Annotated in this window: 32 protein-coding genes and 3 pseudogenes; 27 read left to right on the top strand and 8 right to left on the bottom strand. The window is 36.4% G+C overall.

Annotated features, from left to right (window positions below; all coding sequences use genetic code 11):
- Positions 1-125 precede the first annotated feature (125 nt).
- Positions 126-1,049 carry an N-acetylglucosamine kinase gene (locus B5E95_RS05985; RefSeq protein ID WP_087176481.1) on the bottom strand — a complete coding sequence of 308 codons (924 nt, stop codon included), beginning with the start codon at positions 1,047-1,049 and terminating at the stop codon, positions 126-128.
- An 80-nt stretch (positions 1,050-1,129) separates the two neighbouring features.
- Positions 1,130-3,748 (bottom strand): YfhO family protein, encoded by a 2,619-nt coding sequence (locus B5E95_RS05980; RefSeq protein WP_087176482.1) that lies wholly within the window; start codon positions 3,746-3,748, stop codon positions 1,130-1,132.
- Positions 3,749-3,838: 90 nt separating this feature from the next.
- On the opposite strand from B5E95_RS05980, the gene B5E95_RS05975 reads away from it, so the two are divergent.
- From B5E95_RS05975 to B5E95_RS05920, 12 genes are all read left to right on the top strand, one after another.
- Positions 3,839-5,947 (top strand): peptidoglycan D,D-transpeptidase FtsI family protein, encoded by a 2,109-nt coding sequence (locus tag B5E95_RS05975; protein WP_087176483.1) that lies wholly within the window; start codon positions 3,839-3,841, stop codon positions 5,945-5,947.
- A gap of 76 nt (positions 5,948-6,023) precedes the next feature.
- Positions 6,024-6,173: a 50S ribosomal protein L33 gene (rpmG, locus tag B5E95_RS05970; protein WP_003548272.1), complete on the top strand. Its 150-nt coding sequence runs from the start codon at positions 6,024-6,026 to the stop codon at positions 6,171-6,173.
- 48 nt (positions 6,174-6,221) lie between these two features.
- Positions 6,222-6,782: a 5-formyltetrahydrofolate cyclo-ligase gene (locus tag B5E95_RS05965; RefSeq protein ID WP_087176484.1), complete on the top strand. Its 561-nt coding sequence runs from the start codon at positions 6,222-6,224 to the stop codon at positions 6,780-6,782.
- A gap of 19 nt (positions 6,783-6,801) precedes the next feature.
- Complete coding sequence (locus tag B5E95_RS05960) at positions 6,802-7,482, top strand: rhomboid family intramembrane serine protease (RefSeq protein WP_087176485.1); 681 nt, start codon at positions 6,802-6,804, stop codon at positions 7,480-7,482.
- Positions 7,483-7,710, top strand: coding sequence for a YqgQ family protein (locus tag B5E95_RS05955; protein WP_087176486.1), 228 nt, complete (start codon positions 7,483-7,485; stop codon positions 7,708-7,710). It abuts the gene before it with no gap.
- A gap of 58 nt (positions 7,711-7,768) precedes the next feature.
- Complete coding sequence (locus B5E95_RS05950) at positions 7,769-8,170, top strand: rhodanese-like domain-containing protein (protein ID WP_087176487.1); 402 nt, start codon at positions 7,769-7,771, stop codon at positions 8,168-8,170.
- A gap of 78 nt (positions 8,171-8,248) precedes the next feature.
- Complete coding sequence (gene miaA / locus B5E95_RS05945) at positions 8,249-9,169, top strand: tRNA (adenosine(37)-N6)-dimethylallyltransferase MiaA (RefSeq protein WP_025005343.1); 921 nt, start codon at positions 8,249-8,251, stop codon at positions 9,167-9,169.
- Positions 9,162-10,409: a methionine gamma-lyase family protein gene (locus B5E95_RS05940; protein ID WP_025005344.1), complete on the top strand. Its 1,248-nt coding sequence runs from the start codon at positions 9,162-9,164 to the stop codon at positions 10,407-10,409. The genes miaA and B5E95_RS05940 overlap by 8 nt, the downstream gene beginning before the upstream one ends.
- Positions 10,410-10,541: 132 nt before the next feature.
- Positions 10,542-11,879 (top strand): type I glutamate--ammonia ligase, encoded by a 1,338-nt coding sequence (gene glnA / locus B5E95_RS05935; protein ID WP_025005345.1) that lies wholly within the window; start codon positions 10,542-10,544, stop codon positions 11,877-11,879.
- Positions 11,880-12,047: 168 nt separating this feature from the next.
- On the top strand, positions 12,048-13,010 hold the full coding sequence (locus B5E95_RS05930; protein WP_241146323.1) for a hypothetical protein: 963 nt from the start codon (positions 12,048-12,050) through the stop codon (positions 13,008-13,010).
- 139 nt (positions 13,011-13,149) lie between these two features.
- Positions 13,150-14,055: an ABC transporter gene (locus B5E95_RS05925; RefSeq protein ID WP_087235803.1), complete on the top strand. Its 906-nt coding sequence runs from the start codon at positions 13,150-13,152 to the stop codon at positions 14,053-14,055.
- Between the two features lie 103 nt (positions 14,056-14,158).
- Positions 14,159-15,145, top strand: coding sequence for a hypothetical protein (locus tag B5E95_RS05920; protein WP_087176489.1), 987 nt, complete (start codon positions 14,159-14,161; stop codon positions 15,143-15,145).
- A 40-nt stretch (positions 15,146-15,185) separates the two neighbouring features.
- Here B5E95_RS05920 and B5E95_RS05915 read toward each other — a convergent pair whose 3' ends face one another.
- The gene (locus B5E95_RS05915; RefSeq protein ID WP_087235801.1) at positions 15,186-15,542 is read right to left on the bottom strand and encodes a histidine phosphatase family protein; all 357 of its coding nucleotides are present in this window, start codon (positions 15,540-15,542) and stop codon (positions 15,186-15,188) included.
- Positions 15,543-15,778: 236 nt separating this feature from the next.
- On the opposite strand from B5E95_RS05915, the gene B5E95_RS05910 reads away from it, so the two are divergent.
- The 8 genes from B5E95_RS05910 to B5E95_RS05875 all read left to right on the top strand — a co-directional run bounded on the left by B5E95_RS05910 (position 15,779) and on the right by B5E95_RS05875 (position 26,143).
- Entirely contained in the window at positions 15,779-17,011 is a 1,233-nt protein-coding gene (locus B5E95_RS05910; RefSeq protein WP_025005350.1) for a lactate oxidase, read from the top strand.
- A gap of 347 nt (positions 17,012-17,358) precedes the next feature.
- On the top strand, positions 17,359-18,792 hold the full coding sequence (locus B5E95_RS05905) for a cytochrome ubiquinol oxidase subunit I (protein WP_087176491.1): 1,434 nt from the start codon (positions 17,359-17,361) through the stop codon (positions 18,790-18,792).
- Positions 18,793-19,815 carry a cytochrome d ubiquinol oxidase subunit II gene (gene cydB, locus B5E95_RS05900; protein ID WP_087235800.1) on the top strand — a complete coding sequence of 341 codons (1,023 nt, stop codon included), beginning with the start codon at positions 18,793-18,795 and terminating at the stop codon, positions 19,813-19,815.
- A complete protein-coding gene (gene cydD / locus B5E95_RS05895; RefSeq protein WP_087176492.1) occupies positions 19,815-21,533 on the top strand; it encodes a thiol reductant ABC exporter subunit CydD in 1,719 nt (572 codons plus the stop codon). The genes cydB and cydD overlap by 1 nt, the downstream gene beginning before the upstream one ends.
- Positions 21,523-23,271 carry a thiol reductant ABC exporter subunit CydC gene (gene cydC, locus B5E95_RS05890; RefSeq protein ID WP_087235799.1) on the top strand — a complete coding sequence of 583 codons (1,749 nt, stop codon included), beginning with the start codon at positions 21,523-21,525 and terminating at the stop codon, positions 23,269-23,271. Before cydD ends, cydC begins: the two co-directional genes overlap by 11 nt.
- Before the next feature lie 10 nt (positions 23,272-23,281).
- Positions 23,282-23,980: a bifunctional demethylmenaquinone methyltransferase/2-methoxy-6-polyprenyl-1,4-benzoquinol methylase UbiE gene (ubiE, locus tag B5E95_RS05885; RefSeq protein ID WP_087235798.1), complete on the top strand. Its 699-nt coding sequence runs from the start codon at positions 23,282-23,284 to the stop codon at positions 23,978-23,980.
- 34 nt (positions 23,981-24,014) lie between these two features.
- Complete coding sequence (locus B5E95_RS05880; protein ID WP_087235797.1) at positions 24,015-24,914, top strand: prenyltransferase; 900 nt, start codon at positions 24,015-24,017, stop codon at positions 24,912-24,914.
- 20 nt (positions 24,915-24,934) lie between these two features.
- Positions 24,935-26,143, top strand: a complete 1,209-nt coding sequence (locus B5E95_RS05875; protein ID WP_087235796.1) for an NAD(P)/FAD-dependent oxidoreductase — start codon at positions 24,935-24,937, stop codon at positions 26,141-26,143.
- Between the two features lie 45 nt (positions 26,144-26,188).
- Here B5E95_RS05875 and B5E95_RS11120 read toward each other — a convergent pair whose 3' ends face one another.
- The gene (locus B5E95_RS11120; protein ID WP_087176499.1) at positions 26,189-26,413 is read right to left on the bottom strand and encodes a helix-turn-helix domain-containing protein; all 225 of its coding nucleotides are present in this window, start codon (positions 26,411-26,413) and stop codon (positions 26,189-26,191) included.
- Between B5E95_RS11120 and B5E95_RS05865 the strand changes: the two genes are divergently transcribed.
- The gene (locus B5E95_RS05865; protein WP_338034537.1) at positions 26,412-26,636 is read left to right on the top strand and encodes a GH32 C-terminal domain-containing protein; all 225 of its coding nucleotides are present in this window, start codon (positions 26,412-26,414) and stop codon (positions 26,634-26,636) included. The genes B5E95_RS11120 and B5E95_RS05865 overlap by 2 nt on opposite strands.
- Before the next feature lie 122 nt (positions 26,637-26,758).
- Positions 26,759-28,957, top strand: a pseudogene (locus B5E95_RS05860) (alpha-galactosidase).
- Here the strand turns inward: B5E95_RS05860 and B5E95_RS05855 are convergent.
- The 4 genes from B5E95_RS05855 to B5E95_RS05840 form a co-directional block, all read right to left on the bottom strand.
- Positions 28,950-29,981, bottom strand: coding sequence for a LacI family DNA-binding transcriptional regulator (locus tag B5E95_RS05855; RefSeq protein ID WP_087235795.1), 1,032 nt, complete (start codon positions 29,979-29,981; stop codon positions 28,950-28,952). The pseudogene B5E95_RS05860 and the gene B5E95_RS05855 overlap by 8 nt on opposite strands.
- 132 nt (positions 29,982-30,113) lie before the next feature.
- Positions 30,114-31,106, bottom strand: coding sequence for a UDP-glucose 4-epimerase GalE (gene galE / locus B5E95_RS05850; RefSeq protein WP_025005359.1), 993 nt, complete (start codon positions 31,104-31,106; stop codon positions 30,114-30,116).
- A 102-nt stretch (positions 31,107-31,208) separates the two neighbouring features.
- Positions 31,209-32,165, bottom strand: a complete 957-nt coding sequence (locus tag B5E95_RS05845) for a beta-galactosidase small subunit (RefSeq protein WP_061204852.1) — start codon at positions 32,163-32,165, stop codon at positions 31,209-31,211.
- The gene (locus tag B5E95_RS05840) at positions 32,149-34,029 is read right to left on the bottom strand and encodes a glycoside hydrolase family 2 TIM barrel-domain containing protein (RefSeq protein ID WP_087235794.1); all 1,881 of its coding nucleotides are present in this window, start codon (positions 34,027-34,029) and stop codon (positions 32,149-32,151) included. The genes B5E95_RS05845 and B5E95_RS05840 overlap by 17 nt, the downstream gene beginning before the upstream one ends.
- Positions 34,030-34,254: 225 nt before the next feature.
- Here B5E95_RS05840 and B5E95_RS05835 point away from each other — a divergent pair, with 225 nt between their 5' ends.
- From B5E95_RS05835 to B5E95_RS05810, 5 genes and pseudogenes are all read left to right on the top strand, one after another.
- Positions 34,255-35,262 (top strand): LacI family DNA-binding transcriptional regulator, encoded by a 1,008-nt coding sequence (locus tag B5E95_RS05835; protein WP_087235793.1) that lies wholly within the window; start codon positions 34,255-34,257, stop codon positions 35,260-35,262.
- 192 nt (positions 35,263-35,454) lie between these two features.
- Positions 35,455-35,817 (top strand): annotated as a pseudogene (locus B5E95_RS05830) (MFS transporter); the annotation flags it as partial.
- Between the two features lie 132 nt (positions 35,818-35,949).
- Positions 35,950-37,128, top strand: a complete 1,179-nt coding sequence (locus tag B5E95_RS05820) for an IS256 family transposase (protein ID WP_087235792.1) — start codon at positions 35,950-35,952, stop codon at positions 37,126-37,128.
- 66 nt (positions 37,129-37,194) lie between these two features.
- Positions 37,195-38,754 (top strand): annotated as a pseudogene (locus B5E95_RS05815) (sugar MFS transporter); the annotation flags it as partial.
- 10 nt (positions 38,755-38,764) lie between these two features.
- Positions 38,765-40,771, top strand: a complete 2,007-nt coding sequence (locus B5E95_RS05810) for a beta-galactosidase (protein WP_087235791.1) — start codon at positions 38,765-38,767, stop codon at positions 40,769-40,771.
- Positions 40,772-41,095: the final 324 nt, after the last annotated feature.

The following is a 41,095-nucleotide window of genomic DNA, read 5'->3' as shown; positions in this document are numbered from 1 at the left end:
TGGTCGATCCGCTAGAATATTATATATCTCGTAAAGAATTACAAATGTAGCGCCGGATACGGAACCGTACGTCCGGTGCAATGAGAGGGGCGAGAATTAAACTCCCTCTACTCTATTGTTTTAAATTAACGATCTTCGTGGTTAGTGAAGTAACGGTAATCTTTACTCTTGTCGAATAATACGGCACGAGCGTTTTCACCATTTGAGATGGAGAAGATTGCGTCAGGGTATTTATCCTTAACTTCGTCTTCAATAAGTCCTCTCATCATTTCGTTGTTAGCCAAAACCGAACCAGTCAAAGCAATCTTCATTGGCTTTGGATCTTCGTAACGATTAAGACCAATAATAATATCGCGAGCTAACAAGTGAGCTTGTTGTTGGATGATCTTGATTGCGTCATCGCTGCCTTCATCTGCAAGCTTAGCAACATGAACTGCCATGCCGGCAACTTCAGGATTAGACATTCTGTAGAATTTAGCGTTACATTCATCCATGTGTTCTACGCCGAATAACTTAGTGAACATTGGAATAAGTGCGTTATCTTCACGCTTGTCCCAGCTAAGAAGTGCAGATTGCATAGCTGAACGAGCAATAGCATAACCTGAACCTTCGTCACCTAAAATGTTACCGTAACCACCAACAGCGATTAAGTGACCGTTTTGTAAGCCGTTGTATACTGAACCAGTACCAGCGATAACAAGAGCACCGTCATCACCTTCAAGACCAGCATAAAGGGCTAAGAGTGAGTCAGTAATAGCACGGGTAGGTAAGTTGTTGATTCTTGATGAAATAGTAGCAGCAACTTCAGGTGCGTTACCAACAACTGAAAGACCAGCAATACCTACTAAAACGCGCATACAGTCGCCGTCAATCTTGTTTAACAATTCGTTAATAGTATCTGAGATGTTTTTAATTCCGCCTTCGTAATCAGCGTTAATTTGACCAGGACCGCCTTCTGCGCGACCAAGTTCTTTGCCGTTTTCGTCATATGCAATGGCAGTTGAGTGAGTACCGCCTGCATCTACACCAATTTGGTATGTAAGAGCCATATTCAAATCTTCTTTCTATATTAATTTATCCATATGATAACGTATTCATTTTATTACATTTTTATATTATAGGTCTAGTATTATTTCTCCATGTTAACGCTAACACTGATATTTTCGTTTATTTTTATGTAAATTACTAAGGTAATCAAGCTGATTAATAAGCCGATTATGAGAATCCATGGAATATAAATCAAAGTTATCTGATGTTTACCGGGATTGAGGTTAAAACTCAGAAAAGCATTAGCAAATAATACTTTATTTTTATGAAGAATTTTACCATTATCAATTACTAACCAGTTAATACTACTTGGGATAGTAGATTTCATGGTCATTTTTTTATGAAGGGAAAAATGGTTGGATTTGATAACCAAGGCAGAGGGTTGAGTAATTTGAGGTTGAATTTGCTTAAATGAATGCATTTCTTGGGCTAGCTTTTTGGTATCTAAACGCCATAAATTTGTTGCATTTAAGTCTAAATTGTCTTTTTTCAGAGTAATAGCAATTTGGATACGTTGGCCACTTTGTCTACTTCCTAAATTTATCAATCGAGTATTTGAATCACGTACTGTAAGGTTAACGAAACTACCGTTAACGTACATATCAATAGCGTTGTCATCAATATCACCAGGCAACTCGAGATAATAAGAAGAATTTGTTTTAGGTCTAAGGTTAAAAATTAGACGAGCTGATTTATTCTTTCTCTTTTTGGAATATTGCATCCAGCCGCCATCCCAACTTGAAACATTAATCTTTTTTGGATCGGGCCAAATTACATTATGGAAGAGAGTAGTAGTATTGCCAGTTGCCGCTTGTAAAAATTGAGTTTGATTTTTAGTGATATTACTAGGATCGAACTTCATCTTTTTGGTAGAAGTTGGTGATAAAAATAAAAGTGGCAGTGCATAATTATTTTTCATTAAAATTAATTGATTAAATCGTTTTTGTAAATGATAATCACCAACGTCGATTCTTTGATTTTTATTATCATATTTCATTTGTTTTTTTTCCTTAAGTGGGGTGATTTCTTCATTAGGAAGAATGTAATATTTAATGCCAAAAAGATCGTCAGTAATTGGAGTACCGCCAAAATTGGTATAAGAATTGCTGTTATTAACAAAACCTAGATTATTTAACAGCGACAGCACATGTTGGTTGGAGATGGAATTGAAGTTGCTCAAACCATAATAATTAGCACTAAATGGATCATCATCGGAACGATAAAAATTCTTTTCGGTTCTATATAAGCTTTGATCATGATTAGTTTCATAGTTAGTAACTTGCGTTGTATTTTTTACAAAATTTTGATAATCGTAATTTTTTTGATAGGCCAAATTTCCTAATGATAAGACCAAATTAATTACCAATTCCAATTCAATTATTAAATAAAAGAATATTGCTGCATAATTGTTTTTATTATAAATAAAAGCGATAAACAGTAAGCCCAAAGCTAAAAAAGCTCCTGTGGCAATTTGAGCATTTTCATTTAAGAAATCAAATGATTGATCATTAAACGTGACAAAAAGAATCAGTCCCAAAGCAACAATAGCTAATGGCAGAACTTGCCATAGTTTGATTTTTTCTTGCTGATTTAATGCGATGATTGCTAAGTTTAAAGCTAAAAAAATCAACACAAAACTAAAGCGACCAGGGTACCAGACAGGAAATTGACCTAAGTGCCATAGTAAGACTAATGGTGTCCAAAATAGTGAAGCGATTAAAAATAAAAGCAGGAGGCCATTAGCTAATTTAGTTTTCCAATTAATTTTTTTATTTAGAAAGTAAAGAATAGTCAACAACAAAAAAGGAAGAGGAATAAAAATATTTGGCATCCCTTCTTGCATTTCATGAAAATTATAAGCACCATCGGCAAGCTTAGTTATTTGATTATATGGGATAAATTGAAATCCCCATGACCAATTTGCAGAAGATGCTGCCTTTCCTTGCAACATTTCAATAAAAACTGGCAATAACATAAAGGCATCTAAAAAAGACCCCAAAATACTTTTTATTAAATATGATTTAAAAATAGACCATTGCTTTTTTCTATTGAAGAAGAAAATCTGGGTCAATAAATAAAGAAAGCCAAAAGCTAATGTCATAAATGCGGTATAAAAATTGGTAAACCACAGTAAAAATGTGATTAAGATTAGATGGCTTTTCTCTTGCTTTAGCGTGCGATCGATTTCATTAATTAAAAGAGGCAAAAGTATAACTGAATCTAGCCACATCAAGTTGAAGTGGTTGGCGATAACATATCCTGATAATGCATAGGCGCTGCTTGCAGCTAAAGCGTAGAATGGCATATTTATTTTTTGCTGCCAGTAATAATAACTAGTTAGGCCACTTGTAGCGATTTTTAGTCCGATAATTATTAAAATAGCTTGCGGTAATAAATTTTCTGGAAATAAGAATAAAAGTAAATTAAACGGGCTAAAAAGATAATAAGCATCTGTTGCTAACATCGATCCGCCTAATCCATTTGAAAAGGAATAAATTAAGCGAAGGGGATGAGAAAACAAGTTATTTCTAAAAAAAGCGAGGAAATCAACATATTGTTGCCCCAGGTCTACTGTTAAAACGCCATTTTTGGTATAAAAGAAGTAGCTGAAGAAAATTAAACCAGGTAAAATAAAACTTAATAAAAAAAGAAGATTTTTTTTAGTAGTAAATAATTTATGGATAGTAAAATAATTATTCATCTTAAAATTTAGCTAAGCTCCATTCTCAATCGTAGAATTAACGTTCAGTTTTTGTTAAAATACATACAGTTTTAGTGAGGGACGATATACGTGGATTATTTTAGAAAAAATAGTGGGACTGGTTCAAACAAACAGTCTTCTACTCCAATAAGAATGCGAATCATCGTAGGGGTTATCCTTGTGCTTTTTGCGATGTTGATCGGACAACTGGCTTATTTACAGCTAGTATATGGATCTCGTTTTAAAGCAGAAGTACAACAATCGGATTCGACAGTTGTTTCAAATCAGGTGCCGCGAGGTGTTATGTATGATGCTAAGGGACATGTATTAGTAGGAAATAAGGCTACTAATGCAATCACTTATACTAAGAGTGCTTCGACCACCACAACGCAGATATATCAAATTTCTAATGCGTTGAGCAACTATATTAAGATTACAGATGAAAAGCCGACAAAGCAAATGATTGCTGATTATTATTTAGCTGATAAAGATAATAATACTAAGATTTCAGCTAAATTGCCTAAATCAGCTAAGGTAGATGCAAGCGGAAATAAGAAAACTAATTCCGAGGTTTACCAAGCCGCAATTGCTTATGTTGAAAAAATGGATCCTAAGTTAACTGAAAAGCAAAAAACGGCCGCATTGATCTTTAATAAGATTTCAGGTGCCTATACTTTATCAACTATTTATATCAAAAATAAGGGCTTAACTGATAAGGAAATCGCTCAAGTGGGTGAACACCTATCAGAGTTGCCAGGTGTCGGTATCGGAACTGACTGGCAAAGATCTTATCCAAATGGTTCATCTATCCAAAGTATTATTGGTTCAGTTTCTACTGAAAAATCCGGATTACCTAGCGATAACTTGCAGTACTACTTGAGAAATGGCTATTCTCGTAATGATCGAGTAGGTACTTCATATTTGGAAGAGGAATATGAACCGCTGTTAAAAGGAACGAAGTCAACTAGCAAGGTAACTACTAAGTCTAATGGTAATATTCAACAGACTAAGACAGTTTATGATGGACAAGCTGGTGACAGCTTAATGTTGACGATTGATGCTAAATATCAAAAAGAAGTTCAAGCATCTTTGAAGCGAATTTATGGTTCAGCTATTGGTGCAGGAGCAGCTCGCTATTCTAACGGTGCCTACGCCGTGGCAATGAATCCAAATACGGGAGCATTATTAGCGGTAGCTGGTATTAACCGTAATACGAATACAGGCAAGACTACCGATAATGCCTTAGGTGTAATCAATCAGTCATTTGTTATGGGATCAGCAGTTAAGGGTGCCACTGTTTCTGGTGGTTTGATCAATAAAGTTATTACTCCTACTAACAATACTTTTCCTGATACACCAATTTATCTTCCAGGTTCACCAGTTAAGAAATCTGTTTACCCAGTCGGAACATTCAGTTCATTGGATGCCGAAACAGCGCTAGAAGTTTCAAGTAACATCTATATGATGAACTTAGCAATGAATTGGGTTGGTGCAAAATATGTACCTAAGACCTACATCCATATGCCAGACAATGCTTTTAATACTTTAAGAAGAAACTTTGCAATGTTTGGCCTGGGTCAAAAGACTGGTGTTGACCTTCCTGGTGAAGTTGCCGGAATTGAAGGTAAGTCATTCAATTCTAAAGGAAATATTCTTTCTGGTTCAGTACTTGACTTGGCATATGGTAACTATGATGCTTATACGCCAATTCAGCTTGCTCAATATGTATCTACAATTGCCAATGGTGGTTATAGAATGCAGCCATATATTGTGCAGTCTGTTGGTAAGACAAGTAAAGACGGCAAGAAGATTTATATTAACTACAATAAGAAGCCAAACGTTCAACAGTCTATTCCATGGACTACAGATGAATTAAACGTAGTTAGAGAAGGATTCTGGCGTGTAGTACATGGTACAAATGGTTGGGGTACTGCTCACTACTTGAAAGATGTTAAACCATCAGTTTCAGGTAAAACTGGTACTGCTCAGACTTTCTACTATGATGCTGAACACCCTAATAGAAAGCATAATATTGAATTAATTAACTCTACTTTCATTGGTTATGCTCCATCTAAAAATCCAAAGCTTGCTGTAGCTGTGGTGTTCTCAGGTCTTGATCCAGACATGGAAGGGACGTATACTTTGCAAGTCGCTAAAGCAATGATTCAGGATTATTTTAAACTTCATTCAACAAAATAAAGAATTAACACTGGTCAAATTGCTTGAAAAATGCTATTCTAGTACAGTCAGAATAAAAGTGTAGGTGGTGAAAAAAATGGCAGATAACATCATTTTAGAATGCACCGAATGTGGCGATAGAAGTTACTTATCTAAGAAGAACAAGCGTAAGCATCCGGAACGTTTATCTTTGAAGAAGTATTGCCCAGTTGAAAGACGCGCAACACTTCACCGTGAAACTAAGTAATAAATCAAAGTAGCAGGTTGTGTGCCTGCTATTTTTTGTAGGTAAAAAATGAAAAAATCAGAATTAAGAAAAATACAAATAAATAAATTAAAGCGTTTTGCCAAAACTGAAGATAAAAAATTAGAAGATACAATTTTACTTAAAAAGTTAATGGAATCTGATTTAATCAAAAATAGTCAAACTATTGGAATAACTGCTTCTCTACCTTTAGAGGTGGATACTTCCGAAGTAATTGCTCATTTATGGGATGAGGGTAAAGAGGTATATTTGGCCAAAGCTGAAAATGATCAAGATCATACTTTAAATTTTTTGCATTACACATATATGAGTAAATTGAAAAAATCTAGTTTTGGTGTAGAGGAAATCGCTGACCCAGATGCTATGGTTAATAATCATTTGGACTTGGTGATTGTGCCTGGATTAGCATTTGCACTTGATTCTCACGTTCGTCTTGGTTTTGGTGGCGGCTATTACGATCGCTTTTTAGCAAAATATAATCCTAAGACTGTATCACTAGTGAATTCTCAGATGCAATTCCAACATGCTGAATGGCCTGTTGAAAACACTGATATACCAGTTCAGACGCTGATAACTACTGAAACACATTAATTAATTTAAGGAGGCTGGAATGAAGCAAAAAATTAACCTCTCACAAATATTTGTGACCTTAGGAATTTTAATAGTTTTATTAATAGTCTTTTTAGTTGAAGTCTTTTTAGGTGGCTCCGAAAACGTCAATGTTTTGATGAAAATGGGAGCAATGAATAATTATGCGGTAGTCGCTGGTCATCAATGGTGGCGTTTATTTACTGCTCAGTTTTTGCATATTGGTGTCATGCATTTAATATCAAATGCTGTCATTATCTATTACATGGGTCAATATATGGAGCCAATTATGGGTCATACGCGCTTTTTAGTTACGTATTTATTGGCTGGAGTTGGTGGTAATTTATTTAGTTTGACTTTTAGTTCAGATCGAAGTTTAAGTGCAGGAGCTTCAACAGCTTTGTTCGGACTTTTTGGGGCTATGGTTGCCATTGGCTTGCGTAATTTCCATAATCCAATAATTAGTTTTTTAGGAAGACAAGCTTTTGTCTTAGCACTGATTAATTTAGCGTTAGATATTTTCGTACCCGGTATTGATATTTGGGGTCATATTGGTGGTTTAATAACTGGCTTCTTGCTAGCTATCATTTTAGGTGATCGCGTAATGCGGACGTATAATCCTAAGTGGCGCGTTTTAGCGGGCGCTGTTTTGATCGTTTATATAGTGTGGACTGTTAGAACAGGGATGGTTATTAACTTTTAAATGAAGACTTTATACGATGTACAACAACTTTTAGAAAAATATGGCATTTTAGTTCATGTTGGTAAAAGAATCTGGGATATTGAATTGATGGCGCTCGAACTTGATAATATCAATAAAGCCGGTTTAATTGATCAACATGATTATATGATTGCAAAATTGATTTTACGTAGAGAACATAGAATCGAAGAACTAAAAGAGGAAGATAAAAAGAAAAAGGATAGCAAGTAAATTAGTTTAGCGGTATCATTATATTTGTAAGTTTTTATGGAAGGGCAGATTAAGGTTTATGTCGAGTTTTTTAATTATCTTAGATTTAGTTTTATTAGCCATTATTTTAGTCTTTGTAGGTATTTGGGGATGGAATAAGGTCCAAGCCAAATCTATCGGCGGTGAATTGACTAATGAAGAATTTAAGGCAGGCATGCGCAAGGCACAAATTATCGATCTGCGTGAAAAAGAACCGTTTAAGCGCAAGCATATTGATGGTGCCCGCAATTTGCCATATACAATGCTTAAATACCAATATAATGAACTTAGAAGTGATTTACCGGTTTATCTTTACTCAGATTCAAACACAATTACTTTGAGAGCTGCCCGTTTCTTAAAGAAGAAGGGCTTTGTTTCAATCCACTGGCTTAAAGGTGGTTTTGAAACTTGGGATGGTAGAACTAAAAAGTCTAAATATTAATAAAAAAAGACACATTTAGAGCTGAAGGAGCCTAAATGTGCTTTTTTGTATCAAAAATAAAATTGAAAAGATGATGATATGCAAAAAGTACTAGCAATAGTAGGGCCAACTGCCATTGGTAAAACAAATTTGGCAATTTCTTTGGCGAAAACATTAAATGGTGAGATTGTCTCTGGTGATTCTATGCAAGTTTACCAAGAAGTGGAAGTCGGTACAGCTAAGGCAACTAAAGAAGAGCAGGCAGAAGTTAAGCATTATTTAGTTGATACACGATCAGTATTTGATGAATATTCTGTCAAAGATTTTGTTGGTGAAGCTACTAAGGCGATCACAGATATTAGTGAAAAAGGTAAATTTCCTATTTTAGCAGGCGGAACAGGCTTTTACGTTAATGCTCTGTTGAATAAAATGCAGTTGGGAGAAAAAAAGGACGAAGACAGCGGAACTTCCCAAAAGTGGGAAGTTTATTTAAAGCAGAATGGACCGCAAAAGTTGTGGGATATTTTAAATGAAAAAGATCCAGAAGCTGCTAAGAAAATCCCAGTTCCTAATTCGCGCAGAACGATGCGGGCATTAACGGTGATTGATCGTACAGGTGAAAAATTTTCACAACAACAAAAAAAGATTGAACCTAGATATGATTATCTGATTATTGGTTTAAATTCTGACAGGCAAGAAATTTATCGCCGAATTAATTTGCGCGTTGATCGCATGATGCAAAAGGGGATGCTAGAGGAGGCAAAGTTTATTTATCAAAATAGGGATAAAGAACATCAAGTATTGCAAGCTATCGCATATAAAGAATTTTTTCCTTATTTTGAAGGCAAAAAAGCTTTAGACGAGTGCGTTGAGCAACTTAAAACTGCATCTAGGCGGTATGCGAAGAGACAGCTGACATACTTTAGAAATCAGTTGCCAGTTAATTGGTTTGATCCATTAAATGATCCTGATTGTAAGGCAAAAATTATTGAAAAAGTAGAGGCATGGAAGAATGAATAATATACCAGATGAATTGCAAAAAATAGTAAAAGAAGTAGATAAACAAATAGCTCCTAAATTGGCAGAAATTGAGGATCAGATTGTTTATAACCAGGCTAAGGTATTGCAAGCATTTCAAGATAATAGCGTAGCAGAAGCTGATTTAAACGGTGCTACAGGCTATGGTGATGATGACATTGGTCGTGATAAGTTAGATCGAGTTTATGCGCAAGTCTTTGACACGGAAGATGCATTAGTGCGCCCTCAGTTTGTTTCAGGTACTCATACTTTGTTTACAGCATTGAATGGTAATTTGAAATATGGCGATACTTTGACTTATTTGACGGGGATGCCATATGATACTTTGCAAAAGGTAATTGGTTTAACTGATGACAAGCGTGGCACTTTGGCTGAAAAAGGCGTTAAGTTTTCATATGTTCCGCTAAAAGATAATTTGGTTGACTATGATGAAGCTGAGAAGATTCTCCGTAGAGATCAGCCTAAGGTGGTAGCGATCCAGAGATCACGTGGTTATTCGACTCGTAAGACTTTTACTATCGACCAAATTAAAGAGATGATTGCTTTTGTTAAGAAAGTTAGTCCACAAAGTATTGTCTTCATTGATAATTGCTACGGTGAATTTTCTGAAAAGCATGAAGCAACAGAATATGGCGCAGATTTAATGGCCGGTTCTTTAATAAAGAATGCCGGTGGTGGTCTTGCTAAGATGGGTGGCTATATTGTCGGTAAAAAAGATTTAGTGGAAAATGCTCGTCTTGCACTTACCGCTCCAGGTTGCACTGATGAAGGAGCAACAATTGGTAACTTGCATGACTTCTATGAGGGCTTTTTCTTAGCACCTAATGTAACTGGTATGGCTGAAAAAGGTATGATTTTTGCGGCAGCCTTGTTTGCTAAAATGGGAATGAATGTCACTCCCGCATGGGATGAAAAGCGTAGCGACATTATTGAAACAATTATCTTTAATGATCCTGACAAAATGATCAAATTCGTTCAAGAAGTACAAAAGAATTCTCCAATTGACTCTTTTGTTACTCCAGAAGCAGTTCCAATGGAAGGCTACGAAGATAAGATTATTATGGCAGCGGGGAACTTTGTTTCAGGCTCAACTATTGAGTTTTCTGCAGATGGTCCAGTTAGACCACCTTATGCGGTTTATATGCAAGGTGGCCTAACATATGCGCATGATAAAGTAGCTGTTATTAATGCTGTAAGGGATACATTCTTTAATCAAAAATAATTTTAAATTTTTACTAGACCAATTTGACATTTATAAATTGGTCTGCTATTGTATTAGTCAGTTCTAGGAGATAAAAATAAATCATAGGACCATATCAATTTAATATTTTTGTTTTTATAGGTGGATAAAACTATGAGTAAACAATATACTGCAGAAGAAATTAGAAAAGAAGTTGAAGATAAAGACGTTAGATTTTTACGTCTTTGCTTTACTGATATTAATGGTACTGAAAAGGCTGTTGAAGTACCTAAGAGTCAATTAGACAAAGTTTTGAATAACGATATTCGTTTTGATGGTTCTTCAATTGATGGCTTTGTTCGTCTTGAAGAAAGTGACATGGTTTTATATCCTGACTTTTCAACTTGGACAGTTTTACCTTGGGGTGATGAACACGGTGGTAAGATTGGACGTTTGATTTGTTCAGTTCATACAACTGATGGCAAGCCTTTTGCAGGTGACCCAAGAAACAACTTGAAGCGTGTTATTGGTCAAATGAAAGAAGCAGGCTTTGATACATTTGATATTGGTTTTGAAATGGAATTTCACCTTTTCAAGTTAGATGAAGATGGTAATTGGACTACCGACGTTCCAGATCATGCATCATACTTTGATATGACTTCAGATGATGAAGGCGCAAGATGTCGTCGTGAAATCGTTGAAACTTTGGAAGGTATGGGCTTTGAAGTTGAAGCAGCTCACCATGAAGTAGGTGATGGTCAACAAGAAATTGACTTTAGATTTGATGATGCATTGACTACTGCAGATAGATGCCAAACCTTCAAGATGGTTACTCGTCAAATTGCAAGAAAGCATGGTTTGTTTGCTACATTTATGGCTAAGCCTGTTGAAGGCCAAGCTGGTAACGGTATGCACAACAATATGTCACTCTTTAAGGGTAAGCGTAATGTCTTCTACGATGAAAATGGTGAATTCCACCTTTCAGATACTGCTCTTTACTTCTTGAATGGTATTTTGGAGCACGCTCGTGCAATTACTGCAATTGGTAACCCAACTGTTAACTCATACAAGCGTTTGATTCCTGGTTTTGAAGCTCCTGTATACATTGCTTGGGCTGCTAAGAACCGTTCACCACTTGTACGTATTCCTAGTGCTGGTGAAATTAACACTCGTTTGGAAATGCGTTCAGCTGACCCAACTGCTAACCCATATCTTTTACTTGCTGCATGTTTGACTGCTGGTCTTAACGGCATTAAGGAACAAAAGATGCCAATGAAGCCAGTTGAAGAAAACATCTTTGAAATGACTGAAGAAGAAAGAGCAGAACATGGTATCAAACCATTGCCAACTACTCTTCACAACGCAATTAAGGCATTTAAGAATGATGATTTAATCAAGTCAGCTTTAGGTGATCACTTAACTCATAGTTTTATTGAATCTAAAGAATTAGAATGGTCTAAGTATTCACAATCAGTTTCAGATTGGGAACGTCAACGTTACATGAACTGGTAAAATAGCTAATTAATAAGAATCCTCATAGTTCGAAGCTATGAGGGTTTTTTGTTGTATAATCAAAAATGGATATTTTGATTATAACGATGGAGAAAAAAGTTGAACAAAAAGATAAAAGTTGGGTTAATTACTTGTTGTAGTTTGTTACTTTTGACAGGGTGCAGTCCCGTGAGTCATAAAACGCAGCATCAAGAAAAGAAAATAGCGGTAGTCAAAAAACATTCTTCTAAGAAAATCGTAAATGAAGATGGAGTCAGGTTATCTACAAAGCTGACACCTAAAGAAATTGCAAGTGCTATTACGGTGTGTGCTGCAAATAAATATCATGGAACTTGGGTAAAAGTATTAAATGAAGCAAGAACTAATGGCTTAAAAATTAGTTTTCATAATCGAAGCGATTATCCCAAAATCACTAATGGTCAGGGATATGTATATGGAGTAAGTGCTGATAAACAAAATAGTGGAGCATGCTATACATTAAATGATGACCAGATTTTTATCTATGATAATCAAACTGAATTAGGCTCAATTACAGTAGATAAAATGGTTAAATATTTAAATACACATAATAGTGCTGGCATTGTTAAAAGACTAGCTAATGATGTGGTTTTAGGTACAGCTGATAATAATTCAAATGGCTCTAGTACTACGAAAATAGCAGGCGATAGAGGTTTAGATAATGCACCTGCAGAGATGCTAGGAACTTGGTACTCATATGATACTCATGAAAAAGCAACCGTAACTTTTACTGAACATACTATCGAAGAGACAGAAGATGGGCGTACAGTTACGACAGAACTGCATAAAATGAACCCAGATCGTGATCGCGGTGATCATGATCAAGATAAGGCTTATTGGGCTAAAACCAAGCATTGGGCAACTATTTCTAAGTTTAAAGTGCCTGAAAGCAAGCCAAAAGATAATAAGCTGTACTATAACATCTATGGTTGGAATGAAACCGCTGGCGATGGTGAGTTTTATGCTCTCCATACAGAAGAAGGTCAACCTGTATTAATATTAGCTGGAGGTGCAGGCATATGGACCGATGCGGTATATTGGAAAACACCAGAATTAGCTCAAAAATATGCTGGAAAGAAGTTCCATGATTTGCGTTATCGAGAAATGGATTAATTTGCTAAAAAAGCTTTAATGAATTTAACAAAATCAACTTTCTAATGTAAAATGCTATATAATAAAAATGCTAATTAGTATCCCTAATTTTCGTTAGGGGTATTTTTGTATTATCGGGAAGAATGTTGAAAGTATTGCAATGAGCAAAAAGATATTAGTATTAATTTTTTTAATAGCTACAGCTCTAAATCTCAGTGCTTGTAGTCAAAATTCCACTCAGCATGATAAAAGTGTCGACAACAATACTCAAAAGCAAGTTTCAAAGAATTTAACTGCTAATAAATTAACCAAGACATCACAGGCTAGTGCAATTACAATTTATGCAGCCATGAAATATAAAGGAAAATGGCAAGACGCATATAAGCAAGCGGTAAAAAATCATTTAAGTATCAGTATTAAAAGTAAAACAGGTTTTAGCCGTATTTTTAAAGGGCAGGGCTATATTTACCAGGTTACTGGTAACGGAAAAGAACAAAATACTTTCTACACGTTGAAGAAAGATGAAGTCTCATTTTTTAACCATAAAAAGAAAATAGCTACTGTTAGTTTGAATTCGATTTTAACTTTTTTAAATGATCATCAAAAATCTGAAGAAGTGAAAAGATTATCTGCTAAGACTGTATTGGGTGCTCGGATTACTTCAAATAAATATGGGGTTAAAGGGGATGCAGGGGTAGCTTATATTCCTAAAAAACTTCGTGGTATTTGGTACAATAAAAAGGGTAAAAAGCTAGTGATCACTGCTCATACTATTGAAGGAGAAGAGATTCATAGGATATCAACTGCTGTAGTTACTACGGAATCCTTCCAACAAACTAAGCACTGGGCTAGAGCTCGAATCGAGAATATTAATGGTATTGATTGTTATCATGTCCAAAGCTTAGGAGCACAAAACTTTGGCTTTTTGTATACTGTACAAAAAAATGGTAGAAATCCGGCGGTAGTAACCTATAGTGTAGATACCGGAGATTATCTTGATTCCTATTGGAAATCAACAACAATTGCTAAAAATAATGTGAATGCTGAATTTAAAAGCTTAAAGTAAGTATAAGTTTTAGGAAATTTTTGCTTTAAAAGTTGGCATTTATTCTTTTTCATAATATTATTAGGAAAAGCAATAGAAACGAATAAGAAAAGGGGAAATTCTGTTGAAACATAAATTAACTGTGTTGGTTGCAATTTCTGCGGCTTTAACTTTAGCAGGATGCAGTCAAACTACACAAAGCAATACACAATCATCACAATCTAAAACAAGTAAAGTTGCTAAGAATTCAAGTGATAACTCTAGTACTTCAACAGCTAGTTCCAAGAATAAAGATACATATACTAAGTTGTCTGCAAGCAAGATGGATTACAAGACCACTGCCAGTGCCATTGCAGTTTATGCGGCACAAAAATACGGTGATACTTGGGAAATTGCTGTTAATGCCGCTAAGCAAGGAAATTTAGGTGTAGCATTTAGAAGTAAAGATGCTACAGGCATTACCTCAGATAATAGCGGTTATGTTTATGAAGTTAGTGGTACCGGCAAGAGTAGTAATGCGCGTTATATGCTAGCTGGTGATGGTGCCAATAAACAAGTTACTATTTTTGTTAAGCAACGTAATTTAGGAACTACTAGTTTGAAAGATATCGTTGCTTACCTTAACCAAAAGAATGATGCTGATTTAGTAAAACAATTAGCTGAAAAAACACAATTAAATGTCAAATTAGAAGGCGATGAAGATGCACAAAAGACTACAACTACTAGTGCTAGTGTGATTCCTTCATCACTTCAAGGTACTTGGTACACTGCTGATACAGGCAACGGCAATATTGACACTTTGACTGTAACTGATAATAAAATTAATGATGAAGCTGGTTTTAGCATGAATGTTAAGGCTAAGAACAGTGGTTCAAGTACTTCAGATGGTTATATGAAGCAAACTACAATTAATGGTATTAGTTTCTATAGCTTTACCAATATGGGTCAAACTCCAGGACAGGGTAGTACATACTTGGCACCACATACTGAAGATGGTCAAAGTGTGATCGTCTCAGCTAATTCAAACGGCCGCACTAATGCTGTTTACTGGAAGAGTGAAGCTCTTGCAAAGAAGAATTCTAATAAGCAATTTAGTGATTTGAAGTATTAGATTATGAATGTAAAAAAGACGTCGATTGTCGACGCCTTTTTTAGTTTGGATTAATTAAATCTTCTAGTTTAAATTTTCCATTTTTGTAATCAATTACAAGAATAGAACAATTGCCAAATCTCTTTTTTAAAAATTGCTGTGGATCAACTCCGATGGCAATTAAGAAATTAAAGCAGGCTCCGGCATGTGAGACGGCAATAACTTTCTCATTGGGGTGGGCTTTAGCCATAAAACTTGAAATTGTATCAAATACACGCTTTTGCACGTCTTTTTGATTTTCACCACCATATTGAACAAAAAAATCGTTGTAAGGAACTTGAGGGTTAAGACGTTCATCTTGACCTTCGAAAGAACCGAAATACTCTTCTTTTAAGCCTTTTAGTCTTTGATAAGATATTGTTTATTAGTAACAATTTCTAAAGTATCGCTAGCTCTGAGACTGTCAAGAAGTTTGTGTAAATAGATCTTTCTCATCGATTGATTTTTTATTCTTTATTTAGTCAAAATAAGATAACGGACTACATTATGATAATTATAATGTTTGTAAGCCTTTTCACTAACAGAAATAATGTTTTGGTGTAATAATGAAAGCTGAACAGATTTATAAAATTTATGTAGAAAGAGGCACAAGATATGACAGTATATTACAAAGGATTCCCACAAAGCGATCGGGAAGAATATTTGCATATGATTAATGTCGATGAACTTGAACAAAGAGTTAAGAAAATTATGCCAGAAGGGGCATATTACTACATTGCTTCTGGTTCAGAGAATGAATGGACATGGCGTAATAACACCGCAGCCTTTAATCATTGGCAAATTATTCCTCGTGCCTTAACTGACATGGAAAATCCTTCTACAGCTACTGAATTCATGGGGATGAAGCTCAAGACTCCAGTAATGATTTCACCAATTGCATGTCACGGAATTGCACATACAATGGCTGAAGTTGATACGCAAAAGGGTGCTGCAGCTGCTGGTGCATTGTTTGCATCAAGTACCTATGCTAACAAGAGTGTTGAAGATATTGCTAAAGCCGCTCCAGATGCTCCAAGATTTTTCCAACTTTACTTAAGTAAGGATTGGAAATTTAACGAAATGGTCTTTGATGCAATTAAAAAGACAGGTTATAAGGGCATTTATTTGACTGTTGATGCTTTGGTATCAGGTTATCGTGAAGCTAACTTGAGAACTAAATTTACTTATCCAGTTCCATTGGACTTCTTTACCCGCTATCTTGATGGTAAGGGTGAAGGACAAAGTGTAGCTCAAATGTATGCTTCATCAGCTCAAAAGATTGGTCCTGAAGATGTTCGTCGCATTAAGGAAGAAACTGGCTTACCTGTAATTGTTAAGGGTGTTGAATCTGTTGAAGATGCTTATAAAGCAATGGGTGCTGGCGCTGATGGTATTTATGTTACCAACCATGGTGGCCGTCAATTAGATGGTGGTCCTGCAGCTATTGATGTTTTGCCAGCAATTGCCAAGGCTGTTAACCACCAGGTACCAATTATCTTTGATTCCGGCGTACGTCGTGGCTCACATGTCTTTAAAGCATTAGCATTGGGTGCCGATATGGTTGGTATCGGTCGTCCATATCTTTATGGTTTAGCCTTAGGTGGAGCACCAGGTGTTCAAAGTGTAATTGATCAATTAGACAAAGAATTGTTGATCGATATGCAATTAACAGGATGCAAGACTATTGAAGACGTTAAACATGCTAAAATTGCACATATTAATTACACTGCAGATAATTTGGATTCAATTACTTCTCCTGACAGAATGAAGCCATATCCAAAGACAGCCGATAATCAAATTAAGACAAATGGTGCCTCTGATGCAACGTCAGGAGCATCAGAGCATTAAATAACTAATTGAAAAAATCTTCTTTTAATAAGATGATTTTTTTATTTTTAGTAGGTCACTTTCTTAACTAATACTGATATAAGTACGATTATCTGATTAAAAAGAACCGATTATTTAATAACATAAAAATATTTTTAAAAATTTTTATGAGGAATAAAGCTGAATAATTTATAAATACTAATAATAACAGCTGTTATTGTAAGGCCTAAAGTGAAAAATTAGAATAAAATAAGATAACACTACTGAAAACGCATTATTGCCCGACTTGAAAGACTTTTTAAGAGGTATACACTATAAGTGAGCCTATTAAAAGATTAGGGAGTTTAGAATTTTATGGAGGCGTAATTATGAATGTGTTAAGTTTAGCACGTTTCCAATTCGCAATGACGACCATATTCCACTTCTTCTTTGTACCATTTACAATTGGTACAATCTTCGTGGTTGCGATTATGGAATCAATGTATGTCCACACTGGAAACCCTAATTATCGCAAAATGACTAAATTCTGGGGAAATGTCTTCCTCTTAACTTTCGCCGTTGGTGTGGTAACTGGATTAATTCAGGAATTCCAATTCGGTATGAATTGGTCAGATTATTCAAGATTCATGGGTGATATTTTCGGAGCTCCATTAGCATTTGAGGCCTTGCTATCATTCTTTATTGAATCAACATTTATTGGTCTTTGGTTATTTACCTGGGATCGTGTAAAGAAGGGCTTGCACCTATTCTTTGCATGGATGATTGTCTTTGGTACTTTAACTTCAGCACTTTGGATTTTGACAGCTAACTCATTTATGCAGCATCCCGTTGGATTTAGTATCCGCGGTGGTCGTGCAGTCATGGTTGACTTTGGTGCATTGCTTAGCAACCGTCAATTATTATATGAATATACTCACGTAATTTTTGGTGCATTGCTTACCGGTGCTACCATTCTTACAGGTTTAGCTGCATTCCAATTACTTAAAAAACGTAGCATATCAGATGTTAACAAGAAGATTTATCATAAAACTATTCGTTTAGGATTGGTTTTAATGTTAATTTTCTCATCTTGTGAGTTTGTTGCCGGTGACTTCCAAATGAGATATTTGGTTCATGAACAACCAATGAAGTTCGCTGCAGCAGAAGGTGTAACGACTACGACCGGTGAAAAAGCACCATGGACTGTAGTTGGCTATGTCGATCCTAAGACTCATGACATGAAAGGAAACATTGATATTCCCGATGTATTGAGTATTCTTTCATACCACAAGACCACAGGTGCCGTAACTGGTATGAAAGAAGTTAATAAGCAACTTGAAAAGAGATATGGAACTAAGATTGACAATCATAAGATGGATTATTATGTTCCAGCTAACACTTTGTTCTGGTCATTCCGTGTAATGTGTGGCTTTGCTGCATTATTATTCTTAGTTTCAATTGTAGGATTGATCATGACACGCAAAGGCAAAGAAAGTCTTTACAGCCATCGTTGGTGTCTATGGGTACTAGCAATTTTGACTTTCTCACCATTTATTGTTAATACTGCAGGTTGGTTAATTACTGAACTTGGTCGTTATCCATGGACTGTTTATGGACTATTTACTATTGCACAAAGTGTATCACCAAGTGTATCAGCAACATCATTGTTAATTTCCAATATTGTTTACTTCTCATTGTTTACAATTTTGGCAATTGTAATGATTGCTTTAACTGTTCGCTTCTTGCGTAATGACCCAGAAGAATGGGAAAAAGCTGGAGACGAAAAGAGAGCTACTGATCCATTTGCAAAGGGGGCCTTTTAAATGTCAGCGTCAGTTTTGCAAATATTATGGTTTATCTTGTTAGCCGTTTTGTTTTCCGGCTTCTTCTTCCTGGATGGTTTTGACTTCGGTGTGGGAATGGCTGTAAAAACATTAGCTTATAATGGTGCCGAAAGAACTCAAATTGTCAGAACTATTGGACCTGTGTGGGATGGTAATGAGGTATGGCTTATTACCGCAGGTGGTGCTATGTTTGCATCATTCCCATATTGGTATGCAACATTATTTTCAGGATACTACATTATTTTGCTGATTATCTTGGTTGGCTTAATTATTCGTGGTGTATCCTTTGAGTTTAGGTCAAAGAGTAGTGCAGCCCATCGTCATATTTGGGATAACATAATGGCAATCGGGAGTTTCCTTGTTCCATTCTTCTTCGGAATCATGTTTATCTCAATGATTAAAGGGATGCCAATCGATGCAAATGGTAATATTTATGGTCATTTCTTCGATTACATTAACTGGTTCTCAGTAGTAGGTGGTGTTGCTTTAACACTTCTTTGCTACTTACATGGTTTGAACTATATTACTTTAAAGACAAAAGGCGTAATTTCAGATCGTGCCCAAAATTATGCTCATGCACTTTACTGGGTACTCTATGTTGGTGAAGTTATTTTTGCTTTACTATTATTCTTCCAAACAGACTTCTTAAAGGTTCATCCAATTTTGACTCTAATCTGCCTAGCTTTAATCGTGGGCTTCTCAGTTGCAGCACACGTTTCAACCTTTAAGAACAAGCAAGGTATCGCTCTTACATTTAGTGGTCTTACCTTGATTTCATTGGTAGCATTAATCTTCTGCGGATTGTTCCCAAGAGTAATGATCTCATCAATTAGTAGCAAATACGATTTGATGATCCAAAGTGCATCATCATCAAATTACACTTTAGTTGTAATGACAATTGCTACTGTAATCTTGGTACCTTGTGTTTTGGCTTACACAATCTGGGCTTACTGGATTTTTCGCAAGCGGATTGCAATGCCTAAAATTGGAGAGGTTAAATAATGATTGATCGACAGCTATTCAAACTTGCTGGCGCTAGTGCAATCATGAGAAAGCTTGCAGTAATTGAGATTCTGCAGGCTTTTTTCATAATTGGTCAGGCTTTGGCATTAAGTGCAGTTTTGACGGGACTTTGGAAAGGTCATGCTTTAAATTGGCTATTATTATTGCTATTTATTGTATGCTTTGCCTTGCGTCAATTGATTAATACTATTAGGGATGCAATTTTAAATAAATATTCTGGAAAAATTGCAGAAGACTTACGAGAAAAACTTTTAACCAAAGTATTTAATGAAGGACAAGCTCTAGTTCAAAAGCAGGGAACGGGTAGCTTGATTACGATGGCTTTGGATGGAGTTGATGAGGTTCGACAATATGTCAAACTGATTTATAGCAAAGTCCTTACGATGATGATCGTTCCGATCATAGTGTTTATCTGCATGCTTTGTTTAAATTGGCTTTCTGCAGTAATTCTGCTTTTGATGTATCCTTTAATTGTTCTTTTCATGATAATTTTGGGACATGCAGCACAAGATAAGGCGATTAAACAATTTGGTCGTTTCCAGGTTTTATCAAATAATTTTATCGATTCCTTACGTGGTATTGATACACTAAAATATTTGGGCCTAAGCAAGCGCTATTCAAAAAGTATTTATCGTTTAAGTGAAAACTTTCGCAAGAAAACAATGGCAGTGTTAAAAGTCGCAATGCTTTCAACTTTTGCTCTTGATTTCTTTACTACTTTATCGATTGCTATCATTGCAGTTTTTCTTGGTTTTGATTTGATGAATGGAAAAATCAATTTATTTCCTGCTTTGGGAATCTTGATTTTAGCACCAGACTTTTTCTTACCAATCCGAGATTTTGCAGGCGATTTTCATGCCACTCTAAATGGAAAAAATGCGTTTAAGAGAATTAATGAGTTAATCGCTGCTCCGAAAGAACCTGTAAAGAAAATTGCATTAACTGACTGGAGTGCAAATGATGAGTTAATAATTAATGACCTGCGTTTCAATTATTTAAAGGGTGCGGAAATTGGACCAATTAATTTTAAGATTAAAGGCTATCAAAAAATCGGAATTATCGGTATGAGTGGTTCTGGTAAGAGTACTTTGATTAACCTAATTAGTGGCTTTTTAACACCAAGTCAAGCTGATATTGAAATAGAAGGTCATAAAACTAACACGATGAACATCCCTGATTGGCAGAGGCAATTAATCTACATTCCGCAACAGCCATATGTTTTTTCAAAGTCTTTACGTGAAAATATTGCTTTTTATCACCCTGAAGCAACTGATCAAGAAATATTGCAGGCTATTCATGTCATGGGATTAGATGATTTATTAAACGACTTGCCTAAGGGCTTAGATACGGTTATCGGTCAAGGTAAAAGAGCTTTGTCTGGTGGTCAAGCGCAAAGAATTGCTTTAGCAAGGGCATTTCTAGATCCTAAACGTAAAGTGATGATCTTTGATGAGCCAACTGCTCACTTAGATATTGAAACTGAAATTGATTTGAAGACTAAAATGTTGCCTTTAATGCAAAAGCGCCTGGTCTTCTTTGCCACTCACCGGTTGCACTGGTTAAAAGAAATGGATTATATCCTAGTCATGAATCATGGACAGCTAGTGGGTCAGGGAACGTTTGCAGATTTGCAGGCAAATAATAGTTACTTTATTGATTTAATTCACGGAATGAGAGGCGAAAGCAATGATCAATAGGATTCCAATTTTAAAAGCTCTAAAAAATGATCGTTGGGTTCGTCCTTTCTTAAAGCGCTACAAAAAAACTTTGATCTTAGCAATTTTCTTGGGTATTTTGACGTTCTTCTGCGGTGGAGGATTGATGTTCTGCGCAGGTTACTTGATTAGTAGATCTGCTGCACGACCTGAAAATATTTTACTAGTTTATGTACCGATAGTTTTGACCAGAGCATTTGGTGTGTTCCGTCCAGCTGTCCGTTATGTTGAACGGTTAGTAAGTCATAACTGGGTCTTTAGAATGACTTCCAAATTCCGCCAGCAGCTTTATGATTCGTTGGAACGGGATGCTACTAATTTTAATAGTAAGTATCAACTAGGCGATATCTTAGGCTTATTGTCTGATGATGTTAGCCACATTCAAAACCTGTATTTAAGATCTATTTTTCCAATGATGGTAGCTTGGGGCCTATATGCAATTATTGTAATTGGCTTAGGTTGGCTATCTCCATTAATGGGATTATGGATGCTAGTAGTTTTTGGCTTAATTATTTTTGCTATTCCAATTTGGTCAGTGCTTGTAAACGGAGCTAGACAGACCTATGAAAAGCAGATGCAAGATAAACTGTATGCTGATCTGACAGATAACGTGATGGGTGTCAACGATTGGGTTTTATCCGGTCGTGGTTCAGCCTTTTTGAAGCTCCATGTTAAAGATCAACAAGAACTTTTTGAAGTTGATCAGGTGATGAAAAAGTTTGAACGTTGGCGTGATTATACTTTTCAGCTAGTATATCTGTTAGCGATTGTCAGTTTGATAATTTGGGGCATGTTTCGCTTTGGTCAAAGAGATACCTACTATACAAACTGGATTGCAGCGTTTGCATTGACACTATTTCCAACCGTGTCAGCCTTTGCGGGATTGCCAGCCGCAGCTCAGGAAACAAATATTTATAAGGATTCGTTGAATCGATTAAATAATTTACCTGAACCAGAAGTTGAAAATAAGAAAGCAATTACCCTTAAGGCTCCATATGAAATTGATCTTAAGGATGTGCATTATACTTATCCCAAGACTAATAAAGAGATTTTGCACGGTCTTAATTTAACCATTAAGAATGGTGAAAAGTTAGCAATTTTAGGACGTAGTGGTGCTGGTAAAAGCACGCTCGCTTCATTATTGCGTGGAGATCGTACTCCTGATAGCGGTAGTATTACGCTAAATGGAATTTCGACAGATCAATTTGGTGATCAGATTGCTAATTATTTCAGTATAATTAATCAAAATCCTTACTTGTTTAACACAACAATTGGCAATAATCTCCGCTTAGGAAATGAAGATGCTACAGATGATCAATTGTGGGATGTGTTAAGACGAGTAGGATTAGATCAAATGGTTGAAAAACTGCCGCAGGGTTTAGAAACAGAAGTAGATGAAGCAGGTTTACGTTTTTCAGGTGGTGAGCGTCACCGCTTGGCTTTGGCAAGAATTTTGTTAAAAGATACGCCGATTGTATTACTTGATGAGCCAACAGTAGGATTAGATCCTATTACTGAACAAGCTGTGATCGATACTTTTATGACTCAGCTTAAAGGAAAAACTTTGATTTGGATTACACACCACTTGCAGGGAATTGATCAAATGGATCAGGTTATTTTCCTAGAAGATGGGAAAATTTATATGCAAGGCAGTCCAAAAGAGTTGTGGCAAACTGAGCAGCGTTATCGTGAATTAAAGAGAGCAGATCAAGGTCTGTGAGGAAAAAGCAATGTTAACAAATAAAGTACCTGAAAAAGACGTTAATGATTTATTTACCCGCGTTGCTCCCAATTATGATTTGATGAATAATATGGTCAGTTTGGGCATCCAGAATATTTGGCGGAAACAATTTTTAACCAGATTAAATTTGAAAAGCACAGATCAATGTTTAGATTTATGTTGTGGCACTGGCGATTCTACTATTGCTTTAGCGAAAAAAGTTAAATTGGTAACTGGCCTAGACTTTAATCAAGCGATGTTAAAACTGGCCCACGAAAAGATAGTGAAAAAGCATTTGCAACCGAAAGTTAAATTAGTTAACGGGGATGCAATGAATTTGCCTTTCGCGGCGAGAAGTTTTGATTGTGTTACCATTTGTTTTGGCTTACGCAATGTGCCCGATGCAGAAAAGACCGTTAAAGAAGCTTATCGGGTTTTAAAATCTGGCGGACAATTTGCCATTTTAGAAATGTCGCAGCCTAATAATCAGATCATTAAATTAGGTTGGCGTGCGTATTTTGAAATTTTCCCTTATTGGGCAAAGCTGGTTAAGAGCAATGTGCGAGATTATCAATATTTATCTAAAACAAGTAAAGAATTTTTATCTGCTCAACAATTAAAGCAATTATTAGTTAAAAATGGATTTAGTCATGTCGCGGTTAAGAAATTAACTGGTGGAGCGGCAGCGATTCATATAGGAATTAAATAGATAAAAATTAGATGTATCGAAAGGATGTGGGCTAATGGCTTTAAATGTATTTTTGGAATTAATTGAAATTAAGGCCAAGACAGCTAGTGTAATACCATTTTTGTTAGGAATGTGCTTTAGTAAATTTTATTATCATCAACTAAATTGGCAGCTAGCTTTAATCTTCTTTATTGCGATGTTTTTATTCAATATGGTTGTCGATATGTTTGACAATTATTGCGATTATTATCATGCGGATAGTAAGAGTTACCAAGAAAAAACTAATATCATTGGTCGAGAAAATATTAACCCTAAGTTGGTTTTGGGTTTAATAATCGGATTTAGTGTGATTTCGGCATTGTTAGGTCTTTATCTTGTAAGTCAAGCTGGGTTGCCTGTTTTATGGATGGGTATCTTCTGTTTTGCCGTTGGGTATCTATATTCGTTTGGTCTGCATCCAATTTCAAGTTTGCCATTAGGCGAGCTATTTTCCGGTTTCACCATGGGCTTTATGATTGTTTTACTGAGCGTATACCTTAATACCTATCAAGTCTTTACCTGGAATTGGTTAACTATTGGACAAATCTTTTTGGTAGCTCTGGCAGATGAATTATGGATCTCTAATTTAATGCTGACCAACAATTTATGTGATGCTCAAGAAGACGAAGATAATCACCGTACGACTATCATTCATTTTATTGGTAAAAAGGGCGGATTAATCGCTTTAACCGTCAAAAATGTATTGGCATTTTTGATTATTGGAATTTTACCTTTCTTGGGACTTGCACCAAAAACTGTTTGGCTAACAATCTTAATCGTTCCATTTATCTATCAACAAAATAAGATAATTATTCATAAACAAGTTAAAACGGAAACCTTTAGTACCGGTGTTAAAACACTGTTAGTAGGTTCTGCCGCATATCTATTTACATATTTCTTAGGAATTATATTTTAAAAGAGTAGGAGGATTCAATCATGAAAAAGGTTGTTGTATTAGGTGCTGGTTTTGCCGGCATTAAGACCGTCGTTAAACTGCAAAAAAAATTGCGTGAAGAAGTTAAGATTATTTTAGTTGATCGCAATCCATTTCACTGTGAGACATTCCGTTTGTATGACGTGGTATCTGGTGAAGCGCCATACACCGCAATATCGTATCCAGTAGCAGATGTGATTAATCCAAAGATGACTACCTTTATCCAAGATGAAGTTAAGAAAATTGATTACCAAAATAAAACGGTAGAATTAGCCAAGCATACACCTTTAAAATATGATTATTGTGTAATTGGATTAGGCTTTACGTTAAGCACATTTGGAATCGATGGCGTGCAAGAACATGCATTGCCTATGTATAATGTGGAATCTGCCGAGGCTATTCGGAATCATCTGTATGCAAGCATGCGTGATTATAAAAAGACTAAGAATCCGAATGATTTGGTAATAACAATGTGTGGGTCAGGCTTTCAGGCAGTAGAAGTAACCAACGCTATAGCTATGAATAGACCTCGTTTTGCCAAATTAGCAGGAGTTAGTCCTGATCAAATCAAAATCAAGATGTTTAATAGCTCTAAGAGAATGTTGCCAATGTTTGGCGATAAGCAATGTAATTATGCTTTGAATAAGATCAAAGAAAATGATATTGATATCATTAATCAAGCGCGCATTAGTCAAATTCAAGCGGATGGCGTTTGCTATAAGATTGGTGATCAAGCTGAAGAAAAGAAGTTGGCAACTAATAACATAATTTGGATGATGGGCTTTAGTGGTAATCCAGTAATTGCGGACTCTGGTTTTAAGGAACAACGTGACAAGATTACAGTAACTGATCATTTAACAGCTCCTGAAAGTGAAGACATCTATGTTTTAGGGGATGTTGCTTCAGTGCCACAACCAGGAAAGAGCTGGCCTTTGCCAAATACTGGTCAATTAGCTTTATCTATGGCTAATTATGCAGCCGATGATATTCATGCGAGAGTGAATGGCTATAGTCGTCCTAACCCATTTGTTTACCATGACTTAGGTGTTGTGGTTGATTTGGGTAAAAGTGCTGTAGGCTTAGCATTAGGCGTTAAATTATATGGCTATTGGGCTTCAGTGATGAAGAAGATCACTATTGATAAATCGATCTTTGAAACCGGCGGCGTTAAAGGAACGTTGTCTATTGGTCGTTTTGACTTTTATCATTAAAATAAAAATTTACATAAATAAAATAAGTGATGGATCTTTGATGATTCATCGCTTATTTGTTTTGGTATTATATTTCTTTCTGAATTCGGTCGGTGAAATCTGATATCTTTTACGAAAAAGGCGATTAAAGCTCTGATAGCTTTGAAAACCGGAAGAAAGTGCAATGTAAGAAATCGTTCCAGAATCCGATTTTAGTAGTTCACTTGTTCTTTTTAAGCGGTAATCGATTATAAATTGTTCTGGACTTTGATTAGAGTTTTTCTCCTGAATTTTTAATCATAAAAAACAAGAATTTATCATAGATCGCGGAAATTGTGGAGTTCATTTTGGTGAAAGTTATGGCAATAGTCGCAGTTGTCATTTAAATCTAGATCAAAAAATAAAAGTTAGAATCTTACAAGATGAATCTTCAGCTGAAATTTTCTTAGATGATGGTAAAAAAGTATTTTCAATGCGAGTTTTTCCTGATGAAAAGCTAACCGAATTTTTGTAACAAGTGAAAATGGTGAAGCTAAAGTAGAAGGTACTATTTATCAATTAAGATCAGCTGAACTATAAAAAAGAAGCATAGAAAGTTCTATGCTCCTTTTTAGTAAGTAGAATACGGAGAAAAATATGCAAAATTTAATTACAGTTGATGAAGAAAATAAAGTTTTTCATTTACACAATAAACAAATATCATATTTATTTTCAGTGGAACAGGGAGCTACTTTAGCTCATTTATATTTTGGTAAAAGAATTCGAAAATATCATGGACAGTTAAAATATCCCCGTTTGCTTCGAGGCTTTTCAGGCAATTTGGCTGATGTACCAGGACGTGAGTTTTCTCGTGATACTTTGCCTGAAGAATATAGTAGTGCAGGCAAAATGGATTATCGCACACCAGCAACGGTTTTATATCAAAAAAATGGTTCAAATTCTATTTTGTTAAGATATAAGAGTTATGAAATAGTTGCAGGGAAGCCAAAATTGAATGTTTTGCCACATAGTTGGGTTAAAGACGAAGATGAAGCCCAAACTTTGATTGTTACTCTTGAAGATCAATTAACTCAGGTGGAATATCAATTGTTTTATACAATTTTTAGAGATTTACCAGTTATTTCTAGAGCTGTAAAAATAATTAATTCTGAAGAAGAAGTCGTTCACTTAAGAAAGGCCGCTTCAATGCAAATTGATTTTGGCAATGAAGATTTTGAAGCAATTACCTTGCTCGGAGCGCATGCCAATGAACGTCATCAGCAAAGAAGCAAGATTGATCAGGGGATTCGCGTCTATGGTAGTCATCGTGGCGCTTCCAGTCATCAGATGAATCCATTTCTTGCTTTAGTTAGACCTAATACAGATGAATTTGCAGGAGACGCATATGGTTTTACTTTTGTTTATTCAGGTAATCATATGTTTGAACTTGAGAAAGATCAAATTAATCAAATCCGTTTAAATATTGGGATAAACGATTTTAATTTTGATTGGAAACTGGAGCCAAATGAAGATTTTCAGACTCCGGAAGTTTTGATGACTTATTCTCCAAATGGCATAAATCAAATGAGCCAGACATTTCATCAAGTGATTTTTGACCATATTATTCGCAGTAAATTCAAAAATAAGGTTCGACCTATTTTGGTTAATAATTGGGAAGCAACGTATTTCGATTTTAATGAAAAGAAATTACAAGCAATTGTTGATCAAGCTAAGGATTTAGGGATTGAAATGTTTGTCTTGGATGATGGCTGGTTTGGACACAGGGATGCGGATAATTCATCTTTAGGCGATTGGTTTGTCGATCAGAGAAAGTTTCCTACTGGTTTGAGTCATTTTATTGATTATGTACATAATTAAGGATTAAAATTTGGTATTTGGTTTGAACCAGAGATGATTTCCTATGATTCTGAATTATATAAAAAACATCCCGATTATTTGATGCATGTTCCTAATAGAATTCCTAATCCAAATTGTCACCAATATGTGCTTGATTTAGGGAGGAAAGAAGTACGACAAAATATTTTTGACCAGATGGTTAAGATCCTAGATCAAAATCAAATTGATTATATTAAATGGGATATGAATCGTCATATCTAAGACATTTATGAAGCAGATTTAACGCCAGATGAGCAGGGTGAAGCATATCATCGTTATATTTTAGGATTATATGATTTGCTTGAAAAATTGACGACCAGATATCCTAATATTTTGTTTGAAGGATGTTCTGGTGGTGGCGGTAGATTTGATGCTGGTATGGCTTATTACACACCGCAAATTTGGGCTAGTGATAATAGTGATGCGATTGCTAGATTAAAGATCCAATATGGTACAAGTCTAGTTTATCCGCAATCATTGATGACCTCACATGTTTCCGTGTGTCCAAATGAACAAAATGGTAGAGTAACACCATTAGCTACACGGGATGCTGTAGCTATGTGGGGAGACCTAGGCTATGAACTTGATTTAACTAAATTGAATGATGATGAAAAAGAAGAAGTTAAAAAGCAAATAACTTTATATAAGCAAATTAGAAAGCTTACTCAATTTGGCACTTTATATCGTTTGAAGTCGCCATTTAATAGTAATCAGACTGCTTGGGAAGTAGTTAGTTCAGATAAACGTGATGTAATTTTAACTGTAGTAAATATTCTGAGTTCAGCTCAGCCTAGCTTTACTAAGCCTAAATTAGCTGGCTTGAATCCAGAATATGATTATAAAAATATCGCCACCAATGAAATAATCGGTGGCGATGAATTAATGGACACAGGTATTTATGATGAGGTGGCCCATCAAGATTTTGTGGCTAAAATGTATCATTTTAAAGCAGTCAATTGATTGCCTTGATTGATTCACGTTTATTTAAGTTGCTGTGACAAGTAACAGTTAGAGGAATACTGATATTTTCAGTAATTAAATCTTTAGCAAGACGGACTGCAGTTTTACCCATTTCTTTGGTATCCATATAAACACTGGAAAGAGTAGGAGTTAAAAAGCGATTGATATCAACATCATCAAAACTTACGACTGAAATATCATCAGGAATAGAAATATGGTGGTTGTTAAGAGCTTTGTAAACGCCTAGTGCCATTGGATCGCTTCCCACTACAATTGCTGTAGGCCGCTCTTTCAATTGAATGACTTGATCAGTAATTTTAAGAGCGGAATCTGCAGACCAATCGGTAATAAAAGAGTGACAATATTGATCCAAGTTGTGCAATTTCATCCAGGAAATATAACGAGTTTCTCTCAAGTCGCATTTTTCAGTAGTGATTTTTCCGTCTAAATCCATAATGGAAGATTTACCACCAATATAAACAATATTTTCATGACCAAGAGAATGAAGAAGATCCAAGATGTAAGTAGTTTTTTCTACGAAGTCATTTCGAATAATATTGCAGTTAAGAATATTAGTGTTGACATCGAGAAAAATTACATTGTGATTGATGGTTTGAATCGATTTTATAGCTTCAGGCGTCATTTCACCTTCAATTAATACTGCTCCGTAGTTAGCTAAAATAGACCAATCTTTTTCTTGATCATTCATCTTAAAAGGTTGATCAATTCTTAAATGCCATTTTTTAGCTTCATCATTAATCCCCATATGCATATTAAGAAAATATGGATCATCTATTTCTCGTGCATGGTCATGACGCATAATTAATGCAATTGAAAGTTGCGGATCATTTTGTTTAGGGCCCCGCTTTTTCTTGCCTTTGCTGTAATGCAGTTTGTTTGCTACATGAATTACACGTTTTCTTGCTTCATCATTAATGTGAAAAGTAGGATCATTATTTAAAATGCGGGATACACTTGCAGGTGAAACGCCAGCGATCCGCGCAATATCTCTAATACTTGCCATAAAAGCCACCTCATATTTCTTCTTTTCGTAATTATAACATTTTAAATGAAGCCAAAGAAAAACACGCTATTAAAGCGTGTTTTTTTAGATAATAAAATAGTTTAGACAGTGTGTTGTATAGAAATAATAATCTTATTTATCTTCGTAACCCTTTGGGTGGCCCTTGTGCCACTTCCAAGCAGTTGCGATTACGTCGTCAACATTTTCGTGTTTTGGCTTCCAGCCTAAAACAGTTCTTGCCTTAGTTGAATCAGCAACAAGTGAATCAGGGTCACCGCCACGACGTGGTCCCATAGTATAAGGAATATCAATACCAGTAACCTTCTTAGCACTTTCCAAAATTTCAAGGTTGGAGTAACCATGTGCAGTACCCAAGTTGAAGACATCTGACTTATTAGTCTTCATCATGTGCTTCAATGCCAAAATGTGAGCATCGATTAAGTCTTCTACTTGAACATAGTCACGTACATTAGTACCGTCTTTAGTATTGTAATCATCACCAAAGATAGTAAATTTACCATCACCAGAAATAGCACTCTTTAAAATATTTGGAATCAAGTGAGTTTCTGGAGCGTGGTCTTCACCGATAGAACCGTCACTTGAAGCACCAGCAACGTTGAAGTAACGAAGGGCAGTGTACTTAATGCCGTCAGCCTTGTCAGCCCAAGCCATGATCTTTTCCATCATCATCTTGGTTTCACCGTATGGGTTGATAGGGTTAAGTGGAGTGTCTTCTGTGATTGGTAATTTCTTAGGAATACCATAAGTTGCGGCAGAACTTGAGAAGACTAAGTATTTAACGTTGGCATCATTCATAGCTTGTAATAATGAAATCATACCGGTAACGTTGTTGTCGTAATACTTAAGAGGCTTTTTAACTGATTCTGGAACAAGTGAGTAAGCTGCAAAGTGCATTACTGCATCGATCTTTTCATCACGCAAAATCTTTGATACTAAGAAAGTATCTTCGATGTCGCCTTGATAAAACTTGGCTTTAGGATCAACAGCTTTTCTGTGACCAGTGTACAAAGCATCTAAGACAACAACGTCATTGCCTTCTTTAACTAATTCACGAACAGCATGTGAGCCGATATAGCCCGCACCACCGATAACTAAAACTTTCATGTGTATAACTCCTTTAATAGTTATTAATTTTTTACTGAAATCGATTACATTGTAACACATAATTTAGTAAATTATTTACTAAATACGATAAAATATTTAAAATTAATTGAGTATAAATGAAAATTCGTGATCTAATTCTGGATTAATATGATAAGCACTCTCAACATCAGAGCCCCAACTATCGATTCCGCCAACGCCTCGAACTGCACCTGCAATTACTAACACAGTTCTGCGAACAAGTGGTAATTCCTCAATATGGGTGGCATTTTCGAGTTCTTCAGCGGTATAAGGCAAACAACTAAAATTGAATGGCTTTTTATCTTGTAGAATTGATAAACTGAATTTTTCATTTGTTTGATCAGAATTATTTTGAGTGGCTTCACGGTTAATAACTAACTTTTTAGTTTGCATGTGCATGCCATTTTCTTGCGGAACCAGATATTTGGTAACCGGTAATCCATCGATATGGAAACGACCTTCTTTAGCTCCGGCCATTCTATCAGGATAAGTTTCGCCGGATAAACCTTCATAATCGAATCCAGTAGCGGCAGTTGGCATAATTAATCGAATACCAATCACAGGTAAGGGTGATAATCCCTTCTTACCATAATAATGCATCGTGACTTTAATGTGACCGACATCATCAATATTATAGATGATTTTTGCATTTGTTGCAGGGATAGTTAAAGTTTGATAAGTAAATGAAATTTGAGCACTGCTTGCATATTCGTGATTGCTGAATTTATTGTTAAATGGAGCAATAGGTAATTCAGGAAAATCATGTTCATCTACTTTTAAATGAATATCAGTACATTTAGTGAACATATCGGCTCCGAGCCATTGAGCGGCCTTTAGATTGAACCCGCTGCCGCGATCGTTATCTGTAGTTGCTCGCCAAAAAGTGGGAGTAGGTACACGATAAAGCCATTCTTTGCCGTGTACTTTTAAAGATTCAAGTCCGCCGCGCTCATAACTAAAGATATATTGAAAATCTTGGCCATTCACGCCAAATGTGCCATCGCCGTAAATAATATGCAATTTTTTATTTGTGTAATCCATAGTAGTATCTAACCTCCTGCATTGCTGGTTTGGGTGTGCGGTCTGCGAACATTAAACCGTCGCCAGAGAATTCATAATCGGAGTGACGATCATCAAAGTCGCCACCGTAACGCAATACGTCCTGTCCGCTGACTGGATCATGCACAAACAGAGCCTGATCGATGAAATCCCAGATAAAGCCGCCCATGTACTGAGGGTATTTATCAATTAGCTTGATGTAAGAGCCCATGCCACCGTCGGAGTTGCCCATATCGTGCATGTATTCACATTCGACAAGTGGCTTTTTAGGATTTTGGAGATATTCTTCTGCCTCTTTAGGTGGCAAATACATACAGCTTTCAAGGTCTGAGATTTCTTTCTTAAATTCTGGTGCATGGAAGACGCCTTCGTAGTGGGTGAGGCGAGAAGAATCGTGATCTTTGTAGAATTTGTTCATAGCGGCGATGTTGCTGCCGGCATATGATTCGTTGCCAAGTGACCAGAATAAGATTGCAGTGTGATTCTTGAAGGTTTCATAATTGCTGCGGGCACGGTCGACGACGACTTCACGCCATTCGGGGATGCTGCCGGGTACATTGGAAGTAGCTTCAACTTGGCCTAACTTTTGCCAGGTACCGTGGGACTCCAAATTGTTTTCCGCCATCATGTAAATTCCGTTTTGATCGCAGAGATAGTACCAAGGAATTTGATTTGGATAGTGGCAGGTTCTAACGGCATTGATGTTGTTGTGTTTAAAGGTAGCAATGTCTTGCTTCATGTCGGCTAGGGTAATGCTACGGCCATGCTTAGCATCCCATTCGTGACGATTAACGCCGTTGATGATTAATCTTTTGCCGTTAAGCAAAACCACATGATCCTTGGTAATTTCAATTTTTCTAAAACCAAATTGGTAAGGAATAAGTTCAACTAATTTGCCATCTTGGTCATGAACTTCAATGATTAATTGATAAAGGTATGGATCATGGTTGTCCCATAGGTGAACATTGGCAAAAGTTTCGTTTTCAATTTCAACGGTTGATTTAAGTGGCAACTTTTTATTAAGCAAAGTTTTGCCATCGATGTCTTCAACTAAGACGTGGACATTGCCACTGGTTTTACCCATAAAGTGCAATTTAGCGTTGAAGACACCGTCATGGTAATCATTAACAACAGTTGGTTTGATATCTAGATCCATTAGATGAGTCCGAGGTAAGGCTAAGAGTTCAACTGAACGAAAAATACCGGAGAATCTAAACATATCTTGATCTTCTAGCCAGGAAGCAGTGCTGTGTTTGAAGACTTCGACAGCTAAGATGTTGTCTTTTGCTTGAATGTAAGGTGTAAGATCGAATTCGGAAGGTGTGAAACTATCTTCGGCGTAACCGATGAAGTGACCGTTGAGATAGATATACATGGCCCGTTCAACGCCTTCGAATTGAATATGGATGTCATGGCCGGCTAAAGCAGGATTTAAGTCAAAGTGTTTAAGATATGAACCGACTGTGTTGTCTTTTCCTTGACTAAAATCGCCATTCTTGATGCCGCGCCCCAGGGTATAGGCAGGCTTACGATAGATTTTGCTTTCCCAGGGATACAGAATGTTAGTGTATTGATTTTGGGCGTAGCCGTTTAATTCAATTTCACTAGGAACGGGGATGGTGTCAAAGGAAGATGAGTCAAAGCTGCGTTTGTAAAAATCAATGGGCCGGCTTTGAGGATCTTTTGAAAAATGAAACTGCCAGGCACCGTTGAGGCTTTGTTTAAAACTGCTGCTGTGGTTTTGCCATTCACGGTAATCTTTGTAAAAGGGATGATCACTGTGAGCTGGCAGTTGATTAATTCTGAAGACTTCAGGATCATCAAGCCATTTGATATTTGCTTTCATGATAAGACCTAGTTTCTATAAAAAAATATATTTTGAAAACGGTTTTATTATAACACCAAATTAAACAATTTATCAAATAAATAAATAATTTAGTAATTAAAAGTAAATAAATTAATTGGAAAATCTCGAGAAAAATATTTTTGAATAAAATTGATCTTTATTGGAATTAAGTAAATATTTTGTATAATAAAGACAGGAATATTAGTAAATGGGAAAGAAATAATTATGACAACTATTAAAGAAATTGCACAAAAGTCGGGGTATTCTTCTGCGACTGTTTCGCGGTTGCTCAATAATGATCCTAACTTATCGATTACTGCAGATACCAAAAATAAAATTTTAGAAATTGCTAATAAGCTTGGTTATTGGAAAGACCACCAAGAAAAGGAAATTAAGCCTACAATTGCGCTTCTTTACCGCACTAACCATAAAGAACAGTTGCAAGATGAGTATTTTACTTCTTTAAAGCAAACCTTGGTAGAAACCGTTAAGCAAGAATCAATGAAGATGAAGACCTTTTACAATGCGGCTGACTTAATTGAAAATGCCTCATTGTTCCAAGGTTTTATTGGAGTAGGAGCAGCGCCAATCGAAAATGCTGAGTTGGTAAAATTGCACGAAGTTTTACCAAATGGGGTGTTTGTTGATACTAATCCAGCTCCCGAATTGTTCGATTCAATTAGACCTAACTTAACTTTAACAGTTAAGAATGCTATTGATTTGTTTATTAAAAACGGCTATGAATCGATTGGTTTTATTGGTGGTGTTGGCCCTAAGCATGATCATATTCAAGAAAATGATCCACGTTCCGTTGCCTTTGCGGAATATATGAAGGTTCGCGGAAAAGATGACAGCAACATGTTCGTTTCAGGACCATTCAGCGTTGAAAATGGTTATAAGCTTGGCAAAGAAGTAATAGAGAAGTGCAAGAACAATTTACCAGATGCATTTTTAATTGCTTCTGATACATTAGCAGTCGGTGTTTTACAGGCCTTTAACGAAGAAAATATTAACGTACCAAAAGATACCGCAATCTTGAGTATCAATAACAGTAATGTAGTGAAGTACGTATCACCACCACTTTCTTCTTACAACATCAACCAGCAGGAAATGATTGATTTAGCTTTAACTATGCTGACCAATTTAATTATTCAACCTGATCGTGCGCATATTGATGTGAATATGAACACTAACTTGGTGGTACGTAAAAGCTTTATTCCTAAAGGTGAGTAAATTTTTTAGTAAATAAAAATTTTTAATTTTGAATATTTTGAAAAGAGAATGCTGAAGCATAGCATTCTCTTTTATTTTTACTCTAAGTAAATAGTTTAGTTATATTAAATAAATAATTTACCAGAACTGATACTAAGCGTATACTCAGATATGTAAACGATTACAGATGATAACAATTTAGGAGGAAGCATTATGACAAACAGTCATAAAAATTCAGGGAAACAAATAATTTCCTATGCATCATTCTGTCTGGGTAACTTAGGACACGCAGCTTTTTATGGTGTAATGAGTACATACTTTATTATTTTTATTACTAGCGGAATGTTCAGTGGGCTAGAGCAATCAGTAGCTGATAAATTGATTGGTTTAATCACTGGCTTAATGGTAGTGATTAGAATTGTCGAGTTGGTTATTGACCCAATCTTGGGCAACATAGTTGATAATACCAAAACAAGATGGGGGAAGTTTAAGCCATGGATTTTCTTGGGTACTGTAGTTAGTGCAGTATTATTATTAATTTTATTTACTGGAATCTTTGGCTTAGCGCAAAGCAATTGAGACTGTAAAATAGTTTGTGTAAGGATGAATGATTCCTTAAATTTATTTCTTTAAACATTAGAAAAAGGAGTTCCTTTCTCGTATGATTGGTTTGAACAAAAAAACACATACAGAAAGAAGAACTCCTTCATGAATGATTTTACCAAAGATTTTGCTCAAGCTCTATTCAATCCAGACAAAATAAATGATTTATTGCGCAAAGAGCTACAACAGGCTGTTAATGACTTGCTAGAAGCTGAGTTGACTGCCTTTCTGGGCTATGATCCCTATGCCAGAAATGGCTGGAATACTGGCAATTCTAGAAATGGTGCTTATTTCCGCAAGGTTGATACCCAGTTTGGACCAATTGAAGTGCAAGTGCCTCGAGACCGCAACGGTCAGTTTCATCAGCACACGCTGCCTGACTACAAGCAGCACTCTGATGTTTTGGAAAGCACGATTATCAAGCTTTATTCCAAGGGCGTGACCACCAGGGAAATAGCCGATCTAATTGAAAAAATGTATGGCAGCCATTACAGTCCAGCTCAAGTATCAAATATTTCCAAGCAGATGATTCCAAAGGTTGAGGCTTACCACAAACGCAAGCTAAGCGACAAGTTTTTCTGCGTCTATTTGGATGCGACATACCTTCCTTTGCGCCGAGAAACATTTGAGCGTGAAGCAGTCTATATTGCCATTGGCATCAAGCCTAATGGGCACAAGGAGGTCATTGACTACTGCATTGCGCCTAGCGAGAACATTGAAGTCTGGACAGATATGCTTCAAAACATGAAATCCCGAGGCTTAAAGCAAGTTGAGCTTTTTCTTTCTGATGGTGTTGTTGGCATGAAAACAGCCTTGGCCAGGACTTATCCTAAAGCTCATTTTCAACGCTGTTTGGTTCATGTCATGCGCAATATCTGCGCTAAAGTACGCGTCGACGATCGTGAAAAGATCATGAACGAATTCAAACAGGTGCATCAACAGACAAACAAAGAAGAAGCCACAGCTGTCCTGCATGACTTCTATACCAAATGGGGCCAGGTTTACAGCCATGTTATCAGAAGCTTGAAAGACATAGAACCAGATCTGCTGGTCTTTTATAACTATCCCAAGCAGATCAGAGCTTCAATTTATTCGACTAACATGATTGAATCATTTAACAATGTGATCAAGCGCAAAGCTAAGCCTAAGGCAGAGTTTCCAACTGAACAGTCGCTTGATGCTTTTATTGGTATTCAGGCAATGAGCTACAATGACCGTTATTTCAATCGAATTCATAAAGGCTTTGGTCAGGTTCAGGACACCTTAGAATCCTACTTTGATTAAATAAATAATTAAAAAATCAATTTACGAGAAAGAACTATTTACACAAAAGATTTGACAGTTTCAAGCAATTGGATTCTTTTCGCTATCTTATTCGTAATTATCTACATCGGTTTTGATATCTTCTATTCATTATCCGATGTTTCATATTGGGGTATGGTTCCGGCTTTAAGTGAAGATTCACATGAGCGTGGTATTTATACTTCATTGGGTGCCTTTTCAGGTGCTATTGGTTGGAACGGTTTAGCAATTATCGTTGTTCCTTTAGTAACTGGGGTAACTTATGCAGTTACTGGTAAACATGAAGAAGGCGCACCAGGTTGGCTTGCCTTTGCGGCCGTAATTTCAGCTTTAGCAATTGTTTGTGCCATTATTGTTTGCTTAGGTACTAAAGAAAAGCACAATTTAATTAGAAATTCAGCCAAGCAGAAAACTACTTTGCCTCAAGTCTTCAGTGCTATTTTCCATAACGATCAAATTCTTTGGCCGAGTTTAGCCTACTTAGTCTTTTCACTTGCTAACACTATTACTAACGGGGTTTTGTTCTACCTGTACAAGTTTGTCATTGGTAAACCAGGCGAATTCTGGGTTGTAGGGCTTGCTGCAACGATTGTAGGATTCTGTGTCAGTCCATTATTCCCAGTTTTAAATAAGTACATTCCAAGAAAATGGTTGTTTGTTGCAGGTCAAACTTGCATGATCTGTGCTTATCTTTTATTCATTTTCTGCCGTGATAATGTTGTGTTAATGGACTTAGGGTTGGTTTTATTCAACATCAACTTTGCTCAATTAGTAACTGTTTTGACCTTAACTGATGCGATTGAATATGGTCAGCTTAAGAGTGGTCAAAGAAACGAGGCCGTCGTTTTGGCAGTTCGTCCAATGATCGATAAATTCACTGGTGCTGTTTCTAATGCTTTGGTTGGATATGTAGCTATTGCAGCTGGTATGACAGGTGCCGCAACTGCTGCCGACATGACAGCACACGATATCAGCACTTTTAATACAATGGCCTTATATATTCCTTTAATCTTAGCTGTGATTTCAATCATCGTGTTCTTAAGCAAAGTAACTTTGACCGAAAAGAAACACGCCGAAGTTGTTGAAGAATTGAAGACTAAGCTTGCTGAAGGTGAAATCGAAAAAGACGATTCAACTAAAGCAAGACCTAGACAGCAAAAGATTTACGCACCAGCCGATGGTGAATTGATGCAAATGTCCTCCGTCGTTGACGAAGATGATAAGCCATTCCCAGGAAAGGGATTCGCAATCAAACCAAGTGCCGGCAAGATCTATGCACCATTCGATGGTAAGATTAGATTTACCTTTGGTACAAAACACGCCTTTGAGATTATCTCAGATAATGGCTTGCAAGTAGTCGTCCACGTTGGTCTTGGAACAGTAAACTTGCGTGGTGAAGGCTTTGAAACGTATTATGATGATGGACAAGAAGTCAAGAAGGGCAACCTATTACTAGAATTTGATCGTGATTTGGCTCTTAAGAATGGCTACAAGGATACGATCGTTACCTTCTACACTCAACCAGGTAGAATTAAAAAAGCTAGTCCAATTAAAGCAGGTTCTACTGTAAAACACGGTGATGAAGTAGTAGAAGTCCAGTTTAAGTAGAGGTTTAAAAATGACAAAAACATTATCACGTTTTCTTTATGGTGGGGACTACAATCCCGATCAATGGACAGAAGAAACATGGCCTGAAGACATTAAAGTCTTTAAAAAGGCAGATTTAAATTCAGCTACAATTAATATTTTCTCTTGGGCAGTTCTTGAACCTAGAGAAGGAGTCTATGACTTTTCTAAATTAGACAAGATCGTTCAAGAATTATCTGATGCAAACTTTAATATTGTGATGGGTACGGCAACAGCCGCAATGCCAGCCTGGATGTTTAAAAAGTATCCGGATATCGCAAGAGTTGATTACCAAGGCAGACGTCACGTCTTTGGTCAGCGGCACAATTTCTGTCCGAACAGCAAGAATTATCAAAGACTCGATAGTGAGTTAGTTAAAAAATTGGCCCAGCACTACGCTGACAATCCGCATATCGTAGTTTGGCACGTGAACAATGAATACGGTGGCAACTGTTACTGTGGAAATTGTCAAAACGCCTTCCGTGACTGGTTGAGAAACAAATATAAGACCTTGGGTGCGCTCAACAAGGCTTGGAACATGAATGTTTGGAGTCACACGATTTATGACTGGGATGAAATTGTTGTTCCAAACGAGTTGGGGGATGCATGGGGGCCAGAAAGTAGCGAAACCATTGTTGCTGGCCTTTCAATCGACTACTTGCGCTTTCAATCTGAAAGTTTGCAAAACCTCTTCAAGATGGAAAAGGCAGTCATCAAGAAGTACGATCCTGAAACGCCTGTAACTACTAACTTCCACAGTTTGCCAAACAAGATGATTGACTATCAAAAGTGGGCCAAGGATCAAGATATTATTTCCTATGATAGTTATCCAACTTACGACGCACCTGCTTATAAGCCAGCATTCTTGTATGACTTAATGAGAAGCCTTAAGCATCAACCATTTATGTTAATGGAATCTGCACCTTCACAAGTTAACTGGCAATCTTACAGTCCACTAAAGCGTCCAGGTCAAATGGCCGCAACTGAATTGCAAGCTGTTGCTCACGGTGCTGACACTGTTCAGTTCTTCCAATTAAAGCAAGCAGTGGGTGGTTCCGAAAAATTCCACAGTGCAATTATTGCTCATTCACAAAGAACCGATACTAGAGCCTTCCGTGAATTGGCTGATTTGGGTCAAAAATTAAAGGAGGCTGGTCCAACAATCTTAGGTTCAAAGACTAAAGCTAAAGTCGCAATTGTCTTTGATTGGAGCAACTTCTGGTCGTACGAATATGTTGATGGCATTACTCAAGATTTGAATTATGTTGACTCAATTTTGGACTACTACCGTCAATTCTATGAACGCAACATTCCAACCGATATTATTGGTGTTGATGATGACTTTAGTAACTATGACTTGGTTGTTGCACCAGTGCTTTACATGGTTAAAGCAGGTTTAGCTGAAAAGATCAACAGCTATGTTGAAAAGGGCGGCCACTTCGTTACTACCTACATGTCAGGTATGGTTGATTCAACTGACAATGTTTACCTTGGCGGCTATCCTGGTCCATTGAAAGATGTCACCGGCATCTGGGTTGAAGAAAGCGACGCAATGGTTCTAGGTCAAAAAGTTAGAGTTAAGATGGATGACAAGGAATACGAAACCAGCTTAATGTGTGATTTGATTCATCCAAATAAGGCCAAAGTTTTGGCAAGCTACGCTGATGAGTTTTACGCTGGCACTGCTGCGATTACTGAAAATGATTATGGCAAAGGCAAGGCTTGGTACGTTGGAACCAAGTTAGGTCACCAAGGTTTGACACAATTATTCAACTACATTGTGCTTGAAACTGGAGTTGAATCATTAGTTTGCGACAGCCATAAGCTTGAAGTAACTAAGCGTGTCACAGCAGATGGCAAGGAACTTTACTTCGTGCTTAACATGAGCAATGAAGAAAGAGAATTGCCAAATAAATTTGCGGATTATGAAGACATCTTAACTGGTGAAAAAGCTAAGAGTTCAATGAAAGGATGGGATGTCCAAGTCTTAACCAAGTAACAAATCCTATTTCTTTTCCTCGAATTTAGATCAATAAATAAGGAAGCTAGGCGAAATTTCTAACTTCCTTTTGAGTACCCCAGAACGTGGCGTGGAAGAGTTGAGAAAATTGTTGCCTGACACGCTTGTCTTGGATGGCAAGAGGGTGAATGACATTTCAAGAATATGTAATAATATCACTTAACTGTGAATATAGTATAAATAAAAAGTGTCTGGGAAAAAACTAACCCTTAGATACTGAAAGACGATCAATCCAACTCTTAATTTGAGTTGCTTGACCGTCTTTTTCTGTCTATTTTTATTTTTGAACAAAGAAAATTGGTC

Source organism: Lactobacillus gallinarum, assembly GCF_002160635.1.
In the GTDB taxonomy this organism is placed as follows: Bacteria; Bacillota; Bacilli; order Lactobacillales; family Lactobacillaceae; genus Lactobacillus; species Lactobacillus gallinarum.
Note: the sequence above shows the minus strand (reverse complement) of the source record. Positions and strands in the feature narration are given on the sequence as shown.

Coding starts and splice junctions, on each gene's coding strand:
- B5E95_RS05985 (WP_087176481.1), bottom strand. CDS start 1,049: ATGGCTCTTACATACCAAATTGGTGTAGATGCAGGCGGTACTCACTCA.
- B5E95_RS05980 (WP_087176482.1), bottom strand. CDS start 3,748: ATGAATAATTATTTTACTATCCATAAATTATTTACTACTAAAAAAAAT.
- rpmG (WP_003548272.1), top strand. CDS start 6,024: ATGGCAGATAACATCATTTTAGAATGCACCGAATGTGGCGATAGAAGT.
- B5E95_RS05965 (WP_087176484.1), top strand. CDS start 6,222: ATGAAAAAATCAGAATTAAGAAAAATACAAATAAATAAATTAAAGCGT.
- B5E95_RS05960 (WP_087176485.1), top strand. CDS start 6,802: ATGAAGCAAAAAATTAACCTCTCACAAATATTTGTGACCTTAGGAATT.
- B5E95_RS05955 (WP_087176486.1), top strand. CDS start 7,483: ATGAAGACTTTATACGATGTACAACAACTTTTAGAAAAATATGGCATT.
- B5E95_RS05950 (WP_087176487.1), top strand. CDS start 7,769: ATGTCGAGTTTTTTAATTATCTTAGATTTAGTTTTATTAGCCATTATT.
- miaA (WP_025005343.1), top strand. CDS start 8,249: ATGCAAAAAGTACTAGCAATAGTAGGGCCAACTGCCATTGGTAAAACA.
- B5E95_RS05940 (WP_025005344.1), top strand. CDS start 9,162: ATGAATAATATACCAGATGAATTGCAAAAAATAGTAAAAGAAGTAGAT.
- glnA (WP_025005345.1), top strand. CDS start 10,542: ATGAGTAAACAATATACTGCAGAAGAAATTAGAAAAGAAGTTGAAGAT.
- B5E95_RS05925 (WP_087235803.1), top strand. CDS start 13,150: ATGAGCAAAAAGATATTAGTATTAATTTTTTTAATAGCTACAGCTCTA.
- B5E95_RS05910 (WP_025005350.1), top strand. CDS start 15,779: ATGACAGTATATTACAAAGGATTCCCACAAAGCGATCGGGAAGAATAT.
- B5E95_RS05905 (WP_087176491.1), top strand. CDS start 17,359: ATGAATGTGTTAAGTTTAGCACGTTTCCAATTCGCAATGACGACCATA.
- cydB (WP_087235800.1), top strand. CDS start 18,793: ATGTCAGCGTCAGTTTTGCAAATATTATGGTTTATCTTGTTAGCCGTT.
- cydD (WP_087176492.1), top strand. CDS start 19,815: ATGATTGATCGACAGCTATTCAAACTTGCTGGCGCTAGTGCAATCATG.
- cydC (WP_087235799.1), top strand. CDS start 21,523: ATGATCAATAGGATTCCAATTTTAAAAGCTCTAAAAAATGATCGTTGG.
- ubiE (WP_087235798.1), top strand. CDS start 23,282: ATGTTAACAAATAAAGTACCTGAAAAAGACGTTAATGATTTATTTACC.
- B5E95_RS05880 (WP_087235797.1), top strand. CDS start 24,015: ATGGCTTTAAATGTATTTTTGGAATTAATTGAAATTAAGGCCAAGACA.
- B5E95_RS05875 (WP_087235796.1), top strand. CDS start 24,935: ATGAAAAAGGTTGTTGTATTAGGTGCTGGTTTTGCCGGCATTAAGACC.
- B5E95_RS05855 (WP_087235795.1), bottom strand. CDS start 29,981: ATGGCAAGTATTAGAGATATTGCGCGGATCGCTGGCGTTTCACCTGCA.
- galE (WP_025005359.1), bottom strand. CDS start 31,106: ATGAAAGTTTTAGTTATCGGTGGTGCGGGCTATATCGGCTCACATGCT.
- B5E95_RS05845 (WP_061204852.1), bottom strand. CDS start 32,165: ATGGATTACACAAATAAAAAATTGCATATTATTTACGGCGATGGCACA.
- B5E95_RS05840 (WP_087235794.1), bottom strand. CDS start 34,029: ATGAAAGCAAATATCAAATGGCTTGATGATCCTGAAGTCTTCAGAATT.
- B5E95_RS05835 (WP_087235793.1), top strand. CDS start 34,255: ATGACAACTATTAAAGAAATTGCACAAAAGTCGGGGTATTCTTCTGCG.
- B5E95_RS05820 (WP_087235792.1), top strand. CDS start 35,950: ATGAATGATTTTACCAAAGATTTTGCTCAAGCTCTATTCAATCCAGAC.
- B5E95_RS05810 (WP_087235791.1), top strand. CDS start 38,765: ATGACAAAAACATTATCACGTTTTCTTTATGGTGGGGACTACAATCCC.